The following is a 57671-nucleotide window of genomic DNA, read 5'->3' on the forward strand; positions in this document are numbered from 1 at the left end:
TGGGCTACCGCTTTACCGATCTTGTCGACGCCTGCCGCGATGACTGGCACGCCTACATCGAACACGACTTCGTGCTCGCCCTTGGCCGTGGTGAACTGGCCGACGCCAGCTTCCGTCACTATCTGAAGCAGGACTATCTGTTTCTGCTGCAGTTCTCCCGGGCCTACGCCCTGGCGGCCTACAAGAGCCACAGCCTCGACGAGCTGCGCGGCGCCTTCGACGGCATGAAGACCATCCTCGACGTGGAACTCGGCCTGCATCTCGCCTTCTGCCGCGACTGGGGCATCGGCGAGGCCGAACTCGCCGAGCTGCCCGAAGCCCGCGCCACCCTGGCCTATACCCGCTACGTGCTGGACGCCGGCAGCCGCGGCGACCTCTTGGACCTGCACGTGGCGCTGGCCCCCTGCATGGTCGGCTACGCCGATATCGCACGAAACCTCAACGCCCGTTCGGACACCCTGCGCGGTGCCGACAACCCCTTCGACGCCTGGATCGCCATGTACGAAAGCGACGACTTCCAGGCCGCCGCACGCCAGGAGCAGGCCTGGCTCGATGATCAGCTTGGCCAGGTATCCGGCGAGCGCTTTGCGCGACTGTCACGGATCTTCGCCGACGCAACACGACTCGAGATCGACTTCTGGCAGATGGGGCTCGATCTAAGCGACTAACACAATCAGCACCACGCTTGACGGGGGGCCGCCAGAGGCGGCTGAGATCATGCAGCGCATGGGACCCGTTGAACCTGATCTGGGGGTAACCCCGATGCCATGGCATCGCGGTGAGGACCAGCGTAGGGATCAAGCGCTCAAGGCCCAGGCCACGACGCTCCCTCCTTCCTCACGCGATGCCCACAACAACGACAGCACCCAGTGCCGTGAGAAGGACAAGCCAATGCCGCTCGATCAACCCGTTTCCTCAAACAAACCCCGCCATAGTGCGCACTTCCTGGCCGAGACCGCCCAGGTCGACCAGGCCGCGGTTACGCCCCTGCCGGGTTCGCGCAAGGTCTATGTAAAGGGCTCCCGCGACGACCTGCGGGTGCCGTTTCGCGAGATTTCGCTGTCAGCGACCCGCACCTCCGGGGCCGACGAAGCCAACCCGCCGCTGCTGGTCTACGATACCTCCGGCCCCTACACCGATCCCCAGGTCGAGGTCGACCTGCGTCGCGGGCTTGCCGAGTTGCGCCGGCCCTGGATCGAGGAGCGCGACGACACCGAATGGCTCGATGGACCGACCTCGGACTACGGTCGCCGGCGTGCCAACGACCCGACACTCGCCCCGCTGCGTTTCGAATTGACCCGAACGCCGCGCCGCGCACGTCGTGGCGCCGATGGCCGCGCCGGCAATGTGACCCAGCTGCACTATGCCCGGCGCGGCATCATCACCCCGGAGATGGAGTTCATCGCCATCCGTGAGAACCAGCGTCGACAGGCCCTGGCCGATGGCTATCGAGGCAGCGACGAAGTCGAGCGCATCCTCGGCCACCAGCACCCCGGGCAGGGCTTCGGCGCCCGTCTGCCAGAGGAGATCACCCCCGAGTTCGTGCGCCAGGAAGTCGCCGCCGGGCGCGCCATCATCCCCGCCAACATCAACCACCCGGAAGCCGAGCCGATGATCATCGGGCGCAACTTCCTGGTGAAGATCAATGGCAATCTGGGCAACTCGGCGGTGACCTCCTCCATCGAGCAAGAGGTCGAGAAGATGACCTGGGGCATCCGCTGGGGCGCCGATACCATCATGGATCTGTCCACTGGCCAGAACATCCACGAAACCCGCGAGTGGATCATCCGCAACTCGCCGGTACCGATCGGCACGGTGCCGCTCTATCAGGCGCTGGAGAAGGTCAAGGGCGTGGCCGAGGACCTCACCTGGGAGGTGTTCCGCGACACCCTGATCGAGCAGGCCGAACAGGGCGTGGACTACTTCACCATCCACGCAGGCGTGCTGCTGCGCTACGTGCCGCTGACCGCCAACCGGGTCACCGGCATCGTCTCCCGCGGTGGCTCGATCATGGCCAAGTGGTGCCTTTACCATCACCAGGAAAGCTTCCTCTACACCCACTTCGAGGAAATCTGCGAGATCTGCAAGCAGTACGACGTGGCCTTCTCGCTGGGCGATGGCCTGCGCCCGGGCTCGGTGGCCGACGCCAACGACGAGGCCCAGATGGCGGAGCTCAAGACCCTGGGTGAGCTGACCCATATCTCCTGGAAGCACGACGTCCAGGTGATGATCGAAGGCCCCGGCCACGTGCCCATGCACCTGGTCAAGGAGAACATGGACAAGCAGCTCGAGTACTGCGACGAGGCGCCCTTCTATACCCTTGGGCCACTGGTGACCGATATCGCCCCGGGCTACGACCACATCACCTCGGGCATCGGAGCGGCGATGATCGGCTGGTACGGCTGCGCCATGCTGTGCTACGTCACCCCCAAGGAGCACCTGGGCCTGCCCGACAAGGACGACGTCAAGACCGGCATCATCACCTACAAGATTGCCGCCCACGCCGCCGACCTGGCCAAGGGGCATCCCGGCGCCCAGCGCCGCGACAACGCCCTGTCCAAGGCGCGTTTCGAGTTCCGCTGGGAGGACCAGTTCAACCTGGGCCTGGACCCCGACACCGCCCGCGCCTATCACGACGAGACGCTGCCCAAGGACTCCGCCAAGGTGGCCCACTTCTGCTCCATGTGCGGCCCCAAGTTCTGTTCCATGAAGATCAGCCAGGAGGTCCGCGACTACGCCCGCGACAACGGCCTGGAGGGTGACGGCGACGCCGTCATGGCCGGCATGGAGGAGCGCGCCCGGGTCTTCCGTGAACAGGGTGCGGAGCTCTACAAGGAGGTCTGAACAAGGAGGTCTGAGACAAGCCACTCCCCGGCGCATCCCCGGGCAGCGTTCGACTGCTCGGGGATGCACGTCTTGTACGCCCGGTTCCAGTTCTGCCGCACAAAGTTAGACAAAAGTCTAACCCGAAGATTCATGCACTTGACGCTCATCACGGCTTCGTCGGATCCACCAGCAAAGCCGTTCGACTACCTCCCCAGGCCAGTTATTCGCGCCCCGGGGCGGTGCTAGATTCGCCGCCATCCCACGCATTCTCGCCTCACCAAGGCGTCTTTTCTGGAGATGGCATGAAAGCCCCGATTCTGGTGATCAACTGCGGCTCCTCTTCGATCAAGTTCGCGCTGATCGATCAGGCCCCCGACGCTCCCCGACTGTCCGGTATCGCCGAGCGCCTGGGTAGCCACGAGGCTCGCCTCAAGCTTGTAGACGAACACGGCAGCACCCGCGAGGTCTCGCTTCCCCGTGCGACCCACGCCCTGGCGCTCAAGACCATCCTCGAGCACCTTGAAGTCCACCGGCCCATCGGTATCGGCCACCGGGTGGTACACGGCGGCGAGCGCTTCACCGCCGCTACCCTGCTCGACGACGCCGTGGTGCGCACCATTCGCCAGACCATCAGCCTGGCTCCCTTGCACAATCCGGCCAACCTCGACGGTATCGTCGCCACGCGCCGGCTGTTCGAGGATCTGCCTCAGGTGGCGGTGTTCGATACCGCGTTCCACCAGACCCTGCCGCCCCACGCCTACCGCTACGCCATCCCCGAAGAGCTCTACAGCCGACACGGCATCCGTCGCTACGGCTTCCACGGCTCGAGCCATGCCTACGTGACCGGCCGCCTGACAGAAGTCAGCGCCCGTGGTGAAGACGGCTGGCTGATCGCTCACCTGGGCAATGGCTGCTCCGCCACCGCGGTGTGGGCCGGCAGAAGCCTGGACACCAGCATGGGCATGACCCCGCTGGAGGGCCTGGTGATGGGTACCCGCAGCGGCGACGTCGACCCCGGCCTGCACCTGCACCTGGCGCGCCAGCTGGGCATGTCGCTGGAGGGCATCGATCAGTTGCTCAACCAGAAGAGCGGACTGCTGGGGCTGTCCGAGCTGACCAATGACATGCGTGAGCTCGAACAGGCCGCCAGTGAAGGTCACGCCGGCGCGAGCCTGGCCATCGAAGTCTTCTGCTACCGCCTGGCCAAGTCCCTGGCGGGCCTGGCCTGTGCCTTGCCCCGGATCGACGGCATCGCCTTCACCGGCGGCATCGGCGAAAACTCTGCCATGGTGCGCGCCCGGACCCTGGGCCACCTGGAGTCCCTCGGTGTGCGCCTGGATGCTGACGCCAACGAGAGCCTCGGGCGTGGCGAGGAAGGCCAGATCCACGACCGAGGCGCCAGCTCGGCGCCGGAGATCCGCGTCATCCCCACCGACGAAGAAGGCTATATCGCCAGCCAGACCCGGGAATTGATCGCGAGCCTGACGTCCACGCCAACGCTCGAGGAGGTTCTGTGAGCACCCAGTCCCGCACGCTGCTGCTGATCCCCATCGACGACGGCGTCGCCCTCACCTCCGCCGGCCTCGGCCTGCTTCGTGCGCTGGATACGCTGGGGCTGGACGCGGGTTTTCTGCAGCCCTTCAGCCAGTCCGAAGGTGGCGAGCAGGCAAGTGACAACGACGAACGCGCCCGCTCACTGGTGGCCAGCACCCTTGGCATAGGTTCGCCGCGTCCGATCTCGCGCCAGACACTGGAGCAGTATCTCGGCCGCGACGATCGCGATGGTCTGCTGGAACTCGCCGTGGAGCGCCACGCCCGCGTCGCCCGCCCTGCCACCGGCAAGGCACCGGCGCTGATCGTGGTGGAGGGCGTTCGTCCACTGCCGCGAAACGCCTACGCCTTCGACCTCAACGTGCGCCTGGCCAGTGCCCTCGACGCTCAGGTGGTACTGGTCGCCGATGGCCAGATCGCCGATCCCCAGGAGCTGGCCAAGCAGTTGCAGTTCCATCGCCAGAGCATCGACGCGGTGGGTTCGGTGCGTACCCTGGGTGCCGTGCTGATGCGACTGCCGGGGGACGGCGACGGCTCGGCCATCGACCAGACCCTGGCCTCGGTCAGCGAGGTCGAGGCCCGCGCCCACCGCCAGCACTGGCAGCAGCAGCTCGCCAGCGGCGCCGATCTGACCCTGCCGGTGGTCGCGGCGGTGCCCTACCGGGCCTCCCTGACCGCACCGCGAGTGGTAGACGTGGCCCGCGCCCTCGATGCCAGGATCCTGCACCACGGCGAGGCCGATCGCCGCCGCGTCGCCCACTCGACGCTGGGGGCCCGCAGCGCCGAGCACCTGCTCTACGCCCAGCGTCCCGGCGAGCTGATCGTGTCCCCCGGGGACCGCGACGACACCCTGCTGGCGGCGGCCCTGGCCACCATGAATGGCGTGCCCCTGGCAGGTCTCTTGCTGACCCACGGCGAGTCACCCAGCCAGCAGCTGATCGACGTCTGTCGCCCGGCGCTGGCCTCGGGGCTACCGGTCCTCTCGGTGGACACCGACAGCTACGCCACCGTGGCCCGGCTCACCGAGATGTCCGGCGGCATTCCGGTCGATGATCACGAGCGCGCCGAGGCCATCTGCGCCTTCGTCGCCGATCACCTGGATCGTGACTGGCTGCTGGCACTAATTCACGACGACGCCCAGCGCCGCCTGTCACCGGCAGCCTTCCGCCATCAACTGGTCAGCATGGCCCAGCACAAGCGTCGGCGTATCGTGCTGCCCGAAGGCGACGAGCCGCGCACCCTGGAAGCGGCCATCCTGTGCCAGCGTCGCGGTATCGCCAACTGCGTGCTGCTGGGCAAGCGTCGCGCCATCCTGGAGGTGGCCAAGGCGCGAGGTCTGGAGCTGCCCGACGATCTGCAGATCCTCGACCCGGACGCCGAGCGTGGCCGCTTTATCGCGCCCATGGTCGAGCGCCGACGTGGCAAGCTGACCCCACTGACCGCCGAGGCCCAGCTTCATGACTGCGTGGTGCTGGGTACCATGATGCTCGCCGAAGGCGAGGTGGATGGCCTGGTCTCCGGCGCCGTGCACACCACCGCCAACACCGTGCGCCCGGCCTTTCAGCTGATCAAGACCGCCCCCGGCTACGGCCAGGTGTCGTCGGTGTTCTTCATGCTGCTGCCCGACCAGGTGGTGGTCTACGGTGACTGCGCGGTCAACCCCGACCCCGACGCCGAGGCGCTGGCCGAGATCGCCCTGCAGAGCGCCACCAGCGCCGAGGCCTTCGGCATCGAGCCGCGGGTCGCCATGATCAGCTACTCCACCGGCGAGTCCGGCAGCGGCGCCGACGTCGACAAGGTCCGCGAGGCCACCCGCATCGCCAGGGAACGGGCCCCGCACCTGGCCATCGATGGCCCGCTGCAGTATGACGCTGCGGCCATCGCCAGCGTGGCCCGGCAGAAGGCACCGGAGTCACCGGTGGCCGGCCGCGCCACGGTGTTCGTGTTCCCGGATCTGAATACCGGCAACACCACCTACAAGGCGGTCCAGCGCAGCGCTCGGGTAGTCAGCATCGGCCCCATGCTTCAGGGCCTCAACAAGCCGGTCAACGACCTGTCCCGGGGCGCCCTGGTCGAGGACATCGTCTATACGATTGCGCTGACCGCGATCCAGGCCGGTCAGTAACGACCAGAACAGCGCCACAGACCGTGAGAAACGCCGAGGCCCCGGAGAACCGGGGCCTCGGTGTTTGTGTGGGCTTTGCGTTGCTTTCTAACTCGCCCGGGACCGCTCGCTACCACTCGGCGATGCCGGTATACAGGCACACCAGCACCAGCCCAAGCAGGAAGACGGTCTCGGCGACCATCAGGATGACGGGCTTCCAGCCGACCACGGCGAGCTTCTGGAAGGAGGTCTTGATACCGAGTGCGGCGATGGCGGTGACCAGGCACCAGCGCGACAGGTCGGTCATGCCCTCGACCATCACCTGGGGGATCACGCCAAGACTGTTGATCAGCACCAGCGCCACGAAGGCCACCAGGAAGCTCGGGAACATCGGCACCTTGCCGCCTTCACCGCCACGGGCGCGGCGAAACAGCAGCATGAACACCATCACCGCCGGCACCAGCATGGCGACCCGCAACAGCTTGACGAAGGTAGAGATGTCGCCGGTCTCGTCGGAAATCATGTAGCCGGCACCGACCACCTGGGCAACGTCATGGATGGTGCCACCAAGAAAGATGCCGGCCTGGGTGTCGGTCAGTTCCAGCGCGCCGACCAGCAGCGGGTAGAGCACCATGGCGGCGGTGGACAGCGTCGTCACCCCGACCACGGTCAGGATGGTATTGCGCTCGGCGATCTCGTTGCGCGGCATCGCCGCAGACAGTGCCAGCGCCGCCGAGGCGCCGCAGATCGCCACCGACCCGCCGGTCAGCAGCCCCAGGTCATTTTTCAGCCCCAGCAGTCGCGCCAGCACGCTTCCCGCCAGAATGGTCAGCACCACCCCGGCGACCACCGTCACCACCGGGCCGATCCCGAGTTCCGCCACCTGCTCCAGGGTGATGCGTACACCCAGCAGGGCAACACCCAGCCTGAGGATGGTGCGGGCGGCAAACTCCACCCCCACCAGGCAAGGGCCCTGCTCGCTGAGAAAGTGCAGGGTCATGCCGAACAGCAGTGCGTAGAGCAGGGTCGGGCCACCGTAGTGATCGGCGATAAAGGTGGTGGCCAGGGCAATGGTGATGCAGATCAGCACCCCCGGCATGCGCTCCCGGGCGGGCTCCAGATGGCGACGCCACCCGGTCACGGGCGTCTCGGGCTTGGCGTGTGTCGTTGGCTGGGACATGGGCGTCCTCTCGTTTATTCGTTGTTCGCGTATCAGGGGTCGCGCTCAGCGGGTCAGCCGATGACGCGCTATTGATTTGATCCTGGCCCAGCCCGCTACCGCGACGTTAGGGCCAGAGCGCGGCCTCGAGTAAGGCCAGGCCCCGATGGCATCGATCCGCTGTCGAGGTTCCAGCGCTGCACGTCAGGCGACGCGCGCCTGGGCACGGCGATCGGCCTTGATCATGTCCGCCGCGCGTTCGGCGATCATGATGGTCGGGGCGTTGGTGTTGCCCGAGACGATGATCGGCATGATCGAGGCGTCCACCACCCTCAGTCCTTCGAGGCCGTGCACCCGCAGTCGGTCATCGACCACCGCCAGGTCGTCGTGGCCCATCTTGCAGGTGCCCGCCGGGTGGTAGATGGTCTGACTGTAGCGCCGGGCGGCCTCGAGCAATTGCTCGTCGCTCTGATACTCCCGCCCCGGCACGTATTCATCGGTGATCACCTCGGCAAGCGGTGCCTGCTCGGCGATGCGTCGCGCCACCTTGATGGCGTCCACCGCCACGCGACAGTCTTCTTCGGTGCTCAGGTAGTTGGGCTGGATCGAGGGATAGACGGCGGGGTCGGCGCTGGTGATGCGAATACGCCCCCGGCTGGTCGGACGCAACTGGCACACCGAGGAGGTGAAGGCCGAGAACGGATGCACCCCTTCGGCCGGCTTGTCCGCCGACAGCGGCTGCATATGGAACTGGATATCCGGGCGATCCAGGCCCTCCCGCGACTGGGTGAAGATGCACACCTGACTGGCCGCCAGGGTCAGCGGTCCGGTGCGGGTCAGGGCGTACTGGGTGCCTACCGCCAGCTTTCTCAGCGGATGACGCACCTCGTCGTTGAGGGTGCGACAGGAGGTCTTGAACACCAGCCGGATCTGCAGATGGTCCTGCAGGTTCTCGCCGACGCCTGGTAGTGCATGACGGCAGTCGACGCCGACCTCGGCCAGGTGGTCGGGGTCCCCGATGCCGGAGCACTGCAGGATCTGCGGCGAGCCGATGGCGCCGCTGGACAGCAGCACCTCGAGCCTGGCGCTTGCCCGATGGGTGCTCTGCCCCTGGCGGTACTCGACCCCGACCACGCGCTTGCCCTCCAGCAGCAGCCGCTGACAGTGGGCTCGCTTGACCAGGGTGAGATTGGGGCGCTTGAGCGCCGGACGCAGAAACGCCTTGGCGGTCGAGCAGCGAAAGCCCTTGTAGGAGGTCTGCTGGAAGTAGCCCACGCCTTCTTGCCTGGCCCCGTTGACGTCGCGGTTCTCGGGAATCCCCGAGGCCTTGGCCGCCTCGATGAAGCGTTCGGCGATCTCGCGGCGCAGGCGCAGATCCGAGACCTTCAAGGGCCCGTCGGCGCCGTGGTAGTCATCGGCGCCCCGCTCCTGGCACTCCGACTTCTTGAAGTAGGGCAGCACCGAGTCGTAGTCCCAGCCGTCGTTGCCCAGCTGCGCCCAATCGTCGTAGTCCTCGCGCTGACCGCGAATGTACAGAAGCCCATTGAGCGAGCTTGACCCTCCCAGCACCTTGCCTCTGGGCCACTGCAGCCGGCGACCGTCGATGCCCTCGTCGGGATCGGTGAGGTAGCACCAGTCGGTGGCCGGATTGTGCATGGTCTTGAAGTAGCCCACGGGCACGTGGATCCACGGATTCCAGTCGGACCCGCCGGCCTCGAGCAGCAGTACCGACACCTCGGGGTCCTCGCTCAGGCGGTTGGCCAGCACGCAGCCGGCGGAGCCCGCCCCCACGATGATGTAGTCGAAAGCCTCTGGCGGTGGTGTTGTGGTTGTCATGTCGCTCACTCAATCGAGACGTTTTGTCTCAATTTATGCTAGACAGTTTTCTCAAAAGATCAATATTGAGACAAAAAAAATCATTTTTATTGATCTATTCCCGAGAGACTTCTAAGGTGTGGTCAAGGCCCTTTATCGGGCCCGGTGCCAGGCGACGATCGCCAAGCGCGAACGCCCCGGCACTCCCCTGCATCCCTACACCAAACACAAGACTGGGAGCCTTCCATGAGTTCACGCCTCTTCTCATCAGACGTGTCGCGCCGCGACTTCCTGAATATCTCGGGTCGCTTCGGCATGACCTCCACGCTGCTGGCCGCCAGTGGTCTGGGCGCTGGCCTCACCGCTTCGAGCCTGGCCCGAGCCGCCGACGCCGAGCAGCAACGCCGCTATCAGACCGAACCCAAGTTCCAGCTGCGCTTTGGCGCCTCGGGCTTCAACGAGCGCAATCTCGATATCCAGAAGTCCGGGCAGCTGTTCTTCGCCCGTGACGTCGAGGAGCGCACCAACGGCGCCATCCGCGTCGAGTTCATGGGCTCCAACGAGGTCTGCAACCAGCTCGATTGCGTCAGCAAGGCCCAGCAGGGCATCGTCGACATCTTCTCGGCCTCGACCCAGAATTCCGCCGGCGGCGCGCCCTACCTGAACGTGCTGGACTTCGCCTACATGTTCCCGAGCGTCGCCTCGATGTTTCACTTCTTCTACGACCCTCGCAGCGAGGCCCTGCTGCGCGAGCCGATGCGCCAGCGCCACAACCTGCAGTTCCTGTTCACCCACTGCGACCTGCGCGGGCTGATGATGGGCCAGAGCTGGGCCGACAAGCCGCTAGTAGACAGCCTCGAGGTGCTGCAGGGCACCAAGAACCGCGTCACCGGCACCCAGCTTGGCCGCATCGCCATGGAACAGCTTGGCCTCAACCCGGTCCCGGTGGCCTGGGAAGAGACCCTGGACGGCCTGCGTCAGGGCCTGCTGGACGGCGCCGAGACCTGGATGAGCGCGGTGGCTTACGCCGGCATGGCGCCGGTGGTGTCCCAGGCGGTCGACCTGCGCTTCTTCGCCGGTACCGAGCACACCGCCATGAACCTGTCGAAGTTCGAGGCGCTGGATGCCGAGCTGCAGGATCAGGTGATGGAGTCGGCCTACGCCGCCCAGATCTTCACCCAGGGCATGAACGAGGCCGGCCGCTACCAGATCGTCGGAGCCACCGAACACCCCGCCGCCGGCACCGTGTTCGCCGAGAACAACGTGCGGGTGGCCCCGCTATCCGACGAGATCCGTGCCCAGGCCGAGCAGCTGTGCGCCCCCGAGTTCAACCCAGAGCCCTGGGAGCAGTGGCGCGAGCGGCTCAATGCCTGGGCCGGCGACGTCGACATCTACAAGGAAATCCACACCATCGCCCGGGAGATCCCGCGTGAGATGGCGGCGGTCAACGTGGCGCCGAAGCGCTGGTGGAGGGCGTAATGACCGATCACAAGGCCACCGCGGCCCAGGCGACGTCGAACGACGTCGCCGATCGGCCGACTCCCGCCTGGCTCTCGCCACTCAAGTGGCTCGACGCCAATCTTGAGAAGGTGATCATCCTGGTCTCCTACAGCGGCATGGCGGGCATCATCTTCGTCGAGGTCATCCGCCGCTTCTTCTTCAGCCTGCAGGCGCCCTGGAGCACCAGCATTCCGGTGCTGCTGTTCCTGTGGCTGACCTGGTTCGGCGCCTCGCTCAACGTCAAGCAGCGTACCCACCTGTCGCTCAACGAGATTCGCATGCGCCTGCCCTACGCCGGTCAGTTCGCCTGCCAGGTACTCGACGCCGTGCTGTGGATCGGCTTCGGCGCCCTGGTCATCCACTTCACCATCGCCCAGGTGGAACTGGCGCACATGAACTTCGCCATCGTGCCGGGCACCGACAACGTGATGCAGTGGTGGTTCTACCTGGCCACGCCGCTGGCCTGGGCGCTGATCATCTTCCGGGTACTGCAGAACCTGGCCAGCGACATCGCACGCTTCCGGCGCCGCGAGCCGTTCAACCTGCAACCGTCCATCATGGACTAGGAGAGACGTCATGACCGACGGCATGCTTATCGGCCTGGTCACCGCGGGCTGCACCACCATCTTTCTGCTGGGGGTACCGATCTTCCTGGTGATCGGCCTGTGGGTGGTCGGCACCAGCCTGATCATCGACTTCACCCTGGCCAATATCGGGGTCACCCTGTTCCAGGGCCTGAGCTTCTTCGGCCTGCTGGCCCTGCCGCTGTTCATCCTGACCGGCGACTTGATCAACGCCGCCGGCATCGCCAAGCGACTGTCCGACTTCGCCTACTCGGTGCTGGGCTGGCTGCGTGGCGGCATGGGCATGGCCACCCTCGGCGCCTGCGGCCTGTTCGCGGCGATCTCCGGATCCAACGCCGGCACCACCGCCACCATCGGCTCGATCATGCAGCCGGAGATGGTCAAGAACGGCTACGACGAGCGCTTTTCCGCCGCCACCGCCGCCTCCGGCGGTACCGTCGGCATCATCATCCCGCCGTCGATCATCTTTATCGTCTACGGCTTCATGATGAACCTGTCGATCAGCGACCTGTTCATCGCCGGCATGATCCCCGGGGCGATGATGGTGTTCGGCATGATGGCGGCCTGTCACCTGGTGGCGCGACGTCACGGCTGGGGCACCCTGATTCCGTTCAAGGCCGGTGAAAGCGCGCGCTTCGCCAGGCGCGCCTATCTCGGCTTCGCCACCATCGGGGTGGTGATCTACGGCATCTATTCGGGCAAGTTCTCGCCCACCGAGGCCGCCGCCATCACCGTGGGCTTCACCCTGATTGCGGGGCTACTGATCACCCGCGAGATTCGCTTCACCGCGCTGCCCTCGATCATGCTGCGCTCGGGCCAGATCGCCGGCATGCTGGCGCCGTTGATCGCGATCTCGGTGGTGATGCAGCAACTGCTGTCGGTGCTCGGCGCGGGCCAGGCGCTGCAGGACCTGCTCAGCGGTCTGGGCAACTACTACGTGATCCTGGGGGCCTGCATGCTGATGATCCTGCTGGCCGGGATGATCCTCGAGAGCCTGCCGGTGACCATCATCCTGGCACCGATCCTTGCGCCCATCGCCCAGAACGCCGGGGTCGACCCGATCCACTTCGCGGTGATCTTCCTGGTCGGCGCCGCCATCGGCTTCGTCACCCCGCCCTTCGGCCTCAACCTCTACGTGGCCTCGAGCATCACCGGGATCCCCTACCTGCGCCTGGTGAAGTTCGTCATCCCCTACTTCATCGCGCTGATCAGTTGCTGGATCGCCATCTCGATGTGGCCGGCGCTGTCACTGATGCTGGTGAACCTGTAACACCGGCAGGCAAGCAGGAGCACGCGGCAAGCCTCACCGGGCTTGCCGCGTTATCATGAGTGCCTGCCACCATTTTCCGTCGTCAAGGATCGCGTATGTCTACAGCAAGCACTCGGACCACGACCAATTCGACGCTGCAACGAGGCTTGGTACTGCTGGAAACCATCGCCACCTCGATCCACGGCGTCAGCGCCTCGGACCTGGAGCGTCAGCTCGACATTCCCAAGCCCACCCTGCATCGCCTGCTCAAGCAACTCGAGGAGCAGGATCTGATCGTGCGCGACGTGGAAGGACGGCATCTACTTCCCGGCGAACGACTGCACCGCATGGCCATGGGCGTGCTCGCCAACGAGAGCCTCAAGGCGCCGCGCCGTATGCTGCTCAAGCGCCTGGCCGAAGAGGTCAACGAAACCTGCAACCTGACCCTGCTGGAAGGTCACGAGGTGCTCTACTACGAACGGGTGGAGACCAACTGGCCGGTACGCATACAGCTGCCGCCGGGCTCGCGTCTTCCGCTGCACTGCACCGCCAGCGGCAAGATGTTTCTGGCGCTGATGGGGCCGGCCCAACGCCGCCAGCTGCTCAAGCACCTGCCGCTGGAGGCCTATACCCCCTACACCGCCACCGAGGCAGATGACCTGGAGCGACGCCTGGCGGACATCGCCGAAAAGGAGCTGAGCACCGACGACGAGGAGTTCATCCAGGGCATGGTGGCCATCGCCGTGCCGGTGTACGACCAGACCGGGCGCATCCAGGCGACGCTGGCGATCCACGCGCCCCGGCTGCGCCACAGCATCGACTCGCTGATGGAGTGGGCACCCTTGATGCGGCGTATCGCAGGGCAGCTGCAGGATACCTTCGACCACTGAGCATACGAACGCATGAACGCACGAACGCACGAACGCATTGCCAAGGTACGCTGACTGACCGATCGGGTCAGGACACGCTCGGCCAGCCAGACTGACGTTCTTCGTGGCTACATCGGTGGCACCACCACCACCGGCACACTGGCACGCTTGATCACGCCCTTGGTCACCCGGCCTGCATAGGACGAGGCGAAGCCGCGCTTGTTGGTGGCTACAATGATCATGCCGCAGTCATGGCGCACCGCATAGCGGGTGATCTCCGACGCCGGGTAACCCTCCAGCACCGACTTGGCGGTAACGATCTCACGCCCAGGAAGGCAACTTTCGTTTTCTTTCCAGAACGATTCAACAAATTCGTCGAGACGTTCACGCGCCAGACGCAGGCGCTGCTCCATCAGGTCATCCAGGGTGGCACGTTCACCGATGTTGGCCTTGAGGGTATGCATGACGTCGTCGGACAGCGACTTGACCGCGTGCAGCACGTGAACCTCGGCCCCGGTGGCCTGGGCCAGCGTCAGGGTGTGGGCAAGCACCTGGCGGCAATCGTCCTTCAGCCCCAGGCAACAGAGAAGACGCGAGATCGAAACAGGCATGGCGTGACTCCTTGGCGAGAGGCCGGGTCGCCGCGACATGCGGAGACACCCGGCCTTTTTTTCGGTGCGCTGATGGTGCGCAATCAATACCCCAGCATACGGGGTAGCCACAGCGATATTTCCGGAAAGTATGCAATAACGAACAGCGCGAACACCGAGCTTGCGGCAAACGGCAGCGCCTTGACCGATATCTCCTCGATGGAGGCGCCGCCGATGCCCGAGGCCACGAACAGGTTCTCCCCCAGGGGCGGCGTCTGGAAACCGATGGCCAGGGCACAGACGACGACGATACCGACGTGCACCGGGTCCATGCCCAGCATGTACATGATCGGCAGCAATACCGGCGTCAGGATCATGATAGCCGCCAGGGTTTCCATGAACATGCCGACAAAAAGCAGAAATGCGATAACCATGGCCCAGATCAAGTACAGGTTATCGGTCAGTCCCAGCATGCCCTCGGCGATCACCGCCGGCACCCGCTGTTCGACCAGCAAGCGGCCGAATACCGTGGCGGTGAACAGGATCAACAGCACCCGTCCGGTGATCCAGGTGGTGGTCTCCAGAGTCTTGAGCGTAGGCTTCCACTTGAGCTCGCGGTGCAGGAAGATGCCGACGATCAGGGTGTAGGCGATGGCCACGATGGCCGACTCGGTGGGCGTGAACAGACCGCTGTAGATACCGCCGAGGATGATCAGCGGCGCCAGGATCGACCACACGCCACGCTTCAGACTCCTGGCGATGGTGTCCCAGGACCAGCTGTCGCTCAGCCCGCTGTAGCCGCGCCGGCGCGAGATGATGTAGTTGACGGTCAACAGGCAGCCAGCGATCACCATGCCGGGCAGGATGCCGGCGATGAACAGCTTCGGAATCGACAGCGTCTGGAAGGCGCCGTGAGCGGCCACGGCCTCCGCCGGTGGCTGCAGCCCCATCCCCGAGATACCAAAGATGACCATGGGAATGGACGGCGGTATCACCACGCCGAGGCCACCGGAGGACGCCGTGATGGCAGAGCCATAGCCGCGATCATAGCCGCGGTTGGCCATGGCCGGGATCATCAGCATGCCCACCGCCGCGGTGGTGGCGGGCCCTGAGCCTGAAATCGCGCCGAAGAACATGCAGGCGAACACCGTGGCGGCGGCGAGACCGCCGGTCACCGGCCCGGCGAAGGCCTCGGCGATATCCACCAGGCGTCGCGAGATGCCGGCGGCTTCCATCAAGGCCCCGGCGAGGATAAAGGCCGGCAGCGCCATCAGCGGAAAGGACCCCACCGAGGTGAAGGCGATCTGCACGAAGGCCATGGGGTTCTCCCCCAGCGACAGATAGGTGGCAAGCGCGGCCACCCCCAGCGACACCGTGATCGGCGCGCCCAGCACCAGCAGCAGAAAGAATACGCCGAACAGCACGTAGATGATGGTCGTCTCCATGGGTCAGTCTCCCTTCTCGTTGGATGACGACAGCGTCGAGGACTTGGGCTCGGCGATGGCCTCGGCCTCGGGATCGACGGGCTCGCGATGCTTGACGAAGCGCAGGTAGTTGTTCTGCAGGATGCGCAGGGTCATCAGCACAAAGGCCAGCGGCAGGATCAGGTAGAACACCTTCATCGGGATGCCCAGGGTCTGGGACTTCCAGAAGGTATTCATCTTGTTGAACACGAAGTCGTAACTGAGCCAGATGAAGACCAGGTTGAAGCCGATCCAGATCAGGTCGGTCAGCGCACCGCAGGCCAGCTCCACCCAGCGCGGGAAGAAACGGAACTGGAAGGTGACACGGTTATGGGCCGACTTCTTGGCGGCGTAGACCGCCCCCAGGTAGGCGAACCAGACGAAGGCGTAGGTAGCCAGCTCATCGGCCCAGGGCAGCGAATAGCTGAACAGGTTGCGCAGCATGATCTGGGCAAACAGCAGCGCCACGAAGGTCACCAGCAACAGCTGGCACAGCCAGTTCTCGAGGTTGTCCACGAGCTTCCATAGACGATTCATCACGACGACCTCTGAGCAGGCACCACCTGGCGTCCAATGGCAGACGTCCGGCGGTGCCATGATTCTTGGCGCCTGGAGTCAGGCGCCGGGAGGGTTCAAGACGATAGCGATGTCGTGACAGATCAGGGAGCTGGCTCACGTCCCAGCGCGGCGAGCGCCTCGTCGAGCTTGGCCTTGCCGCCGATGCTGTCGTAGAAGTCGGGCCAGATGGCGGTGGCCTGTTCGATCCACGCCTGCTCGCCGTCGGCGGGCTCGGTGATCTCCATGCCGTGCTCTTCCACCAGCCGGGTCTTGATCGCGTCTTCCTGGGCCAGTAGATACTCGTAGCTGTGATCGGTGGCCTCCTGAGCGGCCTCCAGTACCCACTGCTGCTGCTCCTCGGACAGGCTCTGGAACATGCCTTCACCCATGATCAACGGCTCCATGGAGAACACATAACAGCTGTCGGTGACGTGATCCTGGACCTCGTAGAACTTCATCGCGTCGATGGTGATGTAGGGGTTGTCCTGGCCGTCGACGACGCCCTGCTGCAGGGCGGTAAAGGTCTCCGACCAGGCCAGCGGGTTGGGGTTGACGCCCCAGGACTGGTAAGCGGAGATCATGATCTCGTTCTTGGGCACCCGGATGACCAGGCCATCCAGATCCTCGGGGCTCGCCACCGGCCTCGCCGAGTTGGTCAGACGGCGACAGCCGGAGTAGGCCCAGCCCAGTATCCGCACGCCGGCGTCACGGATGGTGTTGTCGACCATCTCCTGGCCGATCTCGCCCTGGGTCAGGGTGCGGGCGTCCTCGGGACTCTGAATCACGTAGGGCAGCGTCATCACCCCGACCGTGGGCGAGAACGGCGTGATGTTGTTGATCGCCAGTACCGACAGGTCGAGCAGGCCCATGCTGGCGTTGTTGACGGTGTCCTGCTCACTGCCCAGCTGGCCGTTGGGAAACAGGTCCACGCTGACGTCGCCGCCGGACTTTTCCTCGATCAACTTGGCGAAGGTCTGTCCCATCTCGTGCTGGGTGCCACCGGCGGCGTCGCCCAGCGCCATCTTCCAGGTTGCCGCCTGGGCCGAGCCAGCGGCGCCCAGCAGCGCCAGAGCGACCGCCGCCACCAGCGGGCGTGGGCCGAAGCGCCGGGCCGAGGCGGCAGCGCCGAGAGCCGCAGGAGTCATGTTGCGCGGGGGCATGGTACGGAGAAAAGGGGACTTGGTGTGCATGCGGAACTCCCATCATTGTTGTGCCGCTTTAAGCGGAATCTTGTTGCGGGTGTCACATCTTGATCGTCATTGGCTGGCGAGCGCCGTCAGGTCCGACCCGCCATGTGACTCACTCTCCCCCGTCGAGCATCGACGCCATAGGACCAGTGGCCCCACATCGATTGGGCCAGGCACCCGCGAGCCCTCGACAAGACGTCGACGCTGTAAGATCGTAGGCGGGCGTGGCCGCCAGGCCTGGGCCACGCCGGAACTCGTCCAACAACCAACATCCGGGAACCCGTCGTCGGTATGAGCGCCCCCCTGTTTCGACTCGACGCAAAGCGTCAGGAAAGCCTTCAGTGCCAGCTTCGCGAGCAGATCGCCCACGCCATCCTCGAGGGGCACCTGCCCACCGGTGAGGCGCTGCCTTCGAGCCGCAAGCTCGCCAAGGAGCTGGGTGTGGCCCGCAACACGGTGATGATCGCCTACGAGCAACTGCTGGACGACGGCTACCTGGTCGCCCGGGAGCGCAGCGGCTACTTCGTCAATCCGGATATCCTCGCCGGACGCGTCACGCCCCCGGCCGACATCGCCCTCCCAGCCGCCAGCGCCACCTCCCACTCCGGCACAGCGACGCCCTGGGACGAGCTGTTGACGATGCGACCCTCGCGCCAGCCGACCATCGTCAAGCCGGCCAACTGGCTCGACTATGACTACCCCTTCCTCTACGGCCAGATCGATCCCAACCTGTTTCCCACCCAGCACTGGCGGGAGTGCAGCCGCGACTCGGTCAGCGTGCCGGCCATCCGCCGCTGGTCGGCAGATCACCTGAGCGAAGACGACCCGCTGCTGATCGAACAGATCCACCAGCGACTGCTGCCCCGCCGTGGCGTCTGGGCCCGACCGGAGGAGATCCTGATAACCGTGGGCGCCCAGCAGGCGCTATGGATCACCGCCATGCTGATCCTGGGGTCGGGGCGACGCTTCGCCATGGAGAACCCTGGCTACGTCGACATGGTCAATATCGCCCGCACTTTCACCGACGATATCGTCGCGGTGGACGTGGACGACCAGGGCCTGGTGATCGACCAGCGCCTGGCCGATTGCCACCTGGCCTACGTCACCCCGAGCCACCAGTCGCCCACCGGCGTGACCCTGCCGATGCAGCGCCGCCGCGACCTGCTCGACAGCGCCAGCGCCAACAACTATCTGGTCATCGAGGACGACTACGAGAGCGAGACCAACTTCGTCGACAACCCGACGCCGGCACTCAAGAGCCTCGATAGCGATGGCCGGGTGATCTACGTGGGCAGCCTGTCCAAGACCCTGGCGCCGGGCCTTCGGCTCGGCTACATGGTGGCGCCCCCCGCCTTTATCGCCGAGGCGCGCGCCCTGCGCCGGCTGATGCTGCGCCACCCCGCCACCAACAACCAGCGCAGCGTGGCGCTGTTTCTCGACCGTGGCTACCACGACGCCCTGCTGCGCCAGATTCGCCAGACCTACCAGCGCCGCTGGCTGTTGATGCGTGACGCCCTCGCATCCCACCTGCCCGAGCTGCGTATCCGCTCCACCTTCGGCGGCTCCTGCTTCTGGCTGGAGGCCCCCGCCGACACCGACGTGGCACTGCTGAAACGGCTGGCCGAGGAGCACAGCATCCTGATCGAGAACGGCGAGGTGCACTTCCTGACCCCGGCGCATCGCCCCACCCTGAGGCTCGGCTTCTCGGCCATCGACGAGACCCGCATCGAGCGCGGCATCGAACGCCTGGCGGCCCTGCTGCCCCAGGCACGTCGCACCAGCTGAATCCGGGAGGCACTGGGCTAGCGCCCGATCGGTGCCATCGGCGCCGTATCAGTCTCGCTGTCGAGCTGCGCAAGCTCCTCCATCAACCGAGTAAAGCGTTCGCCCCGGCGACCGATGCACACCAGCACGGCGCCGGTGGCGGGCGGCCCGTGGCTCTGCCAGGCGAGGCGCTGCCCGCTCAACTGCAGACTTCGCCATTCTTCCCCGTCCGCCAGCCGACAGCGGACAAAACCCTTGGCGCGAAACAGGCAGTCGCGGTAGCGCTCGAGCAGCACTTGCAGCTCCTCGGCCACCAGGGAGTGGCGAAGGTGCAGGGTGGCATCGGTCAGCCCCGAGTGTCGGGCACGCTCGGCGAACGGCTCCGCCGATGGCCCGGCGCCATTCGCTTGCCAAAAGGCCGGGCCAGAGGACGTCGTCCTGGACGACGCGGGAGCCACCTGGACCGGCTCTGTCACCACCGCCGCACCTGGGGCGAGCTGTCCCAGCCATCCGAGCAGCTGGTCGCGCGCGCTGTCCTCTTGAGGCAGACGATTGACCAGCAGACGATGGGCGGCGTGCACCTGGGCGCGCCATAGCTCCCCCACCTGGGCGTCCAGCGCCAGACGGCCAGCCTGGCTCGCATCCACCAGTACCACGATGTCGGCAAGCTCAAGCCCCGGCGCCAGCCTGGCGATATCGGCGATCCGCTGAGGATTGGCCACGCCGCTGGCCTCGATCAGAATTTCCGTTGGCCTGGCCTTGAGTCGCAGCGCCTGGGACAGCTGCTCGGCCAGGGTGCCCCCCAGGGTGCAGCAGACGCAGCCGTTGGACAGCGACAGCACGCGATCGTCGCGGTAGTCGATCGCCGCCACATCGACGTTCACCTCGCCGACGTCGTTGACCAGAATCAGAGCATCCTCGATATCCCCCGACGCCAGCCGACGGTTGAGATAGCTGGTCTTGCCCGCCCCCAGGAAACCTGCGATCACCGTCACCGGCACCCGATCATCACACCTCATGCACCTGTCCTCCCGACACCGTGGCGTGTACCCGGATGTGTCGCAAATCCTGTGCTGAAACTTGCAATGGGTCGTCATCCAGTACCGCCATATCGGCAAACTTGCCGACGTCCAGGCTACCCACACGGTCGTCCATACCCAGCGTGATGGCAGCGCCCAGGGTGATCATTTCCAGTGCATCTTCCACGCTCACCGCCTCGTGGTGGCCCAGCGTCTGACCACTGGCGCTCTGGCGATTGACCGCACACCAGGCGGTGAACAGCGGCCCCAGCGGGGTCACCGGCGCATCGCTGTGGATAGCGGTGACGATGCCCAGTCGGCGGGCCGAGGCCAGCGGCTCCAGGCGCTGGCAGCGCGTCGGTCCCAGGGTGCGTTCCAGGTGCACATCGCCCCAGTAGTAGAGATGATTGGCGAACATGTTCAGGCACAGTCCAAGACGGGCGGCGCGATGTAGCTGAGCATGGTCGATGATCTGGCAGTGCTGCAGGGTATGGCGGTGATCGAAGCGCGGCCACAGGGTCAGCGCCTCCTCCAGGGCGTCCAGCATCAACTCCACGGCCTCGTCACCGTTGGTGTGAATGTGCAGTTGAAGCCCCGCCTGGTGGTAGGCGTGTACCAGCGCCACCAGTCCCTCTGGCTCGGCGTTCCACAGCCCGTTGGGATGACCGTCATGGTAGTGGGGCCACTTCAGCCGCGCGGTGTAGCCCTGGATCGAGCCGTCGGTCATCAGCTTGGCCGGGCCAAACACCAGCCGCTCATGGCTGTGGCCCATCGCCGCCTGGAGCCGCGCGATGCCCTCCTCGGCCGACCACGCCAGCACCCCCATGGCCGGCACCAGCCGCACCGGAAAATCGGCCTCCCGGGTCACCTCGACCATCGAGGCGATGGCGTCATCGCTCAAGGGGTTGTACAGATCGGTGATGGTGGTGACGCCCTTGGCCGCCGCGATGGCGCCGTAGCGCCTGAGCACCTCGGGTGACGCCACCGCCTCGAACAGATTCCTGCCAAGGGCATCGAACACCACGAACATGGCGGCCATTTCCTGGAGCTCGCCATTGGGCTGGCCGTCCTCGTCGAGCATGATGCCCTCGACCCGCGGCCCCTCGCTGATGCCGGACAGTGCCAGCATGGCCGAATTGACGGTCATCACGTGCAGGCTTGCGTGCAGCACCACCAGTGGTCGATCTCCCACCGCCTCGTCGAGCTGGTGGCGACTCAGGCGCTGGCCGGGAAAGTAGACCGGATCAAAGCCCCAGGCGACCAGCGGCTCGCCTGGCGGCAGGCTATCTGCATGCTGGCGCAGCCGGGCCTGCATCTCGGCGACGCTCTTCAGCCCCGGCCACTCCTTGCCCTCGGCATCGACCCGGCTGAAATACCCGAGATAGAGGTAGTCCCACATGGCGCCTTCCAGAGCGTGGCTGTGGCCTTCGACGAAACCCGGCAGGATCACCTTGTCGGCAAAGCGATCATCGATGCGGGCGTCGGGCGGCATCGCTTGCGCATCCCCCACCGCCAGGATGCGATCTCCCTGCACCGCGACATGGGTCGCCTCGGGCTGGGACGGATTCATGGTCAGGATGCGTCGAGCGGGATAGACGGTGATGCTCATCAGGAGGCAGCTCCCTTGCTGATGGTGGGCGAAGACGCGGAGGCTGAGTCTGACTGGGCGGCGGCATGGCCTTGGGTGGGAACCCCCTCGGCCCAGCCCGACGAGGGCGATGAGGCTCTGCCGTGCCGCCCCCACATCAGCATCAGCGGGATGCAGGCGATCAGGGCGATGGCGGTGCCGCCGAATACCAGCAGATAGATCGCCGGCGTCAGCGACGGCACGATGGGGGCGAAGATCATCAGGATGTGCAGGTTGACCACCACGATGGCCAGATTGAAGAAGGCAAGCTCCTTGGGCACCGAGGTGGAAAAGTCGGCGTCCATCATGCGCAGCAGCAAGAGCCCGGTACCGGTGGAGCCGCAGCAGCAGCCAAAGGAGGTCACGGTACGCTCTGGTCCCAGATTGCCGCTCAACCGCCCGATCAACAGACAGCCCACCAGGGTGGCGATCGTCACCGTCACGGTCACCAGCAGGATCGGCGCCAGCAGCGCGTAGAGCACCGCGAACTGGATGCTCATGAGGGTCCCCACCACCATGAAGTCCACCGCGCTGCCGGTGATCCGCTTGAGCGTCTCGTCATCGACACGGTGGGAAAGCCCGAGCCGATCGATCACCATGCGCATCAGCACGCAGACACCCAGCCCGTGCAGAAAGAACAGGTTGTGGCTGAACAGCACCCCGACGTTGATGCCGAACGGCGAGGCATTGCCGATGATGCCCTGCACGAAGGTCAGCCACAGGTGGGTGATCACGTAGGCGATGGCAAGCAGGCCCAGATGGTAGGCCAGCGAATCCAGATTGCCCGGGTGCGACACCATGCGCCCCATCCCGGGAGCCTGCTGGTTGCCCTCGTCGTCGCCCGCCCGGGTAAAGAAGCCCAGGCGAAAGTTGTCATCCAGGCGCGAGGCACGATTGGCGTTCACCCCCTTGGTCAGGTAGCGCCGGGCCAGCGGCACGCCCAGGGCAAACGCCATCAAGAATCCCAGAGAGGCATAGATCAGCCCCACCTGGGCGGCATTGGCGATGCCGTACTCGGTCTCCCAGATGGTGCCGTAGGTCAGCGCCTGGCCCGGCCCCTGGGTAAAGCCGTGGGTCACGATGGCTCCCAGAAATCCGCTGACGTCGCTGCCGGTCACGGCGTCGTAGCCGGTCACCACCAGAAAGCCGATGGCACCTTGCATGCCCAGGCTGATGCTCCAGGCAAGCGTCAGCCAGAGCCCGCCGCGCACGATACTGCCGCCACCACCGGGCGCGTCCTGGCGACCACCCCCGGTAAGGCACAGCGACATGAAGCTCAGGGTGAAGAAATGAAAGGTCAAAGCGGTGAAGTCGGCGGGTGAATAGCCCGGCAGCAGATCCAGCGAAAGCGCCAGAAAACCGATCAGGCCACCGACGATGCTGGCCGGCACCAGCGAGGCCCGAAGCCAGCTCAGCCGGCTTCGCAGCTGGCTGCCGACCCACAGCATGAGGGCAAGCAGCGCGAAGGCGATCACCCCGTGAAAGGAGTCTTGCATGATGGAGTCACCTCGACGTTGTCGTTGTTGGAAGTGAAGCGAACACTTCCAGCCTAGGCACGCCATCGTTGCGCGTATAATATCATTTAACGTTCACTTGATACCCGTGAGGCATCAATGCGCATTGAGCTTCGCCACCTTTACGCCTTTGTCGCCGTGGCCGACAGCCTGCACTTTCGCCGCGCCGCCGAGCGTCTCAACGTCGCCCAGCCGGCGCTGAGCCGGACTATCGTTCAGCTCGAGGACGCCATCGGTGAAGCGCTGTTCGTGCGCAACAATCGCCAGGTCCGCCTCACCGATCCGGGACGCATCATGCTCGAGGAGAGCCGCCAGATACTGCGACAGATCGATGATGCGGTGCTCAAGACCCAGCGAGCGGGCCGTGGAGAACTGGGCCGGCTTGCCATCGGCTACACCGACTTCGCCATCACCGGTGAGTTGCCGGCACTATTGGACGACTTTCGCCGCCAGAATCCGGACATCCACTTCGACCTGAGCTTCGGCTCCACCGCCCAGCAGCTCGACGAATTGACCGAGGGACGCCTGGACTTCGGCTTCGTTACCGGCCCGGTGCTGACCCCGGGGCTGCGTTCCCGTCCCATCCAGCGAGATCACTTTATCGCCGCGGTCGGTGACAACCACCCGTTGGCCGGGCGCAAGAGCATCCGGCTGGAGGAGTTGGCCCGGGAGCCGTTCATTCTTGGCGCCCGCAGCATGTGGCTGCACTTTCGCCAGATGCTCGAGCAGATCTGTCGGCAGGCGGGCTTCGAACCCCATGTCGCCCAGGAGACCTTCAACAGCGAGACCATGTTTGCCTTTGTCGCCTGCGACTTCGGCGTCACCGTGCACCTAGAGTGCGCCACCAACTATGTGCGCAAGGGCGTCACCCTGCTGCCGCTGGAGGGGGTAAAGGAGTGCCTGGTCACCGAGGTGGCCTGGCGGGAAGACGGCGTGACAGCGGTTCAGCAGGCCTTTCTCGACCGCCTCGACAAGATGTTGCCACCGGAGGAAGTGAAGTAGCCGCAGCACCCGCCGCAGCACCACAGACATTGAAAAGCCGCGACCCCAAGGTCGCGGCATCGTCGTGAGGGTTACCCATATCCAGAACGGGACCGATCAGGTTCAGAGCACCTCGTCCTTGAAGTAGTAGTAGCGATAGAGGAAGCGCTGGCCGAATCGGCGGAAGGGGGCGAAGGCCTCCGACTCGATACGTTCGCGCAGGTTGGGAAAGGGCAGCTTCGAGGTGAAGATCGGCAGATCCAGCGACCTGCCCTCCCCGGCGATCCACTGGGCCAGGCGCTTGCCGGCCTGGGCCGAGTACATCACCCCGTTGCCGCCATAGCCCAGGGCGTAGAAGACGCTCTCCTTCGGGTCCGGCTGATGGATGCGCGGCATCATGTCGTGGCTGACGTCGACCCAGCCCCACCAGGAGTAGTCGATCTCGATGCCGGCGAGCGCCGGGAACTTGCGCTCCAGATCGCCCCTGAGTACCGCCGCGTAGCGCTCCCTGGGGGCATCGCGGCCGCTGATGGCGCTGCGACTGCCGATCTGCACGCGGTTGTCCGGCAGCAGCCGATAGTAGTGGCGCAGGATTCGGGTGTCGGTCAGCACCTGTCGGGTGCGGAAACCGGTGGCCTCGATCTCGGCCTCGGTCAGCGGCCGAGTGACCATGGAGTTCGACAGAATCGGCAGCAACCGGTTCTTGAGGTGGGGGCTCAGCTGGCCGGTGACGTAGCCGCCGGTGGCCATGCCCACCGCCCGCGCCTTGACCACGCCGCCTGGCGTGCGCAGATGGTGCACGTCGCCATGGGTCTCCCAGCCCAGCACCGGGCTCGCCGGGTGGATCTTCACCCCCAGGGCGCGCGCCTTGCGATGGTAGCCGAAGGCCAGCTTGGCGGCGTGGATACCGATGCCCTCGGGCTCGTGCATGGCGCCGGCCGCCTCGCTGTCACCCACCCACTCGCGCTTGACGGTGTCGCCGTCGATGATGCGAGCGTCGTAGTCGAAGGTCTCGCGCAGAAGCCGCGCCTCCTTCTCCAGGCTCGGCATCACCCTATCCTTGTGGGCGATATACAGGTGCCCGCCGGGCTGCGGGTCGCAGTCGATATCGGCGATCAGCGACTTGAAGGTCTGCATGCCCTCGACACACTCGCGGTGCAACTTGAGCGCGGTATCGAGGCCATAGCGCTGGATCCACTGAGACCGCTTGAGCCGCCCCGAGGCGCACTGGGCCTGGCCGCCATTGCGGGTGCTGCATCCCCAGCTGACACGGTTGGCCTCGAGCACCGTGGCCTTGATGCCGTAGCGCTCGGCCAGAAAGATCGCCGCCGTAAGGCCGGTGAACCCGGAGCCGATGATCACCACGTCGGCGTCGGTGTCCGCCACGATCGGGCCATCGTCGGCCGGGGGCTCGCCGGCGGTGGCGATCCAGTAGGTCGGCGCATAGTCACAGCCGGTACCGACCTGCCTGGCGGTCAACGGATCATAGGCGGGATCATAGGGGGCCTGGGCCGGAGTGGCCCGGGCGGCATCGTCCGACGAAGCGGCCAGCGGGGTCTGTAGATCCAGCATGTCGAAGCTCCCGAGTCAGGTATCCGAGGTCGCTCAGCCGTTATTGACCGGCGTGGCGGGGCGCTGCTTGCGGTAGGCGTTCTTCACCGCGATCTTGCCGTCACGGAAGGTGAAGGCGTCGATCATCCGCGCCTCGGAGCGCATGCCATCGGCGGTGGTGCCGCTATAGGTGCTTTCGCTGTAGCCGCGATCTCCCACGACCTGATGCACGCCGTCGAGCCATTGGGCGTCCGGCGCGTTTTCCCAGGCGGCACGCAGCCCGGCGCGAACCTCCTGCTGACCACGAAAGGTCTTGCCGAGCAGGTCGGGACCTGCGACTGCATGAAATTCGCAGTCGTCGGTCATCATCGACATCACCGCATCGATATCGTGACGGTTGAGGGCGTCGGCGAAGTCGGCGAGAAACTGGGCGTCGGGCTGGCTCATGGTGAGACTCCTTGTTATTGGCAGCGCGGGTGGGTGTCGCTCACGCTGTGTCAGCAAAGTGGTGGCGAGGCGCAGCGCGCCTCGACTCACCTTGAGCCTATAGGGGCCGGTCGTCTGCCACTTAGCACCAGTTGCCCGCCGTCGATTGGGCCAGCCCCGACACGGACATCGAGCCAGGGGTAGAGACAGGGCCCGCCGGCTCTTCGCGCTGGATGCGATAGGGGGCCGGATCCACGCAAGGGGTACGCCCCAGCATCAGCTCGACGCCCAGCCGCGCCGCCGCCGGCGCCAGCACCAGGCCGTTGCGAAAGTGCCCGGCATTGACGTGGAGGCCACGACATCCTGGCACCTCACCGATAAAGGGTATCCCCCCGGGGGAGCCGGGACGCAGGCCCGCCCAGTGGTGCTCGATCGACGCCCGGGCGAGCGCCGGCAGCAGGCGCACGGCACTGCGATACAGCGACACCCGGGCCTCGCTGGTGGTGCGCTTGTCGAAGCCTTGATGCTCAAGGGTGGACCCCACCAGGATGCGGCCATCACGCCGTGGAATCAGGTAGCGCCCATCGCCCAGCACCACCCGCGACAGCGGCCGCGGCGTGCCGGGAGCCGGTCGCAGCACCATCATCTGGCCCTTGACCGGTGCCACCGCCATGCCGACCCCGAGGTGCTTGAGCAGGGCACCGCTCCAGGCGCCGCCGCATACCAGCACCCTGGACGCGGTGAGCACGCCGGTGGCGGTGTCGACGCCCTGGATCTGCCCGGCCACGACCTTGAAGCCGGTCACCTCACAGCCCTCGCGCAGCTCGACCCCCGGATGCCGCTCGAGCCGCGCACGCAGGGCACGGCCCAGGCGCGGATTGCGCAGACTACCCAGGGTCGGCATCCACAGTCCGCCCTGGCCCTGGCGGACCCATTGGGTGTCGGCCAACGCCGGCTCCATCCGGCGGATGGCATCGGCGTCGATGTCCTCGAGCGGCTTGGCCTGACACCTGGCCCAGCGACGCGCCGCGTCGGCATCTTCCACCGCCAGGTACAGAAGCCCGTGTCGGCTGAACTGAGGGTCGACGCCGGTGGTCTCCCTGAGTTCATCGCAGAGCCCCGGATAGACCTCTTCCGATAGTGCCGACAACGCCGACACCGGGGCGCTGTAGCGCCAGGGGTAGAGTGGCGAGACGATACCGCCACCGGCCCAGGAGGCTTCCCGGGCACAGCGCCCGCGCTCCACCAGGGTCACCGAAAGCCCCGCCTCGGCCAACTGCCAGGCGCTCATCAGGCCGATGACCCCGCCGCCTATCACCACTACATCGCTCATGCTCGCCTCCTCGCTCGTCTGCCCATGTCAATTCAGCGCCGCTATCGCGACCGCTGCCACCACCGTTATCACCGCTGTTATCACCGCCAAAGGCCAATCGTCGCAGCGACACAACATCCACAAAATCTCATTTTTCGATACAATTTGCGTGATTTTTTAAAACAGGTCTATAGTGACGTCACACCTTTCCACCGCGTTTCAGGATTGACGACCATGGCCGACGCCTCACCCCTGCTCGACGACGCCCTCCCCGCCCAGCGTTGGCACAGCGCCCGGGAAATCTTCGGCATCGAATCCGACCTCCAAGTCCCGGTGTTCGAGACGCGCGACGACCATGTGCCGGCCATCGATGACGCCTATCGCTTCAATCCCGACGTGACCCTGGCGATCCTGGCCGGCTTCACCCGCAACCGCCGGGTGATGGTTCAGGGCCTGCACGGCACCGGCAAGTCGACCCATATCGAGCAGGTGGCCGCCCGCCTCAACTGGCCCTGCGTCAGGGTCAACCTGGACGGCCATATCAGCCGCCTCGACCTGGTCGGCAAGGACGCCATCGTCATTCGCGACGGGGTCCAGGTCACCGAGTTTCAGGAAGGCATCGTGCCCTGGTCGCTGCAGCGCCCGGTGGCGCTGATCTTCGACGAGTACGACGCCGGGCGTCCCGACGTGATGTTCGTAATCCAGCGCATTCTGGAGCGCGACGGCCAGTTCACCCTGGTCGACCAGAACCGGGTCATCAGCCCGCATCCGATGTTTCGTCTGTTCGCCACCGCCAATACCGTGGGGCTGGGCAACCAGGACGGCCTCTACCAGGGCACCCAACTGCTCAACCACGCCCAGGTGGACCGCTGGAACATCGTCGCCAAGCTCGACTACCTGCGCCGCGACGAGGAAGTGAAGATCGTGCTCGCCCGGGTGCCGAGCAAGGACAACGAACGTGGCCGACGCCACATCGACGCCATGGTGGCGGTGGCCGAACTGACCCGTAAGGGCTTCGCCAACGGCGACCTGTCGACGCTGATGTCGCCGCGTACCGTCATCACCTGGGCCGAGAACTGCGAGATCTTCCGCGACCCGGCGCTGGCCTTCCGGCTATCGTTTCTCAACAAGTGCGACGAGCACGAACGGCCCCTGGTCGCCGAGTTCTACCAGCGCTGCTTCGATGCCGAACTCAGCGAATCCGTGGCCAGTGTGCTGTCAGACGACGATTCACAGGCCAGCGATTCACTGGACAAGAAAGAAGACGCCGGGGAGGCGCCATGAGCGCAGCGGGCGAGGCGGCGCTGGCGCTCGCCCGCCAGCGCCGCCAGCAGTACCTGGAGGAGCTGGAGGCCGCCGTGCTGCGCGCCCATACCGGTGAGCACGACTGGTTCTACGCCGGTCGCAGGCTCTACCGAGGGGCGTCCCGGGTGGCCCTGCGCGCGCCTCACCTCAAGCTTGCCGAGGACTGCCTGTCACTCGCCGACTATCGCGCCGTCAGCGACGCCCTGGCATTGCGCCAGCGCTTCAGCGACGACCGGCTGCACCAGCGCCTGCGCCCCGAGGAACCCGAGCCGCGACTGATCTACGACTGGCTCGAGCAGTGTCGGGTCGAGGCCCTGCTGGACGGGCCTGCCCCAGGCATGGCGCGCAACCTGAAGGCACGCTTCGAGCGCTGGTCGCTGGACTATCACCACGCCCAGCTCACCGAGAGCGCGCTGGGCCTGTTGCTGTTCTGCGTGATCCAGATCAGCCGGTCACGGCTGATGGCGGCGCCCATGCTCGAGGAATTCGAGGACTTGCTGGAAGCGACCCGCGCCAATATCGTACCGGCGCTGGGCCACGCCCTGGCGGGACTGCGGCGCGAGCGCCACGACCAGCAAGGATTCCAGCGTCACGCCCGCGATATCACCGACTGGATCGGTGCCCAGCTCGAAGGCTACGAGCCCCAGGGCGAGCGCGAGGACGAAGCCAAGGACCCACGCCGGGCGCTGGCACTGCTGCTCGACAGCGAGGACGAGCTCGACGACGAGGTGCCCCTGGCCGCCACCGGCCAGAGCCGCACCCTGGCCGACGGCGCCCATCGTTATCGCGCCTTCACCACCGCCTACGACAGCGAGCGCGAGGCCGACAGCCTGGTGCGTCAGGCCCAGTTGGAAGAGTATCGGGCGCGCCTGGACGAGCGCCTGCACGCCCAGAAGGTCAATGTGCGTCGTCTGGCCCGTCAGTTTCGCCGCCACCTGTCGGTGGCCGATCGCGATGGCTGGCAGGACGGCGAGGAAAGCGGCGTCATCGACGGCCGCCGGCTGTCCCAGATCGTCTCCTCCCCTCAGGAGCGGCGCGTCTTTCGGCGCGAGCGCTACCGTCCGGTCAGCGACGCCCAGGTGACCCTGCTGATCGACTGCTCCGGCTCGATGAAGGCCCACGGCGAGTCCATCGCCATGCTGGTCGAGCTGTTGACCCGGGCGCTGGACATGGCCGGCGTCGACAGCGAGGTGCTGGGCTTCACCACCGCCGCCTGGAACGGCGGCCGAGCCCAGCGCGACTGGCTCAAGGCCGGGCGTCCCGCCGCGCCGGGACGGCTTAACGAGGCCCGTCATCTGATCTTCAAGGACGCCCAGCAGCCGTGGCGACGCGCGCGGAAGCGCTTCGCCGCCCTGCTCAAGGCCGACCTGTACAAGGAAGGGATAGACGGTGAAGCGGTCGAGTGGGCCTGCCAGCGCCTGATGGCGGCAGACGTCAATCGCCGCCTGCTGGTGGTGATCTCCGACGGCAGCCCCTCGGACAGCGCCACCAACCTGGCCAACGACCGCCACTACCTCGACAACCACCTGCGCTCGGTGGTCGCGACCTTCGGCGGTGGCAACGGCCGTCGCCCCGGCCCCATCGATATCATCGGCCTCGGCGTCGGCCTGGACCTGAGTCCCTACTACGCCCGCCACCGGGTCATCGCCCTGGACCAGACCCTCGACAACGCCCTGCTCGACGAAGTGGTGGAGCTGATGCTGTCGAGGCGTCGTTACTAGGGCTTGTCTGAAAAGTGCCTACGCTCGGCAATACGGCGTTAAAAATCGGATCAACATGCTCATTTACACCCCGTAAACTGCGCTGTCTCACCGATTTTTGCCTTGTCTAACCTTCGCTCGCCGACTTTTCGGACTGAGCCTAGCGCTCGTCTATCAGTGCTGATCTCAAAGTGCTCGTCTAGAATTGCTCGTCTAGAATCGACTTTGCTAAAACCGTGCGGGGGACAGGCTAGCGACGTAGTCAGGCAAGGCTTCGCCGTGGATCATGGCCGCGATCAATTCGCCGGTGTGGGCGGACTGGGTCAGCCCAAGGTGGCCGTGGCCGTAGGCCACAAAGAGCCCTTCTCTGCCCGTCACCTGCCCCACTACCGGCAGGCCGTCCGGTGTCGAATGGCGCACGCCCATCCAGCGCTCCGCCAGGCTCAGGGGCCGTCCGAACAGCGCTTCCCCCCAGCCCTTGAGCCTTTCCCAGCGGCGCTCGTCGGCGGCGCGGTCAGGAGCGGTAAACTCGGTGGTGCCGGCCAGGCGAACGCCGCCATGCATGGGGGTGGCATAGAAGTGGCGGGCCAGCCAGCCCACCGGGCGCGACAGCGAAAGCGGCGTTTCAAGCCGCACGTGGTAGCCGCGCTCGCTCACCACCGGCAGCGACACACCGAGCGACTTGAGCAAGGCATCATTGGCGATGCCCGCGCACAGCACGACCTGGTCGGCCTGGTACTCACGGGGCTTGCCATTCTCGCCATTCTCGCCGTTCTCACCATTCTCGCCGTCCTCACCGATCAGGCGCCAGCCCCCCGCGGCCAGCGGCACCAGCCTCTTGATGCGGGTACCATGCTGCACCACGCCCTCGCCTTCCAGGCGCTGCCACAGGGCTCGGCTCACCGCCAGGGAATCCTTGAGGTGGCGCGTCTCGGGGAAGTACAGGCCGCCGACGAGATCCGCGGGATGGATCGCGGGTTCCAGATCGCGCACCTCCTGCGCCGTAAGCGCCTCACAGGCCACCCCATCGGCCCGCTTGGCACGGGCCGACGCCTCCAGGGTCGCGGCCAGGGGGTCGCCTTGGCGGGCGAGTTGCAGACAGCCGGTGTCGGCGTACAGATCCGGCGCCTCGAGCGACTCCAGCAACGCGTGCTGAGCCTTGACCGCATCCTGAATCAGCGCCACCAGATCCGACTTGTGGCGGGCAAAACGCGACGGCGTCGCCGCCTTGAGAAAGCGCGGACCAAAGCCCGCCAGGCGGGCCAGATAGCGAGGGTCAACCGACAGCGAGGCGTCACGCCGACACAGCTCTCCAGGGAGTTGCCTCAAGGTATCGATACTGGCCATGGGCGAGGTGGCGTAGTTGGCGATCAGGCCGGCATTGCCGAAGGAGGTGCCCTCTCCCGGCGGGCCCGGGTCAAAAAGCTGTACCCGGTGGCCACGTCCCGCCAGCGAACGCGCCACGGCCAGCCCGACGATGCCGGCACCCACGACGGCGATGGTATTCATGCACTGTCTCCTGTTGGACGAGGGCGGCCGGCCCGTCTATGGGGCCAGCCGCGTCTTGTGGGCGATATCGTGGGTTCAGTTGTCGCGGTAGAAGCGCCAGGAGGCGATACCCACCCCCACCGCGGTAAGGATGCTGACGGCACTGACGGTATACAGAGCAAGAGCGTACAGAGTCATGGGAATCTCCTTCACTGAGCCTTGGCGGCGACAGGGGCGTCGGGGACCGAGCGGAACAGCCGGTAGACCAGTACAAACACCAGCACATTGGCGATGACGCCGGCGATCAGCGCGGTCAGACCGGTCGCCGCCTGCAGGTCGAAGGGCCCCCACTTCCACAGGATGGTCACCAGGGCGCCGGCGAGCATGGCGGCGACCGCCGAGCGGGTGCAGCGCAGATCGAACAGCACCGCGAACACGAAGGGCAGCAGAATGGTCGGCGCCCACAGCGCGTAGCTGAGCAGCAGCGCATCGATGATCGAGGTGGCGTAGAGGGCGAAGACCACCGCACCGAGGCCAATCAGCAGGTTGACCAGTCGCTCGATCCACAGCCGCTTCTTCTCGCTGACGTCAGGCTCGATAAAGGGCTTGTAGATGTCACCGACGAAGATCACCGCCGCCGAGTTGAGGTAGGAGTCGGCGGTGGACATCACCACGGCCAGGAGCGAGGCCAGCACCAATCCGGTGATGCCCACCGGCAGGGCGTCGCGGATCAGGGTCGGCATCGCCTGGTCGGGCGAGATGGTCGGATAGAGCACCAGCGCGACCAGCCCGATGGTGGCGCTGACCAGATAGAACAGGAAGCCGAAGCCGCCGGCCACCGAATAGCCGATGCGGGCGTGGCGCGAGTCAGGGGCCGACAGGGCGCGCTGGGTGTAGGGCGGCACCAGGGTCTCGCCGAGCAGAAAGGCGATGAAGATCGACAGGAACATGCCCACCGAATAGTCGCCCATCAGGCTGAAGTGGCCCTCGGGCAACCGCTCCACCAGCGCCTGGGGGCCGCCCAGATCATGGATGCCGATCAGCATGGTCACCGGCAGGAACACCGCCAGCATCAGAAACTGCACCACGTCGGTCTGGATCACCGCCCACATGCCACCCACGGTGGAATACAACAGCACCACCGCCATGCCGATCAGGATGCCGGTGGAGACCTCGATACCGAGGATGGCGTGGAACACGGTGCCTACCGCCAGGGCCTGGGCGCCGAGGATGCCGATGCAGAACACCAGCGAGAAGATGCCGGTGAACAGTCGCGCGCTGGCACCGAAGTGCTGCGCCATGATGTCGCCTACGGTCTGGGCGTTGACGTAGCGCTTGAGCCGGGGGGCGATGAACAGACCCGCCAGTACCGTGGCCAGGGGAAAGGCCGAGGCGGCGACCATGAAGGCGTAGCCTTCGTCGAAGGACTTGCCGGCACGCCCCATGGAGGCGCCGCCGCCGAGGAAGGAAGCCGCCAGGGTGGCGAACAGCACCGGCCAGATGATCTTGTTGCCGGCCACCGCAAAGTCCGCGCTGCCGGACACTTTCTTGGCGCTGCGATAGCCGATGTAGATCAGTATCGCGAAATACAGAAGCAGACCGCCGAGGTCGATGGGATTCATGGAACTACCCTCGTTATGGTTGTTGGGGGTGGTGTCAGCATCGACCGCCATTGCCATAAAGACAACTTTGAGATAACTATGAAATCATAAATACAATTTAGAGGCGCTCGCTCACTTCCTGAGGGCGCCCGGAGGGACGCCCATGAAGGTTCGTCACCAGCTTCGCCAGCTCCAGATATTTCGCGAGGTTGTGCACACCGGCAGCCTGTCGAAGGCCGCCCGTCGTCTGGAGCTCAGCCAGCCGGCGGTCAGTTCGGCCATCGCCAATCTCGAGCAGGAGGTGGGGTTCTTGCTGTTTCGCCGCAACAACTACGGCACCGAGCTGACCCCCGAGGCCCACTATCTGATGGAGGGGGTCGACAAGGTACTGGCGTCGGTGTCACATCTGGACGAACTCGCCGATGGCCTGCGCCAGGGCCGCGCGGGCAAGCTGATCCTGGGCTGCATGCCGGGGCTCTCGCCCACCGCCATGCCCGGGATCATGGCCGAGTACCTGGCCGACTATCCCGATACCCGGCTGTCGTTGCAGACCTTCAGCTCGCGCAAGATCCGGGACTGGGTGGCCGAGGGCCAGTTCGATGTCGGCGTGATTGAACGCCAGGATGACCTTAACGACCTCGATGCCCGCCACCTGTCCCTGCGCATGCACCTGGCGGTACCGCGCCACAGCCCGCTGGCGGGCCTTGCTCAGGTAGAGGCGGCGGATCTTGACGGCAAGGCTCTGGTGACCCTGGACGAGCACCACCAGAGCACACTCAAGTTGAAGCAGGCGCTCAGACAGGCCAGCGCCGACTGGCAGATCGCCGCCGAAACCCACCTGTTCCCTTCCGCCATCAGCCTGGTCAATGCCGGCATCGGCCATGCCCTGGTGGACCCGGTCTCGGCCTGGAGCTTTCTGATGCGTCGCGACTGCGCCGTAGCGATCCTACCCTTCGTTCCCGCCATCGACCTCGATATCGCCGTGATCACCTCGCGCTTTCACGCTCTATCCAGGCAAGGTCAGCACTTTCTGCCCTATCTCGAGGCGGGGCTCGAACGCTGGCGCGAACGGGCCCTGTCACCGATTACGCTGTGAATCGTACAAGGGTAAACGGCCGACCTTCGCTCCCTGCTTCGGCCTCACGCCCTGGTCCACAGCGCCAGGCTGCCGTCGAGCATCAGCCCCACGCCGATCACCATCAGCGTCAGCATGGCCACTCGTCTCAACAGCACGGCGCTGCAGGGCGGCGGATAGCGGCGTCCGGCCCAGGTGGCCAGCGCCACCGCCGGCAGGGTCCACAACGCCAACAGCCAGACCTGGGCGTCGAGCCCGCCGGCGGCGCCGACATACAGGGTGCGCACCCCCGAGGTCATGGCGAAGCAGGCGATCAGCAACAGCCGGATGGTCTCGGTGGGCAGCGGCTGGCGATAGCAGTGGTAGATGACCGGCGGCCCCGGCATGCCGAACATCCCGGCCAGAAGGCCGGTCATGACGCCATTCGCGGCGAAGCCTGCCGAGGACGATACGGCCGCGCGTGGGCGCGGCCGCAGGCCCACGCTGAGCCCGCCGTAGAACACCAGCGCCCCCAGCATCAGCATCAACAGCGCCTCGGCGCTGACGCTCAGCCAGTTCAGCGCCCACACCCCGAGGCCGATGGACGGCACGATGCCGAGCCCCAGCGCCAGCAGATGACGCCGGTCCAGATGATGCAGCTTGCCCGGCAGGGCCACGGCGCTGTTGACCAGGGTCACCAGACTGACCACCGCCACCAGGGTGGCGACGCTGACCAGCTCGAAGCCACTGGCCACGCCGATGATGATCATGCCGATACCGAACCCGGACACCGTGTGCAGGTAGCCTGCCAGAACGGTGATCAGTATCACCGCCAAAAGGCCAGACAGCTCCATTCCCTCGGGTACCAGTGTCATCTTCCCTCCCGGCCGGCCAGATGAATGTTACGCCACCGACAGGCGCTGGGCCTGGACCGTGGTGACGGCGATCACGTTGACGATATCCTCTTCGCTGCAGCCCCGCGAGAGGTCATTGGCAGGCCGCGCCAGGCCCTGCAGCAGCGGACCGATAGCCTCGGCGCCGCCGATCCGCTCGGCCAGCTTGTAGCCGATATTGCCAGCCTCAAGGTCCGGGAAGATCAGCACATTGGCGTTGCCCTTGACCCTGGAGTCCGGCAGCTTGCGCTCGGCGATCTCGGCGACGATGGCGGCGTCGAGCTGCACGTCCTCGTCGATGGCCAGGCCCGGGCGCGCGTTCTTGACCTTGCGCGCCGCCTCCACGACCTTGTCCACCGAGGCGTGATGAGCGCTGCCGCTGGTGGAGAACGACAGCATCGCCACCCGTGCCGGTTCGTCGAGCAGCGCCTCGGCGCTGTCGGCGGCGGCCATGGCGATCTGCGACAGCGCCTCGGCGTCGGGGTCCACCACCAGCCCGCAGTCAGAGAAGATCATGCCTCCCTTCAGGCTATGGAACTCCTTGCACAACATCATCAGAAAGAAGCTCGACACCAGGCTCGCCCCTGGCGCCTTGCCGATCAACTGGATCGCGGCGCGGACGACGTCGGCGGTGGTGTGCACCGCCCCGGCCACACAGCCGTCGGCCAGGCCGTCGCGGACCATCAGGTTGGCAAAGATCAGCGGCTCACGTACCCGCTGGGCGGCATCCTCGGCCGTCATGCCCCTGGGCCCGCGCAGTTCCAGAAGGAGCGTTGCCAGGCGATCAGTGTGCTCGGAGTCGGCGGGATCGATCAGCTCGATCGCGCCAAGCTCGAGCCCTTCGGCCTCGGCCCGGGCGTCGATCGCCTGACGATCCCCCACCAGCAAGATGCGGGCATAGCCGGCCTGGCTTGCCGCCAGTCCTGCCTTGAGCACCCGCGCATCGTCGCCCTCGCACAGCACGATACGTCTGGGGTCCTGGCGGGCCATGTCGCGTATATGATTGAGCGCTTTCATCGGAACAGCTCTCCCGGGGTCATTGTTATCGGAGACTCCGCCCATCCCTTCACTCGGCCTGGGCTCTTTGTAACCCTCTGGCGAATGAAAAAAGCCCTGGCACCAGGCCAGGGCAATGTCGTCATACCGGACGAGAGAGTCTTGCGTGGCGAGTCAGACAGGGGAGTCCTTCGCCGCCGGTATCAGACGTAGTCCTGGTACTTCTCCAAGAGACGCACCGGCTTCTTCAGGGCGTCACGGCGGAAGGGGTCGCCCAGTTCGCGGGTACACATGATCTCGATGATGCAGGTCTTGCCTTCGTTCATCTGCATGTCCACCGCCTTCTTCAGCGCCGGGCCCACGTCTTCCAGACGGTCCACGGTGATGCCCTCGGCACCCATGGCGCGGCCGATCTCGGCGAAGCTCTCGTTGTCGAGCTCGCCGGCCACGAAGCGGCGATTGTAGAAGTCGACCTGGTTCTTCTTCTCGGCGCCCCACTGGCGGTTGTGGAACACCACCGCGGTGACCGGGATGCCATGACGCACGGCGGTCATGGTCTCCATCAGGCTCATGCCCCAGGCACCGTCACCGGCGTAGGCGATGGCCGGACGATGCGGCGCGGCGGTCTTGGCACCGATGATGGTCGGCAAGGCGTAACCACAGTTGCCGAAGCTCATCGGGGCGAAGAAGCTGCGCGGCTTCTCGAAGCGCAGGTAGCTGTGGGCCACCGAGTTGATGTTGCCGATATCGGTGGAGACCATCACGTCTTCCGGCATGGCCTTCTCGAGTTCGCGCAGCACCTGACGCGGGTGCAGGTACTCGCCGCCGGAGAACGGCTTTTCGTCCTTGGCTTCCTCGATGGCGTCGAGGCTGAACGGATCACGCTCGTGGGTCCACTCGTCGAGTTCCTTCTCCCAGGCGTCCTTCTCGGCCTTGATCTTGGCAAGACGCTCGTCCTTGGAGGCGTCGCAGGCCAGGTCGCGACCCTCGAGGCGCTGGCTCAGCTCGACCGCGGCGGCCTTGGCGTCGCCGCAGATGCCGACAGAGATCTTCTTCACCAGACCGAGCATCTTGTGGTCGGCATCCACCTGGATGATCTTGGCGTCCTTCGGCCAGTAGTCCATGCCGTGCTGCGGCAGGGTACCGAAGGGCCCGAGACGGGTGCCGAGCGCCAGCACCACGTCGGCCTGGGAGATCAGCTTCATGCCGGCCTTGGAGCCCTGGTAGCCCAGCGGACCACACCACTGCGGATGGCTGGCGGGGAAGGAGTCATTGTGCTGGTAGCTGTTGACCACCGGCGCGCCGAGGCGCTCGGCCAGGGCCTTGCACTCTTCCACCGCGTCGGCCATGACCACGCCACCACCGGAAACGATCACCGGGAACTTGGCCTCGGCCAGCAGGGCCGCCGCCTCGTCCAGTGACTGAGCGCCACCGGGGCCGCGGTCGATGCGACGCGGCTCGGGAATCTCGGCCTCGATCTCGCCGTAGAAGTAGTCACGCGGAATGTTCAACTGGGTCGGACCGATCTCCGACATGGCCCGCTCGAAGCAGCGACCGGTGTACTCGGCCATGCGCGCCGGGTGGGTGACGTGGCCCTGATACTTGGTGAACTCCTGGAACATCGGCAGCTGGTTGCACTCCTGGAAGCCGCCCAGGCCGATACCGGTGGTGCCGGTTTCCGGGGTGATCATCACCACCGGGCTGTGGGCCCAGTAGGCCGCCGCGATGCCGGTCACGCAGTTGGAGATGCCGGGGCCATTCTGGCCGATGACCACACCATGGCGGCCGGAAACACGGGCATAGCCGTCGGCCATGTGGGCCGCGCCCTGCTCGTGCACCACCGGAATCAGACGAATGCCGGCGGGGGCAAAGATGTCCATGGCGTCCATGAAGGCCGAGCCCATGATGCCGAACATGTCGGTGACGTCATTGGCGACGAGGGTTTCGACGAAGGCCTCGGAGGGCGTCATCTTCTGCTTACCCTTCACGACCTGGCGCTTGTTGGTGTTGTCGTTGTGACTCATGGGGCTCCTCCAGGGAACAAAAGCGGATGCTGGCGGCGTCGGCCATCAGGGCCTCGGGCCTTGTCTTGGCTTGAGCAGCTCCGGATCGGTCGCCTCAAGCTTTTCGATACCATAAGTTCCGATTTACGAAACTTGATCCAAAGGTAGCGGCCGATTCGTGCCCGGTCAAGACGAATTTCATTATTTGATACGTTACGGTTCGTTTTTTATAAAAACAGACCGTCGTCGTGCCACCCTGTTTGCTCCGCCAAGCCCCTGCAGCGCCTCCCGCCGCTCGCCCGCCCCTCCATCCGCGCCCCTTGCACCCTTGCCTGCAGGATCGATCACGCGCCTTTTGCCGAACACCCGCACCCGCTGAAAGGCCCGCCATTGCTGCATTGCAGCGGCATTTCGGAGGGAAAAATACGTTGACAGCCCCGCGGGAGACTTCTAGACATACAACTCATGTATATCTGTTAAATGACTTAATCCAGACCCTCTACACGCTCACCAACCTTGATGCGACCGCCATCAAGCCCGTGAAAGAAAGCACGCCAAAGGCAAACGCGCTTATCCCAACTGAATGACAACGACAACAGACGCCCGCCCCTGTGGCGTCACGGGAGGCTCAAGGTGGAACTACTGCATTACCTTCCGCAGGTTCTCAGCGGCTGGAACCTGCTTATCCTGATCGGCGGCACGATCGTCGGATTGATTCTGGGGGCGACGCCGGGGCTCAGTCCGACGATGGCGGTGGCGCTACTGATCCCCTTCACCTTCAAGATGGACGCTACCTCGGGGCTGATCCTGCTCGGCGTTCTGTATACCTCGACGGTCGCCGGCGGCGCGGTCAGCGCCATCCTGATCAACATCCCCGGGGCGCCCGCCAACATTGCAACGATGCTGGATGGCCACCCCATGGCCAAGGCCGGCAAGGCGACCCAGGCGCTGTACTACTGCTTTATCAGCTCCGCCGTCGGGGGCGTGCTGGGGGTCCTGGTGCTGATCTTCCTGACCCCTTACCTGGTCAATGTGGCGCTGAAGTTTGGCCCCCCGGAGCTGTTCTGGACGGCCATCCTCGGCATCACCGTCATCGGCTCTCTGGGCAGCGCCTCGGTACTCAAGGGCTTGCTCGGCGGCGCGATCGGCGTCTGGATCTCGCTGATCGGCTTCAACCCGGTGACCGGCACCGAACGCTTCGTCTTCAGCGAGCACCTGCAGGGCGGCATCACCATCATCCCGGCCCTGATCGGCCTGTTTGCGATACCCCAGGTGCTGCAGATGGTAGAGGGCGCCAAGGGTGCCAACGGCGGCGAACGCTTCGACATGGCACCCACCTCCGTGATCAAGGCGATCATCTTCAACCTGAAGAAGGTCAAGGCGCTGGTGATCGGCAGCCTGTCCGGCATCATCGTCGGCATCATTCCCGGCGCCGGTGGCCAGATTGCCGGGCTGATTGCCTACGACCAGTGCAAGAAATTCAGTCACAACAAGGACAATTTCGGCAAGGGCGAGCCGGAGGGCATCATCGCTGCAGAAAGTGCCAACAACGCCATGGTCGGGGCGTCACTGGTGCCCATGCTGTCGCTTGGCATACCGGGCAGCCCCACCGCCGCGGTGCTGCTCGGCGGCCTGTTGATTCAAGGCCTCTTTCCCGGACCAGACCTGTTCACCCAGCATGCCTCGGTCGCCTGGACCTTCATGGGAGCACTGCTGATCAGCCAGATTCTGCTGGTGGTGTGTGGGCTGTGGATCAGCGGGATCGGCAAGTACGTCATTCGGATTCCTCGCCACATCATGGCGGCGGCGGTGACCACGCTGGCCATCTTCGGCACCTACAGCGTCCAGAACAGCTTCTCCGACGTCATCATCATGATGTCCATGGGCTCCCTGATGTACTTCGGCATGCAGTACGGCTTCACCCCCGGGCCCATCGTACTCGGCATCATTCTCGGCCCTATTGCCGAAACCAACTTCCTGCAGAGTCAGATGCTGGCCCAGGCCGGCGACGGCATGCTGCGTTACATGTTCGGTGGCTGGCTCAATATCCTGCTGGTCTCGCTGTGCCTGCTGTCGGTGGCCTACAGCCTCTACGCCAGTTGGCAGGCCCGCAAGACCCGCCAGCATGCGACGCCCGATCATCGAGTCCAGGTACATCCGGAGGCCAACCATGATGCTCACTAAACCGCGTCAGGTGGCCCTCGGCGCACTGATCATTGCACTTGGCCTGGTAGCCGCCTCCTGGGCAGGTGGGGCATACGGCTACAGCTTTCCCCGAGTGGTGTCACTGATCGTACTGACTCTGGCAGTCGTGCTGCTCGCGGTGGAAATCCTGGCCCCAGGCCAGGCCGAGGAAGGCGCCATCTCCATCCCCTGGGGCAGCATCATCCCGGCGCTTGCCATCTTTTTCCTGCTGCTGCTCGCACTACGAATTCTCGGCTTCTACGTCACCACCCTGGTGGGGTTCGTCGTCATCAGTAGCGTCTATATGCCCGGGATTTCCTCGAGCCGAAAGATCCTTCTCAACATCGTCATCGGTACCGGCTTTCTGGCGGTGCTCTTCGGCGTATTCACTGCCCTGTTAAAGGTGCAGTTTCCCAAAGGCCTACTTCTGTAGAAGGCATAAAACAATGACTATTCACGCCACCTCAGTAAAGCGTCAAACAGCGTCAACCCTCGCGGTCTGTCTGTTGCTTGCTCCCCTCCCCAGCCTGGCGGACTTCCCGGAAAAGCCCTTGAATCTGACGGTCGCCTATTCGGCTGGTGGTGCGACAGACTTCCAGGCCAGGATCGTCACCTCGAAGGGCGATGAGTACCTCGGGCAGCCGGTCACGGTGATCAACCGCCCGGGTGCAGGCGGACAGATCGGCTGGAATCAGTTTGTCAGTACCGGCGCCACCGATGGCTACGATATTGCGGCCTATAACGTGCCGCACTTCATCGCTCAGTCGATCATGTACGACACCGATTACAGCATCGAGAACCTGCAGCCCATTGCAAACTGGGGCGCAGACCCTGCCGTACTCATCGTCGGCAAGGACAGTGAGTTCGATTCCATCGATGACGTGGTGGAGTACGCCAGAGCCAATCCTGGAAAGTTGACGGTCTCGGGCGCCGGGCTCTACGTCGGACACCATATTGCTGCCCTTCAGCTTCAGCAAAGCGCCGAGGTGACCCTGAAGTACCTTCCTACCTCAGGAGGAGTGGACGCCCTCAGGTTTGTTGTCGGTGGTCAGGTGATGGCGGGATTCAACAACTTGTCCGACGCCTTCCGCAACCAGGACCGCATCAAGATCCTCGGCATTGCCGATCTCGAAAGAAGCGACGATTTCCTGCCGGATGTGCCCACCTTTATCGAGGCGGGATACGACGTCGACGACACCAGCCTCAACCTCAGGGGGATCATGGTTCCCAGAGGGGTCGACGCGGAAACGGTCGACTACCTCTCTTCGAACTTCATCGACATGTTCCAGGACGAGGGAATCGCCGAGCAGATGAAAGAAGGCGGATCGACCCTTCGTGTCATGGAAGCGTCCGACCTCGAGGCGCTGTGGAAACAACAGCAAGCGTACCTGACTGAACTCTTCGCTCAGCTCGAGACACCGTGACCTCTGCGGATTTCAGGCCAACGGCAACGAAAGCAAGGGTAGCGACGCGTGGAACTCAGGCCTCATTCCCCTGCACCGCCGGGAGCCGCCCTTGCTTACCCCATCGACACGTCGAGGTAGCAACATGAACACCAACCATAAGCATTCTTCTGACGACAATAGCGCCTACCGGCTGGTAGCCCCCATTGTCGAACGAGCCCGAGAAGCCCAGCGACGGTTCGAGCAATACGACCAGCAGCAAGTCGATGAAGTCGTGCTGGCCGCCGCCTGGGCGTTGATGGAGCCCACGCGAAATGAGGAGCTGTCACAACTCGCGGTGGCCACCACCGGGCTTGGCAAGGTTTCCGACAAGATCGCCAAGAACCACCGCAAGACCCTTGGATTGCTGGCCAACCTCGAGGGCAAGCGCACCGTGGGTATCGTCTCCGAAGACCCGAGCACAGGTATCGTCGAGATATCCCGCCCGATCGGCGTGGTCGGCGCCGTGGTGCCTTCCACCAACCCCGCGGCTACGCCCACCAACAAGACGATCAACGCACTCAAGGGTCGCAACGCCATCGTGCTGGCTCCCTCGCCCAAGGGCTACGCCGTGTGCGAACGGCTGGTGAACTACATGCAGGACGAGCTCGCCCGTATCGGAGCCCCCCGGGATCTGGTGCAACTGCTACCGGACCCGGTGACCAAGGCGAGCACCCATGCCTTGATGCAACTGGTCGACCTGATCGTCGTCACCGGCTCCCAGAACAATGTGCGCTCCGCCTATTCCAGTGGCACCCCGGCCATCGGCGTCGGGGCAGGCAATGTCCCGGTCATCATCGATGAAAGCGCCAATATCGCAGATGCCGCGCGCAAGATTCTTGCCTCCAAGACCTTCGACAATGCGACCAGCTGCAGCTCGGAGAACAGCCTGGTCATCCTCGACAGCGTTTACGACAGCATGGTCTCGGCACTGCGAGACCACGCGGCGGTACTGCTGACCGAACAGGAAAAGCGGATTCTCGAAGGTCGCATGTGGACGGATGGCAACCTCAGTCGTGACGTGATCGCCCGGGATGCCGGCAGTATCGCCAGCACCGTGGGGCTCGATCGTCCGGCGTGTCTCGACGCCTCGATCCTGCTGGTGGAAGAAAGCGGCATCGGGGCGGACTACCCCTTTTCGGGCGAAAAGCTGTCACCGGTGCTGACCCTCTACCGGGCCAGAGACTTCGAGGATGCCTTTGCGATCACCAGGGAACTGCTCGAATACCAGGGCAAGGGGCACTCCTGCGGTATCCACAGCACCACCGATGAGCACATCGAGAAGCTGGGACTGGAGATGCCGGTCTGCCGGGTGATCGTCAATCAGGCCCACGCCTTCGGCAATGGTGGCAACTTCGACAACGCCCTTCCGTTTTCCTTGTCGATGGGCTGCGGTAGCTGGGGCAAGAACAGCATTTCCGACAACATGAACTACCGCCACTACCTCAACACGACCCGCATCGTGCGAACCATCGAGGCCTCTCCCCCTCTGCCCCAGGATCTGTTTTCCGGTTTTTTCGACAAGCACGGCATCGCCAATCCCTTCTAGAGGCCGGCCAGATGATGACCATTCAAGACACCATCAAGCATCAGTGTGAACGCCAACCCGCCACTGATTTCCTGATCTGTCCCGACACTGGCGAGACGGTCTCGATGTCCCGACTCCAGGAGCGCGTCGAGTGGGTGCATGGCCTTCTTCAGGCGCGCGGCTGCCAGCCCGGCGACCATGTGGCCATGCTGATGGACAACGGACTGTGGACCGCCTCACTGCTGCTGGCGATCATGGCCAGTGGTCGTGTCGCGGTCTCCTTGAACGCCATCGCAGGGGAGGCCCAGTTGCGCTACGTGCTGGAGCACTGTGATGCCACCACTGTCATCGTATCGCCCCACTACGAGCAGCGCCTTGATGGCCTGCTCGACGGGAGCGAGAAGGAAATTCTGGTCGCCTGTCCTCGCAACGGGCCGCGGCAGCAAGAGCGTATCGCGTCTTCGCCCTTGCCCGTGGTAGCGCCCGACGACACGGCATTGTTGATGTATACCTCGGGCACAACAGGCAAGCCCAAGGGCGTCGTGCTGACCCACGCCAATCTGATCGCGGGGGGAAGGTGCACCATCGAGGCCCACTCGCTGTGCCAGAAGGATCGCGCCCTCTGCGTTCTGCCGCTTTACCATATCAACGCCCAGGTGGTCACCATCATGGCGCCACTGATCAGTGGCGGCAGTGTGGTGCTGCCGGAGAAGCTGAGTGTCTCGGCATTCTGGGACTGGCTGCTCGACAACCAGTGCACCTGGTTCAGTATCGTGCCGACGATTGTCGCCTACCTGCTGGAGCATGCCGAGAAGCCAGAGTCGAAGGACCTGCGCGAGGATCCGCGCATGCGTCAGGTGCGTTTCGGGCGATCTGCCTCTTCGGCACTGCCGGCGGAGAGCCACCGCCGTTTCGAGACCACCTTCGGTGTCAGCCTGGTGGAAACCATGGGACTGACCGAAACCGCGGCCCAGATCCTGTCCAACCCCTTGCCCCCTTTCGAATCTCGCTACGGATCCCCCGGTATCGCCTACCGCAACGAGGTCAGTGTCTTCGACTCGACAGGACAGGTACTGCCCTGCCACCAGACCGGTGAAATCGTTGTCCGCGGCGACAACGTCATGAAGGAGTACTACAAGAATCCCGAGGCCACAGCAGACACCATCGATAACGAGGGTTGGCTGCACACCGGCGACCTTGGCTATCGCGATGAGGAAGGCTTCTTCTTCATCACGGGCCGCATCAAGGAGCTGATCATTAAGGGTGGCGAGAACATCGCCCCGCGCGAGATCGATGACGCCCTGCTGGCCCATGAGGCGGTGCTGGAGGCAGCCGCCTATCCCATGGAAAACCGGCACTACGGGCAGGTCGTAGAGGCCGTCGTGGTGCTCAAGGAAGGCCATCGGGCGACCCAGCAAGAACTTCTCGACTACTGTCGCGAGGAGGTCGGTGACTACAAGGCGCCTGAACATGTTCACATCGTGAAATGGCTGCCCAGAGGGCCCTCCGGCAAGGTCCAGCGCCTCAAGATTGCGGAGATGATCGACCATCTGCATCAAGCACCGGCCTAGCCTGGCGCCCGATGCCCTGGCCTGCGCTCGCGGTACCCAGGGTCCTGCCTGATCGATGTTTCGGCCGGGCCTGGCGCCGGCGAGCCCGGCCTTGGCGTCGAAGGTGCCTCGGCCACGTCGGCTCACCGCCTGCGCCATCCAACCTTTGTGAGGATGAAGCCATGAGCTTCCAGATATCCCGGCTGCTGTATGCCACTGACCTCAGCGCCCACAGCCCCGACGTCTTCCGCAAGGCCATCGGTATCGCCGAACGCTTCGGCGCCGCGGTCCACCTGCTGCACGTCATCGAAGATCCGGCACTGTTGAAAGACAGCCTGGCCAGCCGCTATACCGCCGTTTCCCCGCTGGACAACTATCGCGAACGAGCGACCCGGCAGGCCATCGACGAAATCAAGCGCCGCCTTGAAGACTTCGGCCACTCGACGCTGGCCTCGGAAGACAGCTACCACGCCTCTCTGAAGGAGATTCACGTCCGCATTGGCAAGCCATCCCGAATCATCCTGCAGGAGGCCGACAGAATCGATGCCGATTGCATCGTCATGGGAACACAGCGCCAGTCCGGGCTGGGTCATATGGTGCTTGGCTCGGTGGCGCGCAAGATCAGTCGTCGCACCCGCCGCCCGCTGTTTCTCTTTCCGGTCTGAGGCCAGGGGTCACACGGCCGGAAAGGTGTCTGCACAGGAGCCCCGTGATAGATTGATGAAATACCACTTAAGAATGAAACGGATGAATCAAGGTGTGAAAGAGGCGAGCGCCGTCACGCTGCTGCAGGGCAGCGGCGAGTCAGACAAGCGCCTGACCCGAGCAGCCTCCCCTTCCGACCTTGCCAGCAGCGGGATCTTGCGAATGACCAGTGAAAACGAATCTGATCGCCTTGGCCTCTTCTCCCCCGAGGTGATGGTGGCACAGCCGGGGAAACCGCTGTACCGACTGCTGCAGGACCATATTCGCGGCCTGATCGAACGGGGGGACCTGGCCCCGGGCGACCTCATTCCACCCGAATGGCAGCTCGCCGACCGGCTGCAGATCAGTCAGGGAACGGTCAAGAAGGCCATCTCCAATCTGGTCTGGGAAAAACTGCTGTTCCGCCATCAGGGCAAGGGCACCTATGTCTCGCGGACCGACTTCGAGGAAACCCTGTTTCGCTTTGTCAGCTACGGGGACGCCGACGGCAAGGACGTGCGTATCCACAAGACCACCACCGATCGCGCTATCCGCCAGGCTCCCGATGACGTATATACCCGCCTCGGCCTGAGCCAGACCAGTCCAGTCACCTATATCGAACGCCTGGGAGTGGTCGATGACGCCCCGACCCTGGTGGAGTACAGCTGGTGGCCAAGCGTACTGGTGCCGGGGCTGGAAGATTCCGAGCTTTATATTCCCGACTACTTCTATGCCTTGATCCTCGACCGATTCGGCATCCCCGTCGTCCGGGCCGACGAAACCCTGACCGCAGAAGCCGCCGATACCCACACCGCCGCCCTGCTGGACATCGCTCCCGGCACCCCGGTGGTGGTGCTCAAGCGGATGACCTACACCAGCCACGACCGTATCGTGGAAGTCCGTACCACCAAGGGAAGGGCCGACCGCTTCAGCTACCGTGCCGAAATCCGCTCGGACTTTTGACTCGGTGCAAGCTCAGACAGGGCAGCCTATGCCGGATACCGCGACAACCGGTTGGCCATGGCCGAGTCCTGGCTCATGGGTGCCTGTCCACTCACGTCCGCCGCCCGGTTCCCGACGCCGACGTGCTTCAGTCAGAGACGACAGTGATCTCGGCGAATTCCGTTTTCCGATACACATTGATTAATTTTTAGATACGTATAGGCTTGTAGTATCGAGGAGACCCCGCCATGAGCACAGCAAGCTTTGACACCCGGATCATCGAGGGCGACACCCCGGCCCAGCGCCTGCTGGCGCTGCTCGAGGTGATCGCGGAGAAGGACCAGTACTTCACCCTGCAGAGCCTGGTGGACGAGACCGGCCTGCCCAAGCCGACGCTGCACCGGATGCTGCAGCAGCTCGAGAACTCCGGCATGCTGCAGCGCGAAGCGGACAACCGCCACTACAGCAAGGGCAGCCGCCTGCGCCGGCTGGCCGAGACCCTGCTGCTCAACGACACCGTTCAGGGCGCACGTCACGGCGTGTTGGCTGAGCTGGTCCGCGAGGTCGGGGAAAGCTGCAACATCACTGCCCTGTCCGGCAGCGAGGTGCTCTATCTGGACCGCGTCGAGACGTCGGCTCCGCTGCGCTTCTATCTACACCCCGGCTCCCGGGTGCCTGCCCATTGCTCCGCCAGCGGCAAGCTGTTTCTGGCGCAGATGAGCGCCTCCCAGCGCCGTCGGCTGCTCGCCGATGCCACCCTGGAGGCCTTCACCCGAAACACGCTTACCGACATCGACGCTCTGGAAGCGGAGATCGAGCAGGTCAAGCGCGACGGCTACGCCTTCGACGACGAGGAATTCCTACCGGGGCTTCTGTGCATCGCGGTGCTGGCCCCCAACCCCACCGGGGTCTCCAACGTCGGCCTGGCGATCCAGGCACCGGTGATGCGCATGGATAAACAGCGCGCACTGGACTGCCTGCCGGCGCTGGAGCGCGCCGCCGCCGCCATCGCGCGGATCAACCAGGGCGCCCTGCCCGAGCCCATCGCAGAATCCGAAACCTCTGCCTGACGCCCTAGCCGCAGCAACCCCGCATGGCCGGAACCCTCACCAAACCAGACGCCAAACAGCAAGGCGCCACCACCGCGACAACGGTGATGGCGCCGAGATGGTTCGACGAGTCGCTCGCTTGATCGCCGACCCTGTTGCCCTGCCCCCCCCCCCTCCTGCAACGAAAGCAACGAGCGCTGCGCAGATGACACAGGCCTCAGTTGTAGAAGAAGCTGACGCAGCGCACGAAGCTGCTGCCTCCCGCGGTCACACAGCGATGTCGTATCCAGCGGTCTCGCTTGGATAGCCCCTCATACCGGGTCCACTGCCAGTAGCCTGAAGGCAGGTGAAAGGTATGTAGATGCTTCCAGTTGCCAAAGACATTCTTGTAGTAGTGCAGGGTGGCCGCCGGCCCATGGCAGGCAGTGGTGACACCAAGAGAGTTGCGACGCTTGCGGTCAGAGGTCCAGCGATCCCGGAAGGAATAGTGGGCCTCCGGGTCGCACCACCACCAGGTGTTGCTCGGGAAGGAGACGGTCTCGCAGTTGTGGTTGCGAAACAGATGATAACCATCGCCCGGGACACAGTATTGCTGGCCTGGTCCGCCTCCTGCTGAGGACCCTGCCCTGGCAGTGTCCGGCGTTATGCCCAACTCGTCCAGATCCACCTCGATGGGTTCTTCCAACCGCTCCACGGTGCGATTCTTGAACGCCTTGCGGTCGATGTCGGGATTCAGCTCGAGCAGCATCTTCGGGATGGGCACCTCCTGCGGGGCGAGCATAAGGTAGTGATCCAGCGCGGACTTGCCAACTTCGCTTGCAAAGGTTCGCGGGGTCGCACGATCGCTCACGCCCAACTCCCGCATACCTACCTGGGCCTCCTTGTCGTCGCCTCTAAGCCCGACGAATTCGACGCGGTTGCCGTTGCTGAGATCGAAACGGGCCAGCGGCATGGGCTCCGCAGGACCGCTGACCAGCGGCGCCCCATCCGGCCCCAGTCCCACCGCGGCCAGGTCATCTGGCCTGTCCAGCTCTGCCGGTTCGGCCAGTGTTTGCTGATATCGTGCCGCCAGTTCCTGTGCCAATTGCGGGTTTCGCGCCAGCAGCACGTCGAGCTGCTCAGGCGTCAGTCCAGCGGCCTGACACGTACATGATGATGGTTCGTTCATGATCGACGTCCTCCACCTGGGAAGATCGTGCTCCGCCGGCCGGACCTCCCGGCGTCACCGACGGCGTTAGACGAAACACGCTGCGACGCCTTATTGGCAGCGGTCTTCTCAGCATGGTCAAAGTTTGCTTTGCCAGCCATCGGTCATGCCGCGCTGCTTCAGCTACTGAGATGACATCTACGCGAAATGGCTGATAAGTCTCATGAAAATCCTTATTGGCGGGTTAGTCCGTTTTTTACTCGAATCAGTACAAAAACACATATCACGACGGACTCGGATGTAACGACAGTCACACAAGGAAAATGACCGCGCCACGCGCGAGCCGCCGTCCTCTGGCCGCCACCGCCCTTTGACCTTATGCTGTAGAGAATAATGAGCGCCGAGCCCTAGCCGCTCGGCGCCGTCGTCGCTGACGCAGTCCGCGTCTTCGGCTTGTTCAACGCCCACTGTAAGGATGCGCCTCATGCCTGGCTTGCTCCCGGACGTCGATCCCGATGGCCTGCTGGAATACTCCGTGGTCTATACCGACCGCGCCCTGAACCATATGTCGCAGAGCTTTCAAGGCGTAATGCGCGACATCTCCACCACCTTGAAGCAGGTGTACAACGCCCACAGCGCGGTCATCGTGCCCGGGAGCGGCACCTTCGGCATGGAGGCGGTAGCCCGCCAGTTCGCCCAGAACCGCAGCGCCCTGGTCATCCGCAATGGCTGGTTCAGCTACCGCTGGCACCAGATCCTCGAGATGGGCAAGATCCCGGCCGAACTGTGCGTGGAGAAGGCCCGACGTCAGCAGGACAGCGATCCGACCTCAGCGTTCGCCCCGCCCCCCATCGAGGAAGTCGAGCAGGCCATCGAGCGACTGCAGCCGGACATCGTCTTCGCCCCCCACGTAGAAACCTCGTCCGGCATGATCCTGCCGGACGACTACATCCGTCGCGTATCCGATGCGGTGCACGCCCACGGCGGCCTGATGGTGCTGGACTGCATCGCCTCGGGCACCGTCTGGGTGGACATGCAGGACACTGGCGTCGACCTGCTGATCAGCGCCCCCCAGAAGGGCTGGAGCGGCTCACCCTGCTGCGCCATGGTGATGCTCTCGGCCCAGGCGCGAGAGATCATCAAGGAAACCACCAGCACCAGCTTCGCCGCCGATCTCAAGAAGTGGCTCGAGATCATGGAGGCCTACGAGAATGGCGGCCACGCTTACCACGCGACCATGCCCACCGACAGCCTGCGCGAGCTACGCGAGATCATGCGCGAGACCGACGCCTACGGCTTCGACAAGGTGAAACAGGAACAGTGGGCCCTGGGCCAGGGAGTGCGCAGCCTGCTGGCCGAGTACGGCTTCAAGAGCGTCGCCGCCGAGGGTTACGAGGCGCCCGGTGTGGTGGTCTGCTACCACAACGACCCGGGGCTGGTCGGCAAGTTCGCCGCAGCCGGCGTCCAGGTCGCCGCCGGGGTCCCACTGATGTGCGATGAAGGCGACGATTTCCAGACCTTCCGCATTGGCCTGTTCGGCCTGGACAAGCTGCATCAGCCCGAGCGCAGCATCGACCACCTGCGCAAGGCGCTGGACAGTATCAAGGGGTAAACGGGCTGACACCCACCAGATCGGGCCGCACAGAAAGGCCCAGATAGAAAAAGGGGCGACGCATCAGCGTCGCCCCTCTTGTCTTACCCGTGTTGTCGGACTGAACGGCCAGGTCCTGCACGCCTCGAGTTTCAGTGCTCTCGGGTCATCCCCGTCGACTTGTCACTCTTTAGCCGACCTTTAATCGACCTTTAGTCGACCTCTTGTCACCCTCCAGTCACCCTCTAGTCACCCCAGCAGCGACAGAATGATGCGCTCTCCGTAGCCCCACAGCAGGACGGTCATGCCGAGCAGTCCTTCGAGCACCAGTACCCCCACCGCAAGGGTGGTGCTGGAGACGACGAAGCCTTCCTTTTCGCTGATATCGAGAAAGGAGGGAATGCCCAGATACAGCAGGTAGGCGGTGTAACAGAGGCCGATAACGCCGGCCAGCAGGCACAGCCAGATGATCGGGTAGATCGCCACGATGCCGCTCAGGAACATCGGGGTCGCCACATAGCCGGCAAAGATGATGCACTGGCTCTGGCTGGGTGTCTTGGGAAAGCGTTTAGCCGAGTAACGGATGGTCTTGCCGACGATGTAGACCGCCGCCAGGATCACCAGATAGAAGGCGATCCCCGCCCCCAGGGCGTCTAGATAACTGAGCTTGATGGTCGTGCCGCCGCCGAGACTCCAGCCGACCTGGGTGGTACCGATGTACGAGCAGATCACCGGTATGGCGGCCAGCAACAACACGTGATGCGCGTACAGGTGCGTTATCGTCTCCCTTTCCTGCTTGATCTGCTTCCATTCGCGATTCGGGTGGGCCATCAATCCCCAGACGTGTGTCAGCATACTGACTCCCTCCTGCTACCGCTGAAGTAAGTCCCGAGACCGGCACTCGGCGCCCGCGACTCCGTTGTCCTTAACTTGCAGTATAGAAGCGATTTTTCGCTTCGCTACCAACGTTACCGTACATACTATACAAGTCCTGTACAACACTTGATCTCCAGTCACGCTTCACCCATACGACTGATAAACACAAAAAAACCCCGCATCGGTGAAGATGCGGGGTTTCGGTTTCAGCGCCACCCGATCAGGACATCGAGGTCCACATCGGCGTGCTTGGCATCAGCGTCGCGTCCAGTGACATCATCAGGCTCAGCGCCGTGATGGTGAGGATCGAGATGCCGAATACCTGTCGCGCCCAACGCACGTTGTCGTCGGTACGGTAGCCCTTGGCCGCGATATACAGCCAGTAGACGCCCAGCACCAGGGCAACGATGAAGTAACCGGGTCCAGCGTAGCCGGCCAGACTCAGCGACAGCGTCGCACCGATAAAGGCCAGGATATAGCCCAGGATATGGTGCTTGGCCGTACCGATACCGCGAACCACCGGCAGCACCGGAATGTTGGCGGCGCGGTAATCTTCCATGCGAAAGATCGCGATCGCGTAGGAGTGCGGCATCTGCCACAGGCTGAAGATCACCAGCAGGGTCAAGGCCCCGGTATCGAAGCTGCCGGTCACCGCGCAATAGCCCACCACCGGCGGCACCGCCCCGGAGAGGCTGCCGACCAGAGTGCCGAACTCGGAATTGCGCTTCATGTAGAGGCTGTAGGCCCCCACATAGATGACGAAGCCGAAGGCCGCCAGACCCACCGTCAACGCATTGGTCCCCAGCGCCAGCAGACCGAAGCCGGCGATGCCCAGCAGGGTGGCAAACCGAAGTGTCGCCGCTTCGCTGACCCGCCCCTGCACCAGCGGGCGGTTGCGGGTGCGCTCCATCAGGGCATCGATGTCCTTGTCGATGACGTTGTTGTAGGCGCAGCCCGAGGCGATTACCAGGGCCAGACCCAACAGCGCCGACAGGAACACCACGGCATCGAACTGGCCCTGGGCGGCCAGGAAGTAGCCGCCCAGAACAGAGATCACGTTGCCGCCGATGATGCCCGGCTTGGTGATGGTGAGGTAGTCCCTGAGAGTGTCCCTGAACATCATGCGAGTCGGCGTCAGCCGATCATCATGTTGCGATGCAGGTGGTACATGATCCATAGGGAACCTCCGATGACCAGAACCAGGATCGCCACGGTGAAGACGAAGGACATGAAGTTCCAGCCTTCATCGGCCTTGGTGTTCATGTGCATGAACAGCACGAGCTGCACCAGCACCTGAGCCACCGCGGTACCGACGATCACGATCAACGTCGCGAAGGTGTCGAAGGCGCCGGTCATCACCGCCCCGAAGGGAATGACGGTCAGCACGATGGACAGGATCAGGCCGATCACATAGGACTTGACGCTGCCATGGCTGTGATGGTCGTTGGCGTGTCCGCTCATATCACAGGGCTCCCATCAGGTAGACGAAGGAGAAGACGCAGATCCAGACGATGTCCAGGAAGTGCCAGAACAGGCTCAGACACATGATGCGCGGACGCACCATATCGTCGAGACCACGCTGCTTCACCTGGATCATCATCACCAGGATCCAGATCAGACCGGCGGTCACGTGCAGACCGTGGGTACCGACCAGCAGGAAGAAGGCCGACAGGAAGCCTGAACGATCCGGACCAAAGCCCTCATGGATCAGGTGACGGAACTCATAGAGTTCCAGCGCCACGAAGGCCGCGCCCAGCAGGAAGGTGATCCCGAGCCACTTCATCACCTTGGATGCCTGATTGGCGTTCATGGCGAGCACCGCCATGCCGTAGGTGAAACTCGAGAACAGCAGCAGGAAGGTCCCGACCAGGATGAACGGGAGCTGGAAGATCTCGCCCGGGGTCGGACCATCGGCCGTGCCCCGAAGGAGCACGGCGTAGGTGGCGAACAGTGACCCGAAGATCACCAGGTCGCTCATCAGATAGACCCAGAAACCGAAGACCTTGGTGCCCGCGGCATCATGATGGTCGTGGTCGTGATCATGGTCATGCCCGTGGGCATGACCTTGCTGGTTGAGGGTGTCGGTTGCCATGGTTATGCCTGCATCTCCACACGGTTCTGGTGTTCGCGCTCGATACGCTCGACTTCCGCGGCCGGCACGTAGTAGTCGACGTCATCGTTGAAGATACGCGCGATGAAGGTGGCAAACATGCCCAGTGCGGTCACGATGGCAAGCCACCAGATATGCCACACCAGGGCGAAGCCGAAGACCGCGGAGATCAGACCGATCACCGGACCTTCCCAGGTGTACTTGGGCATGTGAATGTCCTTGTACGGTCCCTTGGACACGCCGGCCTTGCCGCCGTTGGCCTGCTTCTGGTTCCAGAAGTCGTCGATGTCCTTGATCTCGGGCAGATGCGCGAAGTTGTAGAACGGTGCGGGAGACGAGGTCGCCCACTCCAGGGTACGCGCATCCCAGGGATCGCCGGTGACGTCCTGGTTCTTCTTGCGATCACGGATACTGACGTAGAACTGGATCACGGTGCAGGCGATACCACACAGAATCAGCACGGCGCCGATCCAGGCGATGATCATCCACGGCTGCCAGGCGCCGTTGTCATAGGACTGCATGCGACGCACGGCACCGAAGAAGCTGAGAACGTACAGCGGCATGAAGGCCACGTAGAAGCCGGTCAGCCAGAACCAGAAGGAGCGCTTGCCCCACTTCTCGTCGAGGGTGAAGCCGAAGGCCTTCGGGAACCAGTAGGTCAGACCCGCCAGCATGCCGAACACCACGCCGCCGATGATGACGTTGTGGAAGTGGGCGATGACGAACAGGCTGTTGTGCAGCACGAAGTTGGCCGCCGGTACCGCCAGCATCACACCGGTCATGCCACCCAGGGTAAAGGTGATGATGAAGCCGATGGTCCACAGCACCGGAGAGGTGAACTCCAGACGACCGCGGTACATGGTGAACAGCCAGTTGAATACCTTCACCCCGGTGGGGATGGCGATGATCATCGTCATGATGCCGAAGAAGGCATTGACGTTGGCCCCGGCCCCCATGGTGAAGAAGTGGTGCAGCCAGACGATGAACGACAGGAAGGTGATGGCGATGGTCGCCCACACCATGGTGCCGTAGCCGAACAGCCGCTTGCGAGCGAAGGTCGCGATGACCTCGGAGAACACCCCGAATGCCGGCAGGATAAGGATGTACACCTCAGGATGGCCCCAGGCCCAGATGAGGTTGACGTACATCATCATGTTGCCGCCAAAATCGTTGGTGAAGAAGTGAGTCCCCAGGTAACGATCCAGCGTCAGCATCGCGATGGTCGCGGTCAGAATCGGGAAGGACGCGATGATCAGCACGTTGGCGCACAGCGACGTCCAGGTGAAGATGGGCATACGGAACAGGGTCATGCCCTTGGTGCGCATCTTCAGGATGGTGACGAAGAAGTTGATACCGGTCAGGGTCGTACCGATGCCAGATATCTGCAACGCCCATATCCAGTAATCCACCCCGACGCCGGGACTGTACTCTATCCCCGATAGTGGCGCGTAGGCCAGCCAGCCGGTCGCGGCGAACTCACCGACCACCAGCGAGACGTTGACCAGGATGACACCGGCAACGAACAGCCAGAAGCTCAAGTTGTTAAGGAAGGGGAAAGCCACGTCGCGCGCGCCGATCTGCAGCGGCACCACCAGGTTCATCAGACCGATGACCATGGGCATGGCGACAAAGAAGATCATGATCACACCGTGGGCGGTGAAGATCTGATCATAGTGGTCAGGCGGTAGATAGCCCTCGGCTCCGGCCGAGGCCATGGCCTGCTGGGTACGCATCATGATGGCGTCGGCGAAGCCACGGATCAGCATCACCAGCGCGACCAGGAAGTACATGATACCGAGCTTCTTGTGGTCGACGGAGGTGATCCACTCGCGCCACAGATAGCCCCACTTCTTGAAGTAGGTCAGGCCGCCGACCACGGCGATCCCGCCCAGGGCGATACCGATCGCCACCACCATGATGATGGGCTCCTGGATCGGAATCGAGTCTAACGTCAGTTTTCCAAACATGATTTACTCCGCTGCCTCTGCGCTCATGGACTCGCCGTGAGACTCGCTCTCGTCGCCATGGCCGCCTGCGCCGTGCCCGTTGACCACGCCGCCGTAGGTCTCGACGAACTCGGCATGCTTGCCGCCGGCCAGGAAGCTCTTGATGATGCGCTCATAGAGCGCCGGGGTGATCTCGGAGAAGTACTGGACCTCGTTGTCCTCGCTTGGCGTGGCGAGATCGTAGTACTCCTCGGGGAAGGTCAGCGTATCGGACGAGGAACGCACCTTCTCCACCCACTCTTCGAAGTCCTCGACGGAACCCACGTGGGCGTCGAAGGTCATCTCGGAGAAGCCTGCACCGCTGTAGTTGGTGGAGCGGCCCGGATAGACGCCCTGCTCTTCGGCGATCAGGTGAACGTCGTTATCCATGCCGGCCATGGCGTAGATCTGGCTACCCAGGCGCGGAATGAAGAAAGAGTTCATCACCGAACCGGAGCTCACCCGGAAGCGCACCGGAGTGTCCTCGGGGAAGGCCAGTTCGTTGACCGTGGCGATGCCCTGCTCCGGGTAGATGAACAGCCACTTCCAGTCCAGCGATACGGCCTGGATTTCCATGGGCTCGTTCTGTCCTTCCTTGGCCTCGAGACTGCGGTGCGGGTCGAGACTGTGGGAGGTGTACCAGGTCAACAGCGCCAGGAAGACGATGATGACGCAGGGAATGAACCAGACGATGGCCTCGATCTTGGTCGAATGGGCCCAGTCGGGTGAATAGGTGGCATCGGTGTTGCCACGGCGATAGCGCCAGGCAAACCACAGGGTGAGCACGATGACCGGCACCACCACGATCTGCATCAGACCGAAGGCGGTGAGGATCAAGGTACGCTGCTCACGGCCGATCTCCCCCTTGGGGTCGAGCAGCGCCGATTCGCAGCCCGCCAGCAACAGGGGCAGCGCCAGCATCAGCACAACGCTGAGCACGCGCAGGTACGACTTTCTTCTCATGTAGCAACCTCGTCAGGGCTTGGAGGCGGAATACCAGAGATTACGAGCTCAGGCTCGCGCGATGTGCAGGGGCCGCTGAGGTGGAACATTGCATGCACCTTTGGCAAAAGTTGCATGAAATGTGCCGAACCACGGACTAGACCCGCAAAATTTCGCATCCCCTACCCTGCCTCGGTACCACGACAAGACGTCGACACCTGAACAAAAGAAGTAGATGGAATGCGACCGGGGCGTATTGTCGACAGAGCGACCAGACTTGAGAAGCGACGATTTGCCGCAGGGGTGTCGCACCTTTCCTTGATCTGTCGCACCAAGACGTCGCAACAGTGCACAAATGGCCAATTGCCTGGGCCAGCAGAACCTGCCCTGCGACCCAACACCACACCCAGGAAGCACCACCAGGAACCGTGTCAGCGAGGCCGGACCCCACCCCCATGGGAAAGGCGATCTGATGGAAAAGAACGATATCCGTCGCCACGCTATCGTCTGACGTTATCGCCTGACGTTATTTCCCCCGACGCCATCGCCCCAACGCCAGGACGAAAGCGATGACGATGCCGAGAGGGCCAAACCGTGAAGTGTCAGACAAGGAAGGGACAGATAAGGGAGGATCGATAAGGAAGGGCCGGCTCACCAAGGGCCTGGTCATAAAAGAGCGAATCGGCGACGAGGGCCAGATCAGCAAGGGGGCCAAGGGAAGGCTCGAGCAGAAGGGACAGACCACAACGAGAGGCGCAACCGTGCGCCCAGGGGACCACTATCGAGAAAGGCCGTCAGAGACTGAAAGGCCAATGATCCGCAAGACAAGAAGTCACAAGACAAGAATCCACAAGCCAAGGATCCACGCTGGGCAAGAAACCGAAACCGGGGAATCAGGGATGAACCAGCCGAGACGCCACTTCCGGCGTACGTGACAGGCCTGCGGCACCCT

At 64.2% G+C, this 57671-nt stretch carries 47 protein-coding genes and 1 riboswitch (2 of these 48 cut by a window edge); of the genes, 22 read left to right on the forward strand and 25 right to left on the reverse strand.

Going from position 1 to position 57671, the window contains the following annotated elements; genetic code table 11:
• The 4 genes from tenA to pta (C9F12_RS17125) all read left to right on the forward strand — a co-directional run.
• Positions 1–668, forward strand: the 3' portion of a protein-coding gene (gene tenA, locus C9F12_RS17110) for a thiaminase II (protein WP_108449662.1). Its footprint begins 1 nt before the window's first position; only the last 668 of its 669 coding nucleotides appear in the window; only part of the start codon is in view: it crosses the left edge, with 2 bases visible at positions 1–2; its stop codon occupies positions 666–668.
• 11 nt (positions 669–679) lie between these two features.
• Positions 680–814, forward strand: a riboswitch (TPP riboswitch).
• A 77-nt stretch (positions 815–891) separates the two neighbouring features.
• Positions 892–2844, forward strand: coding sequence for a phosphomethylpyrimidine synthase ThiC (gene thiC / locus C9F12_RS17115; protein WP_108449663.1), 1953 nt, complete (start codon positions 892–894; stop codon positions 2842–2844).
• 284 nt (positions 2845–3128) lie between these two features.
• Positions 3129–4343, forward strand: coding sequence for an acetate kinase (locus C9F12_RS17120; protein ID WP_108449664.1), 1215 nt, complete (start codon positions 3129–3131; stop codon positions 4341–4343).
• A complete protein-coding gene (pta, locus tag C9F12_RS17125) occupies positions 4340–6502 on the forward strand; it encodes a phosphate acetyltransferase (protein ID WP_108449665.1) in 2163 nt (720 codons plus the stop codon). The genes C9F12_RS17120 and pta (C9F12_RS17125) overlap by 4 nt, the downstream gene beginning before the upstream one ends.
• A 109-nt stretch (positions 6503–6611) precedes the next feature.
• Here pta (C9F12_RS17125) and C9F12_RS17130 read toward each other — a convergent pair whose 3' ends face one another.
• Both C9F12_RS17130 and C9F12_RS17135 read right to left on the reverse strand, forming a co-directional pair.
• The gene (locus C9F12_RS17130; RefSeq protein ID WP_083970279.1) at positions 6612–7661 is read right to left on the reverse strand and encodes a putative sulfate exporter family transporter; all 1050 of its coding nucleotides are present in this window, start codon (positions 7659–7661) and stop codon (positions 6612–6614) included.
• Between the two features lie 183 nt (positions 7662–7844).
• Positions 7845–9476, reverse strand: a complete 1632-nt coding sequence (locus C9F12_RS17135) for a choline dehydrogenase (RefSeq protein WP_045991951.1) — start codon at positions 9474–9476, stop codon at positions 7845–7847.
• Between the two features lie 225 nt (positions 9477–9701).
• Here C9F12_RS17135 and dctP point away from each other — a divergent pair, with 225 nt between their 5' ends.
• The 4 genes from dctP (at position 9702) to C9F12_RS17155 (ending at position 13678) form a co-directional block, all read left to right on the forward strand.
• Positions 9702–10934, forward strand: a complete 1233-nt coding sequence (gene dctP, locus C9F12_RS17140) for a TRAP transporter substrate-binding protein DctP (RefSeq protein ID WP_197037057.1) — start codon at positions 9702–9704, stop codon at positions 10932–10934.
• Positions 10934–11521, forward strand: coding sequence for a TRAP transporter small permease (locus tag C9F12_RS17145; protein WP_108131568.1), 588 nt, complete (start codon positions 10934–10936; stop codon positions 11519–11521). Before dctP ends, C9F12_RS17145 begins: the two co-directional genes overlap by 1 nt.
• A 10-nt stretch (positions 11522–11531) precedes the next feature.
• Complete coding sequence (locus tag C9F12_RS17150) at positions 11532–12809, forward strand: TRAP transporter large permease (RefSeq protein WP_045991950.1); 1278 nt, start codon at positions 11532–11534, stop codon at positions 12807–12809.
• 95 nt (positions 12810–12904) lie between these two features.
• A complete protein-coding gene (locus C9F12_RS17155; protein ID WP_108449666.1) occupies positions 12905–13678 on the forward strand; it encodes an IclR family transcriptional regulator in 774 nt (257 codons plus the stop codon).
• 107 nt (positions 13679–13785) lie between these two features.
• Here the strand turns inward: C9F12_RS17155 and C9F12_RS17160 are convergent, their stop codons facing one another.
• The 4 genes from C9F12_RS17160 to C9F12_RS17175 all read right to left on the reverse strand — a co-directional run bounded on the left by C9F12_RS17160 (position 13786) and on the right by C9F12_RS17175 (position 17458).
• Positions 13786–14268: a universal stress protein gene (locus C9F12_RS17160; protein WP_162816514.1), complete on the reverse strand. Its 483-nt coding sequence runs from the start codon at positions 14266–14268 to the stop codon at positions 13786–13788.
• Positions 14269–14351: 83 nt separating this feature from the next.
• Positions 14352–15692, reverse strand: a complete 1341-nt coding sequence (locus tag C9F12_RS17165; protein WP_108449668.1) for a TRAP transporter large permease — start codon at positions 15690–15692, stop codon at positions 14352–14354.
• Between the two features lie 3 nt (positions 15693–15695).
• On the reverse strand, positions 15696–16247 hold the full coding sequence (locus C9F12_RS17170) for a TRAP transporter small permease (protein ID WP_108449669.1): 552 nt from the start codon (positions 16245–16247) through the stop codon (positions 15696–15698).
• 122 nt (positions 16248–16369) lie between these two features.
• The gene (locus C9F12_RS17175; protein ID WP_240184288.1) at positions 16370–17458 is read right to left on the reverse strand and encodes a TRAP transporter substrate-binding protein; all 1089 of its coding nucleotides are present in this window, start codon (positions 17456–17458) and stop codon (positions 16370–16372) included.
• 288 nt (positions 17459–17746) lie between these two features.
• On the opposite strand from C9F12_RS17175, the gene C9F12_RS17180 reads away from it, so the two are divergent.
• Positions 17747–19240, forward strand: a complete 1494-nt coding sequence (locus tag C9F12_RS17180) for a PLP-dependent aminotransferase family protein (RefSeq protein WP_108449670.1) — start codon at positions 17747–17749, stop codon at positions 19238–19240.
• 17 nt (positions 19241–19257) lie between these two features.
• Here C9F12_RS17180 and C9F12_RS17185 read toward each other — a convergent pair whose 3' ends face one another.
• Genes C9F12_RS17185 through C9F12_RS17195 form a run of 3 tightly spaced genes read right to left on the reverse strand, consistent with a single transcriptional unit; the run spans position 19258 to position 23361 of the window.
• On the reverse strand, positions 19258–20238 hold the full coding sequence (locus C9F12_RS17185; RefSeq protein ID WP_162816515.1) for a GTP-binding protein: 981 nt from the start codon (positions 20236–20238) through the stop codon (positions 19258–19260).
• On the reverse strand, positions 20228–21847 hold the full coding sequence (locus C9F12_RS17190; RefSeq protein WP_108449672.1) for an amidohydrolase: 1620 nt from the start codon (positions 21845–21847) through the stop codon (positions 20228–20230). Before C9F12_RS17190 ends, C9F12_RS17185 begins: the two co-directional genes overlap by 11 nt.
• The gene (locus C9F12_RS17195) at positions 21847–23361 is read right to left on the reverse strand and encodes a sodium/glutamate symporter (protein WP_108449673.1); all 1515 of its coding nucleotides are present in this window, start codon (positions 23359–23361) and stop codon (positions 21847–21849) included. Before C9F12_RS17195 ends, C9F12_RS17190 begins: the two co-directional genes overlap by 1 nt.
• Positions 23362–23478: 117 nt before the next feature.
• Between C9F12_RS17195 and C9F12_RS17200 the strand changes: the two genes are divergently transcribed.
• Complete coding sequence (locus C9F12_RS17200) at positions 23479–24381, forward strand: LysR family transcriptional regulator (RefSeq protein WP_108449674.1); 903 nt, start codon at positions 23479–23481, stop codon at positions 24379–24381.
• Positions 24382–24483: 102 nt separating this feature from the next.
• Here C9F12_RS17200 and C9F12_RS17205 read toward each other — a convergent pair whose 3' ends face one another.
• The 3 genes from C9F12_RS17205 to thiO all read right to left on the reverse strand — a co-directional run bounded on the left by C9F12_RS17205 (position 24484) and on the right by thiO (position 27670).
• Positions 24484–25932: an FAD-binding oxidoreductase gene (locus tag C9F12_RS17205; protein WP_108449675.1), complete on the reverse strand. Its 1449-nt coding sequence runs from the start codon at positions 25930–25932 to the stop codon at positions 24484–24486.
• 33 nt (positions 25933–25965) lie between these two features.
• Positions 25966–26358 (reverse strand): nuclear transport factor 2 family protein, encoded by a 393-nt coding sequence (locus C9F12_RS17210; protein WP_045991941.1) that lies wholly within the window; start codon positions 26356–26358, stop codon positions 25966–25968.
• 121 nt (positions 26359–26479) lie between these two features.
• Positions 26480–27670 carry a glycine oxidase ThiO gene (gene thiO, locus C9F12_RS17215; protein WP_108449676.1) on the reverse strand — a complete coding sequence of 397 codons (1191 nt, stop codon included), beginning with the start codon at positions 27668–27670 and terminating at the stop codon, positions 26480–26482.
• 213 nt (positions 27671–27883) lie between these two features.
• On the opposite strand from thiO, the gene C9F12_RS17220 reads away from it, so the two are divergent.
• Together C9F12_RS17220 and C9F12_RS17225 are read left to right on the forward strand one after the other, a co-directional pair.
• Positions 27884–28933 carry a MoxR family ATPase gene (locus tag C9F12_RS17220; RefSeq protein WP_108449677.1) on the forward strand — a complete coding sequence of 350 codons (1050 nt, stop codon included), beginning with the start codon at positions 27884–27886 and terminating at the stop codon, positions 28931–28933.
• Entirely contained in the window at positions 28930–30675 is a 1746-nt protein-coding gene (locus C9F12_RS17225) for a cobalamin biosynthesis protein CobT (protein ID WP_205254721.1), read from the forward strand. The genes C9F12_RS17220 and C9F12_RS17225 overlap by 4 nt, the downstream gene beginning before the upstream one ends.
• A gap of 207 nt (positions 30676–30882) precedes the next feature.
• Here the strand turns inward: C9F12_RS17225 and C9F12_RS17230 are convergent, their stop codons facing one another.
• Both C9F12_RS17230 and C9F12_RS17235 read right to left on the reverse strand, forming a co-directional pair.
• Positions 30883–32163, reverse strand: coding sequence for an FAD-dependent oxidoreductase (locus C9F12_RS17230; RefSeq protein WP_108449678.1), 1281 nt, complete (start codon positions 32161–32163; stop codon positions 30883–30885).
• A 188-nt stretch (positions 32164–32351) separates the two neighbouring features.
• On the reverse strand, positions 32352–33764 hold the full coding sequence (locus C9F12_RS17235; RefSeq protein WP_197037056.1) for a sodium:solute symporter family protein: 1413 nt from the start codon (positions 33762–33764) through the stop codon (positions 32352–32354).
• A 142-nt stretch (positions 33765–33906) separates the two neighbouring features.
• On the opposite strand from C9F12_RS17235, the gene C9F12_RS17240 reads away from it, so the two are divergent.
• Entirely contained in the window at positions 33907–34839 is a 933-nt protein-coding gene (locus tag C9F12_RS17240; RefSeq protein ID WP_108449679.1) for a LysR family transcriptional regulator, read from the forward strand.
• 44 nt (positions 34840–34883) lie between these two features.
• On the opposite strand, the gene C9F12_RS17245 is transcribed toward C9F12_RS17240, so the two are convergent.
• The 3 genes from C9F12_RS17245 to xsc all read right to left on the reverse strand — a co-directional run bounded on the left by C9F12_RS17245 (position 34884) and on the right by xsc (position 38710).
• The gene (locus tag C9F12_RS17245; RefSeq protein WP_205254722.1) at positions 34884–35672 is read right to left on the reverse strand and encodes a TSUP family transporter; all 789 of its coding nucleotides are present in this window, start codon (positions 35670–35672) and stop codon (positions 34884–34886) included.
• Between the two features lie 27 nt (positions 35673–35699).
• The gene (gene pta, locus C9F12_RS17250; RefSeq protein WP_108449680.1) at positions 35700–36707 is read right to left on the reverse strand and encodes a phosphate acetyltransferase; all 1008 of its coding nucleotides are present in this window, start codon (positions 36705–36707) and stop codon (positions 35700–35702) included.
• 182 nt (positions 36708–36889) lie between these two features.
• On the reverse strand, positions 36890–38710 hold the full coding sequence (xsc, locus tag C9F12_RS17255) for a sulfoacetaldehyde acetyltransferase (RefSeq protein WP_045991934.1): 1821 nt from the start codon (positions 38708–38710) through the stop codon (positions 36890–36892).
• Between the two features lie 612 nt (positions 38711–39322).
• Here xsc and C9F12_RS17260 point away from each other — a divergent pair.
• From C9F12_RS17260 to C9F12_RS17290, 8 genes are all read left to right on the forward strand, one after another.
• Positions 39323–40873, forward strand: coding sequence for a tripartite tricarboxylate transporter permease (locus tag C9F12_RS17260; protein WP_108449681.1), 1551 nt, complete (start codon positions 39323–39325; stop codon positions 40871–40873).
• Positions 40860–41306, forward strand: coding sequence for a tripartite tricarboxylate transporter TctB family protein (locus C9F12_RS17265; protein ID WP_162816516.1), 447 nt, complete (start codon positions 40860–40862; stop codon positions 41304–41306). Before C9F12_RS17260 ends, C9F12_RS17265 begins: the two co-directional genes overlap by 14 nt.
• 13 nt (positions 41307–41319) lie before the next feature.
• Complete coding sequence (locus tag C9F12_RS17270) at positions 41320–42297, forward strand: tripartite tricarboxylate transporter substrate binding protein (RefSeq protein WP_108449683.1); 978 nt, start codon at positions 41320–41322, stop codon at positions 42295–42297.
• A 124-nt stretch (positions 42298–42421) separates the two neighbouring features.
• Positions 42422–43864: an aldehyde dehydrogenase family protein gene (locus tag C9F12_RS22825; RefSeq protein WP_205254723.1), complete on the forward strand. Its 1443-nt coding sequence runs from the start codon at positions 42422–42424 to the stop codon at positions 43862–43864.
• A gap of 11 nt (positions 43865–43875) precedes the next feature.
• Positions 43876–45414, forward strand: a complete 1539-nt coding sequence (locus C9F12_RS22830; protein ID WP_205254724.1) for an AMP-binding protein — start codon at positions 43876–43878, stop codon at positions 45412–45414.
• Between the two features lie 161 nt (positions 45415–45575).
• Positions 45576–46058 carry a universal stress protein gene (locus C9F12_RS17280; RefSeq protein ID WP_045991929.1) on the forward strand — a complete coding sequence of 161 codons (483 nt, stop codon included), beginning with the start codon at positions 45576–45578 and terminating at the stop codon, positions 46056–46058.
• A gap of 202 nt (positions 46059–46260) precedes the next feature.
• On the forward strand, positions 46261–47040 hold the full coding sequence (locus tag C9F12_RS17285; protein ID WP_162197827.1) for a GntR family transcriptional regulator: 780 nt from the start codon (positions 46261–46263) through the stop codon (positions 47038–47040).
• Positions 47041–47267: 227 nt separating this feature from the next.
• Positions 47268–48089 carry an IclR family transcriptional regulator gene (locus C9F12_RS17290; protein WP_045991928.1) on the forward strand — a complete coding sequence of 274 codons (822 nt, stop codon included), beginning with the start codon at positions 47268–47270 and terminating at the stop codon, positions 48087–48089.
• 196 nt (positions 48090–48285) lie between these two features.
• On the opposite strand, the gene C9F12_RS17295 is transcribed toward C9F12_RS17290, so the two are convergent.
• Complete coding sequence (locus C9F12_RS17295; protein ID WP_108449685.1) at positions 48286–49236, reverse strand: hypothetical protein; 951 nt, start codon at positions 49234–49236, stop codon at positions 48286–48288.
• Positions 49237–49699: 463 nt separating this feature from the next.
• On the opposite strand from C9F12_RS17295, the gene C9F12_RS17300 reads away from it, so the two are divergent.
• The gene (locus C9F12_RS17300; protein ID WP_045991926.1) at positions 49700–50827 is read left to right on the forward strand and encodes an aminotransferase class V-fold PLP-dependent enzyme; all 1128 of its coding nucleotides are present in this window, start codon (positions 49700–49702) and stop codon (positions 50825–50827) included.
• 228 nt (positions 50828–51055) lie between these two features.
• Here the strand turns inward: C9F12_RS17300 and C9F12_RS17305 are convergent, their stop codons facing one another.
• The 7 genes from C9F12_RS17305 to C9F12_RS17335 form a co-directional block, all read right to left on the reverse strand.
• On the reverse strand, positions 51056–51661 hold the full coding sequence (locus tag C9F12_RS17305; RefSeq protein WP_083970270.1) for a Yip1 family protein: 606 nt from the start codon (positions 51659–51661) through the stop codon (positions 51056–51058).
• A 241-nt stretch (positions 51662–51902) separates the two neighbouring features.
• Positions 51903–52802 carry a heme o synthase gene (cyoE, locus tag C9F12_RS17310; protein ID WP_231498497.1) on the reverse strand — a complete coding sequence of 300 codons (900 nt, stop codon included), beginning with the start codon at positions 52800–52802 and terminating at the stop codon, positions 51903–51905.
• 14 nt (positions 52803–52816) lie between these two features.
• Positions 52817–53143 (reverse strand): cytochrome o ubiquinol oxidase subunit IV, encoded by a 327-nt coding sequence (gene cyoD / locus C9F12_RS17315; RefSeq protein WP_045991965.1) that lies wholly within the window; start codon positions 53141–53143, stop codon positions 52817–52819.
• Position 53144: 1 nt separating this feature from the next.
• On the reverse strand, positions 53145–53774 hold the full coding sequence (locus C9F12_RS17320; RefSeq protein ID WP_045991924.1) for a cytochrome o ubiquinol oxidase subunit III: 630 nt from the start codon (positions 53772–53774) through the stop codon (positions 53145–53147).
• Between the two features lie 2 nt (positions 53775–53776).
• Positions 53777–55759, reverse strand: coding sequence for a cytochrome o ubiquinol oxidase subunit I (gene cyoB / locus C9F12_RS17325; protein ID WP_045991923.1), 1983 nt, complete (start codon positions 55757–55759; stop codon positions 53777–53779).
• A gap of 3 nt (positions 55760–55762) precedes the next feature.
• A complete protein-coding gene (cyoA, locus tag C9F12_RS17330) occupies positions 55763–56740 on the reverse strand; it encodes a ubiquinol oxidase subunit II (protein WP_045991922.1) in 978 nt (325 codons plus the stop codon).
• 872 nt (positions 56741–57612) lie between these two features.
• Positions 57613–57671, reverse strand: the 3' end of a protein-coding gene (locus C9F12_RS17335; RefSeq protein ID WP_045991921.1) for a DeoR/GlpR family DNA-binding transcription regulator. It continues 706 nt past the right edge of the window; 59 of the gene's 765 nt are visible here — the last part of the coding sequence; its start codon lies off the right edge, out of view — the gene reads right to left on this strand; its stop codon occupies positions 57613–57615.

The sequence above is a fragment of the Halomonas sp. BN3-1 genome (assembly GCF_003056325.1).
Lineage (GTDB): Bacteria > Pseudomonadota > Gammaproteobacteria > Pseudomonadales > Halomonadaceae > Halomonas > Halomonas litopenaei.

Excerpts from the sequence above, each read along its gene's own strand:
- C9F12_RS17150 (WP_045991950.1), top strand. The coding sequence starts at position 11,532 with ATGACCGACGGCATGCTTATCGGCCTGGTCACCGCGGGCTGCACCACC.
- cyoA (WP_045991922.1), bottom strand. The coding sequence starts at position 56,740 with ATGAGAAGAAAGTCGTACCTGCGCGTGCTCAGCGTTGTGCTGATGCTG.
- C9F12_RS17290 (WP_045991928.1), top strand. The coding sequence starts at position 47,268 with ATGAGCACAGCAAGCTTTGACACCCGGATCATCGAGGGCGACACCCCG.
- C9F12_RS17170 (WP_108449669.1), bottom strand. The coding sequence starts at position 16,247 with ATGAATCGTCTATGGAAGCTCGTGGACAACCTCGAGAACTGGCTGTGC.
- C9F12_RS17280 (WP_045991929.1), top strand. The coding sequence starts at position 45,576 with ATGAGCTTCCAGATATCCCGGCTGCTGTATGCCACTGACCTCAGCGCC.
- cyoE (WP_231498497.1), bottom strand. The coding sequence starts at position 52,802 with ATGTTCAGGGACACTCTCAGGGACTACCTCACCATCACCAAGCCGGGC.
- cyoD (WP_045991965.1), bottom strand. The coding sequence starts at position 53,143 with ATGAGCGGACACGCCAACGACCATCACAGCCATGGCAGCGTCAAGTCC.
- thiO (WP_108449676.1), bottom strand. The coding sequence starts at position 27,670 with ATGAGCGATGTAGTGGTGATAGGCGGCGGGGTCATCGGCCTGATGAGC.
- C9F12_RS17175 (WP_240184288.1), bottom strand. The coding sequence starts at position 17,458 with ATGCACACCAAGTCCCCTTTTCTCCGTACCATGCCCCCGCGCAACATG.
- C9F12_RS17220 (WP_108449677.1), top strand. The coding sequence starts at position 27,884 with ATGGCCGACGCCTCACCCCTGCTCGACGACGCCCTCCCCGCCCAGCGT.
- C9F12_RS17285 (WP_162197827.1), top strand. The coding sequence starts at position 46,261 with ATGACCAGTGAAAACGAATCTGATCGCCTTGGCCTCTTCTCCCCCGAG.
- C9F12_RS17240 (WP_108449679.1), top strand. The coding sequence starts at position 33,907 with ATGAAGGTTCGTCACCAGCTTCGCCAGCTCCAGATATTTCGCGAGGTT.
- C9F12_RS22825 (WP_205254723.1), top strand. The coding sequence starts at position 42,422 with ATGAACACCAACCATAAGCATTCTTCTGACGACAATAGCGCCTACCGG.
- C9F12_RS17160 (WP_162816514.1), bottom strand. The coding sequence starts at position 14,268 with ATGCCTGTTTCGATCTCGCGTCTTCTCTGTTGCCTGGGGCTGAAGGAC.
- C9F12_RS17300 (WP_045991926.1), top strand. The coding sequence starts at position 49,700 with ATGCCTGGCTTGCTCCCGGACGTCGATCCCGATGGCCTGCTGGAATAC.
- C9F12_RS17270 (WP_108449683.1), top strand. The coding sequence starts at position 41,320 with ATGACTATTCACGCCACCTCAGTAAAGCGTCAAACAGCGTCAACCCTC.
- C9F12_RS17155 (WP_108449666.1), top strand. The coding sequence starts at position 12,905 with ATGTCTACAGCAAGCACTCGGACCACGACCAATTCGACGCTGCAACGA.
- C9F12_RS17120 (WP_108449664.1), top strand. The coding sequence starts at position 3,129 with ATGAAAGCCCCGATTCTGGTGATCAACTGCGGCTCCTCTTCGATCAAG.
- C9F12_RS17180 (WP_108449670.1), top strand. The coding sequence starts at position 17,747 with ATGAGCGCCCCCCTGTTTCGACTCGACGCAAAGCGTCAGGAAAGCCTT.
- C9F12_RS17165 (WP_108449668.1), bottom strand. The coding sequence starts at position 15,692 with ATGGAGACGACCATCATCTACGTGCTGTTCGGCGTATTCTTTCTGCTG.
- dctP (WP_197037057.1), top strand. The coding sequence starts at position 9,702 with ATGAGTTCACGCCTCTTCTCATCAGACGTGTCGCGCCGCGACTTCCTG.
- C9F12_RS17235 (WP_197037056.1), bottom strand. The coding sequence starts at position 33,764 with ATGAATCCCATCGACCTCGGCGGTCTGCTTCTGTATTTCGCGATACTG.
- C9F12_RS17130 (WP_083970279.1), bottom strand. The coding sequence starts at position 7,661 with ATGTCCCAGCCAACGACACACGCCAAGCCCGAGACGCCCGTGACCGGG.
- C9F12_RS17245 (WP_205254722.1), bottom strand. The coding sequence starts at position 35,672 with ATGACACTGGTACCCGAGGGAATGGAGCTGTCTGGCCTTTTGGCGGTG.
- C9F12_RS17185 (WP_162816515.1), bottom strand. The coding sequence starts at position 20,238 with ATGAGGTGTGATGATCGGGTGCCGGTGACGGTGATCGCAGGTTTCCTG.
- thiC (WP_108449663.1), top strand. The coding sequence starts at position 892 with ATGCCGCTCGATCAACCCGTTTCCTCAAACAAACCCCGCCATAGTGCG.
- C9F12_RS17200 (WP_108449674.1), top strand. The coding sequence starts at position 23,479 with ATGCGCATTGAGCTTCGCCACCTTTACGCCTTTGTCGCCGTGGCCGAC.
- C9F12_RS17205 (WP_108449675.1), bottom strand. The coding sequence starts at position 25,932 with ATGCTGGATCTACAGACCCCGCTGGCCGCTTCGTCGGACGATGCCGCC.
- C9F12_RS22830 (WP_205254724.1), top strand. The coding sequence starts at position 43,876 with ATGATGACCATTCAAGACACCATCAAGCATCAGTGTGAACGCCAACCC.
- C9F12_RS17190 (WP_108449672.1), bottom strand. The coding sequence starts at position 21,847 with ATGAGCATCACCGTCTATCCCGCTCGACGCATCCTGACCATGAATCCG.
- C9F12_RS17145 (WP_108131568.1), top strand. The coding sequence starts at position 10,934 with ATGACCGATCACAAGGCCACCGCGGCCCAGGCGACGTCGAACGACGTC.
- cyoB (WP_045991923.1), bottom strand. The coding sequence starts at position 55,759 with ATGTTTGGAAAACTGACGTTAGACTCGATTCCGATCCAGGAGCCCATC.
- C9F12_RS17210 (WP_045991941.1), bottom strand. The coding sequence starts at position 26,358 with ATGAGCCAGCCCGACGCCCAGTTTCTCGCCGACTTCGCCGACGCCCTC.
- C9F12_RS17295 (WP_108449685.1), bottom strand. The coding sequence starts at position 49,236 with ATGAACGAACCATCATCATGTACGTGTCAGGCCGCTGGACTGACGCCT.
- pta (WP_108449680.1), bottom strand. The coding sequence starts at position 36,707 with ATGAAAGCGCTCAATCATATACGCGACATGGCCCGCCAGGACCCCAGA.
- C9F12_RS17225 (WP_205254721.1), top strand. The coding sequence starts at position 28,930 with ATGAGCGCAGCGGGCGAGGCGGCGCTGGCGCTCGCCCGCCAGCGCCGC.
- C9F12_RS17305 (WP_083970270.1), bottom strand. The coding sequence starts at position 51,661 with ATGCTGACACACGTCTGGGGATTGATGGCCCACCCGAATCGCGAATGG.
- C9F12_RS17265 (WP_162816516.1), top strand. The coding sequence starts at position 40,860 with ATGATGCTCACTAAACCGCGTCAGGTGGCCCTCGGCGCACTGATCATT.
- C9F12_RS17135 (WP_045991951.1), bottom strand. The coding sequence starts at position 9,476 with ATGACAACCACAACACCACCGCCAGAGGCTTTCGACTACATCATCGTG.
- xsc (WP_045991934.1), bottom strand. The coding sequence starts at position 38,710 with ATGAGTCACAACGACAACACCAACAAGCGCCAGGTCGTGAAGGGTAAG.
- C9F12_RS17320 (WP_045991924.1), bottom strand. The coding sequence starts at position 53,774 with ATGGCAACCGACACCCTCAACCAGCAAGGTCATGCCCACGGGCATGAC.
- C9F12_RS17230 (WP_108449678.1), bottom strand. The coding sequence starts at position 32,163 with ATGAATACCATCGCCGTCGTGGGTGCCGGCATCGTCGGGCTGGCCGTG.
- C9F12_RS17195 (WP_108449673.1), bottom strand. The coding sequence starts at position 23,361 with ATGCAAGACTCCTTTCACGGGGTGATCGCCTTCGCGCTGCTTGCCCTC.